Genomic DNA, 54,906 nt, shown 5'->3' on the forward strand with positions numbered 1-54,906 from the left:
GCGCGACCGGCTGGGCGAGTTCCAGGCACAGGCCGCCGTCGCCGCCCTCCACGCCGACGCGCCCACCGCCGGGGAGACGGACTGGGTGCAGATCGTCGAGTGGTACGACGAGCTGGTCCGCCTCACCGACAACCCCGTCGTCCGTCTCAACCGCGCTGTCGCCGTCGGAGAGGCCGACGGCCCCCGCGCCGGCCTGGCGGCCCTCGCCGCTCTGGACGCCTCGCTCCCCCGCCACGCCGCGGTGGCCGCGTACCTCCACGAACGCGCCGGCGACCTGACGACGGCGGCGCGCCTGTACGCCGAAGCGGCCCACAAGGCCCCCGACCTCGCGGAACGCGACCACCTCACCCGCCAGGCCGCCCGTCTCAACACCCACCGGCGGCAAGCCTGACGCCTCCCCCGCCCAAGCCCCCCCTCCCGCCTCCGGCCTCCCTCGCCTGTCAGTGCCCCCTGACACGATGGCCGGGTGACAGCCATCGACCCCCCGCTCACCCACCCCGCCGAACCGGCGCGCGCCCGTCTGTCGGACCTGGTCGGCGCCATCGATCCCTGGGACGACCTGGAACGGGCCCATCTGAAGACCGCCGCGGAGTGGATCGCCGGCGGAGCCCCGCTCTACCGGGTGCGCAAGCCGGACGTCCCGCCGATGCACCTGGTCTGCTACTTCGTGGTCCGTGACGAGGAGCGCGGCCGATTGCTGCTCGTCGCCCATCGCAAGGCGGGGCTGTGGCTGCCCGCCGGCGGACACGTCGATCCGGACGAGGACCCGTGGGACACGGTGGTCCGTGAATGCCGGGAGGAACTGGACATCCAGGCCACGGCTTCGCCGGTCACCGGCCGGCGTCCGCTCTTCCTCACCGTCACGAGGACACGCGGCGGGGAAGGCGCCCACACCGACGTCTCCCTCTGGTACGTCCTCGACGCCACCGCCGACTCCGTCACCACCTACGACGAGGGCGAGCTCACGGCGATCCGGTGGCTGACCGAGGAGCAGGTCCTCCAGGAACCGGGCGAACTCCTCGACCCCCACATGCACCGCTTCACCCGCAAACTCCGGCACGCGCGAACCAGCACACGAGCCGGCGTTCAGACCTGACCGACCTCGGGAGTGCTCAGCACCGCACGTCGGTGGCCGGGCGCTCGCCCGTCGTCAGGAAGCGGGTGACGGTGCGGTCGCCGCAGGCGTTTCCGGTGCCGCCCGCGGCGAGCAGGTACACGCCGTGACCGCCTCGGTCGACCGACACCAGGCGGGCGCGGTCGCCGAGCGCCTTGCGCATCTTCAGGCCGGAGGAGTGCGGGTTGGCGGGGTCCCGCAGGTTCTGGATCATCAGGATGTTCGAGGGGCCGTCGTCGGTGAGGCGGACCGGCTTCTCCACCGCCCCGCCCTTCCAGAAGGCGCAGGGCGTGATGTTGACGGGCATGCCGCCGGTGAGCGGGTGCCGGGCCCGGTCGGCGGCGACCGCCCGGGCGTACGCCGGTACGGAGCGGGGCCAGTCGACGTCGTTGCAGATCACGCCCACCGTGATCGCCGCGGCCTCGTCGGGCATCGCCCCGGACAGCTCGGGCGGCAGCGCGGGCACGGCCTTCGGGTCGAGGGCCTGGCCCACGAGGCGCGCGAAGCCGGGGAAGGCCGCGTCGGAGTAGAGGGCGAGCTGGAGCGCCTGCCGGAAGGAGGCGCCGGTGAGCTGGGCGCCGGGGACTGCGGTGGGGCGGGGCGCCCGGTCGAGCCGGGCGGCGAGGTCGAGCACGAGCCCGCGTACCTCCTCCGGAGAGTCGGCCAGCCGCAGCCCTTCCGCCTGCCGGTCCGGGTGGGAGGCCCAGGCCGCGAAGTCCGGGAAGCGGTCCTCGGCGCCCTTCGCCATGTCGGCGAGCCAGCCGTTGGCGACCCGGCGCGGGTCAGGGTCGGCGCTGCTGTCCAGGACCCAGCGGTCGGTGCGTCGCGGGTACTCCTGCGCATAGCGGGCGGCGACGTACGTCCCGTACGAGGTCGCCCACGCCGACACCTTCTTCTCGCCGAGCGCCTGGCGCAGCAGCTCCATGTCCCGTACCTGGTTGGCGGTGGTGAGGCTCCGCAGCATGGCGCCGCCGTTGCGGGCGCACGCGTCGGCGATCCGGCGTGCCCGCTCGACGTTGGAGCCGATCGACCCGTCGGCGGCGGGCCAGGACCGCAGGGTCACCATCCACCGGTCCTCCTCGGCCAGCCCGCACCGTGCCTTGGCCGAGCCGCCGACCCCGCGCGGATCGAGGGCCACCAGGTCGTACGCCCCGCCGGTCTCCTCCGCGAGCGCCGCTCCCTTCTGCGCGAGCCGCTGCACTCCGGAGCCTCCGGGCCCGCCGGGGATCACGAACAGGGTCCCGCGACGCGCCTCCGGCCGCGTGCTGGGCAGCCGCGAGACGGCGAGGTCGATGCGGGGGCCGGCGGGGTCGGCGTGGTCGAGCGGCACGGAGAGCGTGGCGCACCGCTGCCCGTCGGCCGCCTTGACGGAGGCGGCGCAGTCGCCCCACCGCAGCGCGCCACCGGCGGAGGCGGCGGCCGGGCCGATCGTGCTCCCGGCCCGAGCTCCGGGGGTGGTCCCGGCGGCGCTCGCGGAACCTCCGCCGGCGACGAGGCCGGAGGCGGCGAGGGCGGCGACGGAGAGGAAGGAGGCGGCAAGTGAGGTACGTACGCGGTGTGTTGTCATGCCTGAAGCCTGCCGTCCGGCACCGTGCCGGGGGCATCCGGCCACCGGGCCGATCGAGGGTGAGGCCAACCCGACCATCCCTCCTCCGACCACCCCCTCCGGCCACCCCCTCCGACCACTCCCTCCGACCACCCCCTCCGATCACTCAATCTCCGGCGAGCCCGCCGGCCGAGTCGCCACCGCGCCGACAGGCGCTTCGTCAGGGGAAGTACAGGCTCGCCTTCTGGAGGACGTGCTTCGTGAAGAGTCCGCCCCACACCGTCCGGCCCCGGTACATCGCCGTCCGGACGGCGTTCGGGGTCGCCTCGACGGTGAGGGGGCGGCTGACGACGCTCGTGTCGACGGTCCGGGCGTCGTACGCGGCCCACTGCGCCGCCGCCGGCTGAACGTGTGCGCTGACCAGCGCCGGGAGCACGAGGGTCACGTTGCGGGCGCCCGGTATGCCGCCGCGCAGGCTCTTCGCCCGGCTCATGGACCACACGGTGAACGCCTCCAGGGTGGCGACGTCCACCTGGGGGACGGCCGCGGCCAGGATGAACAGCTCGGACTTCGTCCCGAACCACCGGGCCTTGCGGTCCGCCCGTTGGGCGGCCACGACCGGGGCGCCGTTCCACTCCGTGGACGTCACCGTGCAGCCGTCGGCCGTCAGCCGCTCGTGGAGAGCCGCCAGGTAGGCGCCGGCCGCGTCGGCGGGGGCGTCGGATGCGTACTGAGTCATGGGCAGATCCTCCAACGCGCCCTGCCTCGTGGGGAAGAGGCCGACTCCCCCGATCGCGCGGTCGGGGGATCGTCAGGTGGCGGGCGAGGTCACCGCGCGAGCTTCGCGTCGATCACCGCCCTGAACTCCTCATAAGACTGAGGCAGTTGGATCCTCATGCCGTCGATGAAGAACGTCGGCGTGCCCTGGACGCCGAGGCCGAGACCGTCCTGCTGGTCGGCCTTGATCCGCTGGAGGGTGGCGGGCGCCTTCAGGGCGGTGTCGTACCGGGCCATGTCCAGGCCCAGGGCTTCGGCGTAGGTGCGGAAGAGGGCCGCCTTGGACTCCTTCGACTCGCCCCACTCCTTCTGGGTGGCGAACAGCTTCGCGTACATGGTCTCGAACTCGCCCTGCTGGGCCGCCGCTTCGACGGCGAGGGCGGCGGTGGTGCTGTTGTGGTGGCCGGGCATGGGGAAGTAGCGGGCGACGAAGGTCACCCGGTCCCCGTACTCGCTCCTCAGCCGCTCCACCGTCGGGTACACGGCTCCGCAGCCCTCGCACTCGAAGTCGAGGAACTCGACGATCGTCAGTTCGCTGTTCTTCGGCGAGGTCAGCCGGTGGCTGGTGTCCCGGACGGCGCGGGCGTCCACGGCGGGCTCGGTGCCGAGGGCCGTGGTGTCGTCCTGGGGTGCGAAGAGGAGGAAGGAGCCGAACGCGGCGGCGAGCGCGGCGAGGAGGACGCCGACGGCGAGAAGGTTCTTCTGCAGCTTGGTCATGATGCCTCGGGTGTGGGGTGACGGGGGAATCTGAGTCGGGGGATCGGAAGGGGTAGGAATCGGGGTCGGTCAGGGCCGGGGTCAGGGGCGCGCGCGGGTGCCGGGGCGGGGGCGGTCTCGGGCGTGGAGGGCCGCGAGGTAGGCGTTGTAGGCGGCCAGCGGGTCCTTGTCGTCGCCGCGGTCGATCTGCCGGTCGACGCGTCTGGCCTCCCGGGCGTCCGAGCGGACCCATTGCACGGCCAGGATGATCGTGGTGATCAGGACGGGGATGTCCCCGGTCGCCCAGGCGATCGCACCGCCGTTGTACTGGTCGTCGAGGAGGGACGGACCCCAGGGGCGGGCGAGGTCGGCCCACCAGCTCTCGCCGATCACGGCGACGGAGCTCATCAGGGAGATGCTGAACCAGGAGTGGAACGGCATGGTGAGGATGAGCACGAAGAGCCGGCCCAGGTGCGGTGGCCTGCGCGGCCCCGGATCGATGCCGATGATCACCCAGAAGAACAGCAGCCCCGCCGCGAGGAAGTGGACCAGCATCACCATGTGCCCGAGATGGCTGCGCATCAGCGTCTCGAACAGCGAGGTGTGGTAGACGGCGAAGGCACTGCCGATGAACAGGGCGCTCGCGGCCACCGGGTGCGAGAGCACCTTGACGTACCGGCTGTGCAGCAGTCGGACCAGGAGTTCACGCGCCCCGTCGGGGCCCGACACGGGGGCGGTGGGCAGGGTGCGCAGGGCGAGGGTGGCCGGTGCGCCGAGGACGAGGAGGATGGGGACGGTCATCGCCAGGATCATGTGCTGGCCCATGTGGACGCTCATCATGACCTTGCCGTAGACGGCCAGTCCGCTCATCGTCGCGAGCACGGTGACGGCCAGGCCGGCCATCCACGCGAGGGTCCTGCCGACCGGCCAGGCGTCACCGCGGGCGCGCAGCCTGCGTACCCCTGCGGCGTAGAGCAGCGCGGCCGCGGCCGTGCCGAAGGCGAACAGCGGGTCGAAGTGCCACTCGGTGAACAGGGGCGTCCAGGGAAAGCCCCCGAGCGGGGGCGGCATGGGGAAGCCGAGGAGTTCCTCCGCGGGGGTGCGCGGGACGGCTCCGGTGTCGGGCGGAGGGGTACGGGAGAGGGCGACGGCCAGCCCGAGCGCCGCGGCCATGAGGACCACCTCGCCCGCCGCGATCCTCAGGAAGGGCCGCCTGGCGCCACCGGCGAGGGCGGGCAGCGTCCTGCGGCGGTGCCACCGGCCCAGCGCGCCGAGACCGGCGAGGGCGAAGGCCTTCACCGTGACCATCAGTCCGTACGGGCTGGTGAGGAGCGCGGTCCAGGACGGCAGGCGCACCACGGTGCCGACGACACCGCTCGCCGCGACCGCGAGGAAGGCGCCGCCCGCCAGGACGCTGAAGCGCCGGGCGGCGGTGGCCAGCCCGGCGTCGCGCCGCAGCACGGCCACGACGAGGAACACCAGCCCGCCGGCCCAGACCGCCACCCCGGCCACATGCAGGGCCAGGCTCGTCACGGCGGCGTCGTGGTTCGCGGCCGCCGCCGAGTGCCCGGTGAAGGTGGGCGGCAGGACGCCCGCGACGGCGACCACGAGGGTCGCCCTCGCCCAGCGGACGGTCGTGACCCCGAGCCCGACGGTCGCCACGACGGCCGCCGCCGCGACCATCCCCGCGTACGCCCGCCCCCGCGCGTCGGTCACGACGAAGTCCGCCAGGACGGCCGGATCCAGCACTGCGCCGACCGGCCGGGCGAACAGGTCCGACAGCGTGAGGAGCAGCAGCGCCGCCGACGCGGCGGCCCACACGACCGCCGAGACGACCGCGGCGAGGACGTACCACTGGTGGGTACGGCCGAGGCGGCGGCCGCCCGGCAGCAGCACGGCGGCCATGAGCAAGGCGCCGACGGTCGCGGCCGCCGCGGCGTCGCCGACCACCCGGGCGACCGGGAGTCCCCGGGCCGTCACCGCGCCCGCGTCCGCGATCCCCGGCACCGGCGGTGTCGCGGCCGTACCGCCGTCGAGCATCCCCAGGGTGCCCGCGGTCACGGCGACGGCGAGGAGACCGGCCCCGGCGAGGACCACGGACGGACGTGCCACGCGTGATACGTCAGCGGGCATCGCGCGACCTCCGCCGCCGCCGGCGTACCGCCACCACTCCCGCGACGCCGACGCCCGCGACCACCGCGCCCACGCTCCAGAACAGCGGCGTCGGCGCCTTCACCGCGTCCGGGGTCGGGGTCGGGGTCGAGGTGGAACTCGGAGTCGGGGTCAAAGTCCGAACAGGGGCCGAAGGCCTCGTCTCCGTCCGAGCCGGAGCCGGGGCGCTCGTCGGCGGCGTGGGCGGCGGCGTCTTCACCGTGAAGGTGAACGAACCGGCCACGGGGTGTCCGTCGGCCGAGACCACCCGGTATCCGACGGTGTAGCGGCCGGGGCCGAGGCCCGGCCGGACGGGCAGCGTCGCCGACGTTCCGGCGACCGTCGGGCCGCTCTGCCCCGCTGGCGTTCCGTCGGGCGCGGTGAGCGCCACCTGGGCGTAGCGCTCGGTCATCTCGTCGCTGAAGGTCAGGGCGACGCTCGCCGGTGGCGCGTCGAGGAACGCGTCCGGGGCGGGAGTGCTGGAGACGAGGTCTGTGTGGGCGGCCGCGGGCGTCGTCGGGAACCAGACGAGCGCACCGGCCAGGGCCAGGGTGATGCAGCCGCGTGTCGTCGCGCGGACGGCACGGGGCAGCGGAGGTCGAGGGTGCACGGAGGGTGGGAGCTCTCTACGCGGGACCCGGCTCGGACCGAACGCGGGTCGGGCAGCGCCGAGTCCCGCCCCCGGCTACGCCGCGAGGGCGTACGGAAGCGACGGGCGGTTCTCGGCCCGGTCGTGGCGGGAGGCGTGGCCGAGGGGACCACGCGGGGCGCACGGCGGGGCCCGGCCGTTGACCGGCTGCGGGACGAGAGCGGAGTGCGGGAGCCGGACGTCGGCGGGCCGGCGCACCGGGGCGGGGCCGGTGCCCCGGACGATCAGGAGCGGCCAGAGGAAGCTCAGGACGGCGGCCACGCCGGCGAGTACGGGTTCGGTGTGCCAGCGCAGCCGTTCCGGGAGCCCGAGCAGGCGCACGGCCAGGACGAACGTGATCAGGTGCCCCGCGAGGAACGCCTCGGGCGGGGCTCCGGCGGCGGAGACGTGGCCGGCCACCGCGTCCGCCCCGCCGCCGGGGAGTCCGGCGAGGGCGCAGACGCCCGGGACGGCGTACGCGAGCTGGTGGGCGAGCTGCGCGCCGACGAGCGCGGCGAGCAGCTGGGGGTCGGAGAGGCGGCGGCGCGACAGGACGTACCCGCCCGCGGCGGGACCGACGAGCAGGGCGGCCAGGAGCGCCCACGGTGCCAGGTGGCCCTGGGTCAGCAGGTGACCGGCCATGGGCAGCAGGACGGTGAGCGTCGCGACTGCGGAGGCCCCCAGTCCCCGGCCGACGCCACGGGCTCGCGCCGTGGTGTGCGTCAGGGGCAGGGGAGACATCGGCCGGGGCTTTCGTGGTGTCCGGGTGGGGTGGCGTCCTCGCGGCGTCACCGCGCCGGAAGATGTCCGGGCAGCCTATCCGGTACGCCGGAGGGGGCGGCGGGCGGCCTCTCCGATCCGCGGGCGGGAGCCGCGGCGGGGCGGCCTCCCCCGCGTCATGCTCCGCCGGCGGGCGGGGGTCAGTTCGCGCTCACCGCCCGGCGGGGGTGTTCGGTGCGGGTGGCCGGGCCGGAGAAGCGGAGGTGGCCGTCGGCGACCTCGTCCTGGCCGAGCAGTCTGCGGTCGCTCTGGTAGCTGGTCGACGTCACCCACGGCGTGTCGGGCCCCTGCTTGGGGAGCCGGTCGAGCGCCCGCCGCACGTACCCGGCGCCGAAGTCGAGCATGGGGCGGGTGGCCAGGCCCGGCTCGCTCTCGGGCCAGACGGTGTCGTGACCGTGCCGGTCCATGTGGGCGAGCACCCGGCAGAAGTACGCGCAGAGCAGCCCGACCTTGAGGGTCCAGGAGGCGTTGGTGTAGCCGATGGCGACGTTGAGGTTCGGGATGCCCGACAGCATCGTGCCCCGGTAGACGAGCGAGTCGGCGGGTGAGACGTCCGTGCCGTCCACAGTCAGGCGTATGCCGCCGAAGAGCTGGATGTTCAGTCCGGTGGCGGTGACGACGATGTCCGCGGGGAGTTCGCGGCCGGATTCGAGGAGGATGCCGTCCTCGGTGAAGGTGGTGATCCGGTCGGTGACGACGGAGGCCCTACCCGCGCTGATGGCCTTGAACAGGTCGCCGTCCGGGACCGCGCAGAGGCGCTGGTCCCACGGGTCGTACGGCGGGTTGAAGTGCTCGTCGACGGGGAAGCCCGCGGGCAGGAGGCGGGCGTTCACCGCGCGGATCAGTCTTCTGGTCGCGGCCGGGAAGCGGCGGGCGAGGCCCCAGAAGAGCTGCTGCCGGGCGATGTTCTTGCGCCGCGTCACGGCGTGCCCGCGCTCGTCGCCGAGCGCGGCGCGCAGGAGGCGGGCGAGCCTGTCCTCCTTCGGGACGGGCATGATGTACGTGGGCGTCCGCTGGAGCATGGTGATGTGCGCCGTGTCGCCGGCCAGGGCGGGGACGAGGGTGACGGCGGTGGCGCCGCTGCCGACGACGACCACGCGCTTGCCGTGGTGGTCGAGGTCCTCGGGCCAGTGCTGGGGGTGGACGATCTGTCCGCGGAAGCGGTCGCGGCCGTCGAAGTGCGGGGTGTATCCCTCGTCGTACCGGTAGTAGCCGGTGGCGCAGAAGATCCACCCGGCGGTGAGGTCGATCCGCTCGCTCGTGCCGGTCGCCGGGTCGGTGCGCTCGACGCCGACCGTCCAGCGTGCGGTCGCGGAGGACCAGGCGGCGGAGACGACCTTGTGGTGGTAGCGGATGTGCGCGTCGAGGCCGTTCTCGGTGGCGGTCTCCCGGAGGTAGGAGAGGACGCGGGAGGCGTCGGCGATGGACTCGCGGTCGCGCCACGGCTTGAACTCGTACCCGAACGTGTAGAGGTCGGAGTCGGAGCGGATGCCGGGGTAGCGGAAGAGGTCCCAGGTGCCGCCGGAGGCTCCGCGGGCCTCCAGGATCGCGAACGACCTGGCCGGGTGGCCGTGCCGCAGATAGCGGCCGGCGCCGATGCCCGAGATCCCGGCACCGACGATGAGGACGTCCAGGTGTTCCGGGGCGTCCCGAAGCTCCACGTGCGGCTCCGGCTCCACGTGCGGTTCCTGCGGCTCGTACGAAGTCATGGGGAAGAGGATGCGCCACCGCGGGGATCCGCTCCACAGCGGAGTGTCCGAAAAACGGGGCGGATCATGGTGCGGTTCACCCCCGTCCCCCACACCGAGTCCGTGGCACAGTCGCCCGTGGAGGTGCCTCACCGGGCACGCGGTCGGCCCGCGAGGAGGCGTCGCGGGACCGAGGGCCTCGCGCACCCGCCGAGGGCCGTCACGCGCACGGCCGTCCCGTCAACGGACCACGCGATACCGGAGGTAGACGAACTTCTCGCTGAAGGTGCGGGTCTCGACGAGTTCGAGGTCCACCCGGCGTTCGGCGTGGGGGAAGAAGGGGGTGCCACCGCCCACCAGCACCGGGTGGACCACGGCCCGGTACTCGTCGATCAGGTCCGCCGCGGCCGCTTCGGCGGCGAGCGCCGCACCGCCGATCGCGATCTCGCCCTCCCCCGGCTCGGCCCGCAGCCGGGCGATCTCCTCGGCGAGGTCGCCGGAGGCCAGCCGCGCGCTGGTGCCCTCGACCTCGGTCAGCGACCTGGAGAACACCACCTTGGGGAGCGGGTTCCAGAGCTCAGCCCACTCGCGCGAGGCGTCGTCGAGCGCCGGGTCCTGCTCGGCGGTCTCCCAGTACAGCATCGTCTCGTACAGCCGCCGCCCGAGCAGGTGGACGCCGATCTTGCGGGTCTCGTCGGTCCAGAACCGGAACACCTCGCTGTCCGGATCCGTCCAGTCGAAGCCTCCGTCGGGCCCCTTGATGTAGCCGTCGAGGGAGACACCCATGGCGTAGGTGACGCTGCGCATCAGAAGACCACCTCGGTTGCGTGCTCGACCATACGCCCCCGGCCACCGCCGCAGGCGTACCTCCTCCGGCCCGCACGGTCGCGCGAGCCGGGCCACCCCACCAAACCACACCCCCGCGAAATCCTCGCCCAGCACACCCCGCGAAGGCACGAGGCGACCCGAGCGGCGGGGCGACGGGGAGGGGTGACGCGACCCTAGACTTTACTCAACTCACCCACTTCCAAGTTGAGTTCAAGAGGGAGATCGCATGGAGGACCTGCCGTTCGACCGACCGGGCCGGTTCTGGCGGGGCAACCTCCATACCCATTCGGACCAGTCCGACGGGGCGCTGCCGCCGGAGGAGGTCTGCCGCGTCTACCGGGACGCCGGTTACGACTTCCTGGCCGTGACCGACCACTTCAAGGCCGCTTACGGCTTCCCCCTGACGGACACCCGGCCGTTCCGCACCCCCGGCTTCACCACCCTCCTCGGCGCCGAACTGCACGCCCCTCGCACCGAGTTCTCCCCGGAGTGGCACGTCCTCGCCGTGGGGCTCCCGCTCGGCTTCGCGCCGCCCGGGCCCTCCGAGACCGCACGGCGACTCGCCCGCCGGGCGCGTGCCGCGGGCGCGTTCATCGGCATGGCGCACCCCGCCGCCTCGCTCCTCACCGAGGCGGACGCGGAAAGCCTCGACGCCGCCCACGCCGTCGAGGTCCACAACGCGCTCTCGGCCCGCGAGGGCCGGGGCGACAGCTGGCACCTGACCGACGTCCTGCTCAACCGGGGACGGCGGCTGTCCGCCTACGCCGCCGACGACGCGCACTTCCAGCCGCAGGACCCGCCGGGCTGCGCCGCCTGGGTGCAGGTCCGCGCCGCGTCCCTCGATCCGGAGGCGCTGCTCGCCGCGCTCAAGGCCGGTCACTACTACGCGAGCACCGGCCCCGAGCTGCGTGACATCCGGCTCCGGCGCGGGGTGCTCAGCGTGAGGTGCTCGCCGGCACGGAAGGTGATGGTCACTGGCGGCGTTCCGGGGGTGCGTCTCGTGGAGGGGGAAGGGCTGACGGAGTGTGCGCTGCCCGTCGGGATGTTCGGGGGCGGATACTGCCGCGTCACCGTGGAGGACGCGCGGGGCGGGTGTGCGTGGAGCAATCCGATCCGGCTCGGCGGGGGCGGGTGACGCGGGTGGAACGGGTTCCCGTGCCGGGGCGGCGTGACTGGGCCGCCCCGGCACCGGTGCGCTACTTGACCGGCGGCGCGTCGAAGCGCACGGAGCGGACTTCGAGGGTGTCCTTGGCGGGCTTGCCGTGGGCCTTGAGGCGCCACTCGGCGCCCTGGCAGCTCGCGCCGACGTAGAGGGTGACGGCCGCGTCGGTGTTGTTGTGCGGGCCGTAGCCGGGGAGTTCCTCGTCGTCGCCGACGGCGTGGAGGTTGATGCACTTGCCGCCGTGCGGGTCGTGCAGGGTGACGTGGCGCTCCTGGCCGTAGCCGTCGACGTACTTGTAGTGGAACTCGCCCTGCGCGGCCTGGGCCGAGCCGGCCGTCGACAGGATGAGGGCGAGGGCGCCGACGGTGGCGCCGAGAGTGGTGCGCAGCTTCACGACGGAGGGGTCCTTCCGAAGATGATCAAGGAAACAGGCGTCACCCTACGAAGCCGGGGGAAGGGCGAATCGATCCGCCGGACCGGCGGAGGGCGCGTGTCGCCCCGGTGTCACCCGTGCGGCCCCGGTGCACTCGGAGCCGCCCGCGCCGGCGGGGTGTCGCGGGGCGTGAAGGCCCCCGCTCCGCCCTCCGGCCGTCCATACGAGCGGCGGGCCGGGTGATTCCGCGTGTCGCCGCGACCAAGATCTGCTGACGAAACGTATCTCTCATTCCATGACCCATGACATGGAACACTCGCTGTACGCACACCTGCGCGAGCGCTTCGGCGACGAGGCGGAGTGGCCGGAGGCGACCGCGCTGATGGCTCCCTACCTGCGGATCGTCGTGGACGCGCTGGGGCCGGAGGACGCCGTGACGTTCCTGACGGCGGTGCGCGAGGCGCTGGACGAGGAGGCGGCTCGGGCAGGAACGATTCACCTCGGTTTCAGCGCGCACCTCTGGTCGCGGCTCGACGCCGTCTCGTGGGACGGTTCACCGGCCAGGGCCTCGGCGTGGGAGTCGGCGCTCGCGCTGCACCGCCTGGCCGCGCTCATGCCCTCCTCCCGCCTGACCGACCTCGTGGACATCGGGCTGCGGTCCTGCCGCGCCCTGCGCGTGCCGGCCGGGCGGTAGAGCGGACGGCGGCGAGGCAGGGGCCCCGAAGGCCCGCGCCTCGCCGCCCGTAGCCCGTAGCCCGCGGACCCCGGATCGCGGATCGCAGACCGCAGACCGCAGACCGCAGACCGCAGACCGCGGATCAGCAGAGGAGCCGGAAAGGCGCGTAGTCGTGGTCCCGCAGGGTGTCGGCGGCGGGTCGGGGGCTGGGGAGGACGGGGCGGCCGCACGACACGAAGAGGTCGTCGTAGCGGGTCCGGGAACGGGACCGGTACGCGGGTGTGGACCGGCCGACCATCCTGACGACCTCCTCCGCCAGCATCAACTGGTACCGGCAGGACTCCTCGTTGAGCACGTTGAGGTCTCCGGTCGCGACGTGGTTCTCCTGCCGGCAGCCGCCTCCGCAGAGGTAACGGGCCCAGCAACCGCCGCACACCGGGTGCTGGTCCACGGTGCGCCGCCATTCGGGGTGCGCCCGCGTGATGCCCCGCTCGCCGGTGCCGACGTCGAAGCTCTCGTCGCCGACCAGGCGGTGGCACGGGCTGACGCTGCCGTCGGGCGAGTGCGTGTAGTACGTGCGGCCGCCGGAGCAGAAGGCGAGGGCCGCCGCCCCCTCGGTGATCATCTGGACCGTCCGCTCGTACTCCAGCACGCCCTTGAAGCGGTTCCCGGGCTCGAACAGCTTCGGGTAGTGGTCGAGGAAGTCCTTGAACTGCTCGACGATGCCGGGCTGGAGGAAGTGGTTGATGTACCGGATGTCGCCGCGCGGCTCGGAAAGGGTGCGGTCGCCGAGGGTGAGCGCAACGGGGACCGTCGTACCGGCCCGGACCGGATAGACGCCCGGGTAGATCTGGAAGTGGTCGAAGAGGTCGAGCCGCCAGAGGGCGAGCACGCTCTCCTTGAGGGTGGGCTCGGCCGAGGCGATCGTCATGCGCGCGACGAGGGTGACGGCGTCGCCGCACTCCTCGCGCACCCGGCGGAGGTTGCGGACGATCCGGTCGTACGACCCCTTGCCGTTCTTCGAGGGCCTGTTGGCGTCCTGGACCCGGCGACCGCCGTCGATCGAGACCGAGACGATGAAGCGGTGGTCCCGGAAGAGCGGGAGGGTGCCGGGCGGCAGGAGCGTCAGGTTGGTGGAGACGCGGTGCACGAAGATCGCGCCGGTCCGTTCGGCGACCTCGTCGGCGCGGGCGCAGATCTTCTGGATGACGCCGAGGTTCGCCAGGGGTTCCCCGCCGAAGAACTCGAAGCGGACGCGCTGGGCCGGGGCCGCGTGGGTCTCGATGAAGTCGAAGATCCAGGCGATGGAGTGCTCCCCCATCGCCTCGGTGATGCGGCCGTAGTCCCCGCCTTCGGCGAAGCAGTAGGCGCAGGCGAGGTTGCAGACGTTGGTGAGGTTGACGTTGACGGCGAAGTCGGCGCCGTCGGAGAGCGCGCTCCCGGCGAGGAGGGCACGGTGGGTGTCGTCACCGACGCCGGCGGTCGCCCGGAGGCGGTCCCAGGCCAGCCGCTCAGCGGGCAGCAGGTGGGCGACACCGGCTTCCAGGCGGCGGGCGGTGGCGGCCGGGGCGAGCAGGAGGCGGTGGTCGCCGGTGATGAGGACGGCGGCGGTCTCGGGGCCGTCCTCGCCGTCGCCGGGGGCGTGAAGGGGGACGACGCGGTAGTCCGTTCCGTGTCTCATGGCCGGGGGCTCCGGGGTGTGTCCGGGCGGCTGTTCCGGCTCGCGTCCCGGACGAAGAGGGGAAGCGGCGATACGTCGGCGTTGAGCGTGCCGGCCGTCGCCTCGACCGTGGGGAAGTGGGCCCGGTCGAAGACCTGGTGGAGGGTGGACTCGCAGCTGTGGTCCACGGCCACCTGCACTCCGGTCTCGCCCGGCGTGCTCTTGGCCGCGATGGAGCGGAAGCTCTCGTGCGGCGCGAGGTCGATGACCTCCCACGACCGGTCCGCGCCTGCGCCGCCGAGGCGGCGGGCGTACGCCCTCACCGGGGCGCCGGAGGTGTTGCGCAGCTGGAAGTGGAGGGCGCGGACGTCCCCGTGCCAGTCGAAGCCGGCCACGGACAGGTCCTGTCCGGGCGGAAGGTCGCGGACCCGCTCGCGCGGCCGGGCGTCCGGGAGCAGGGTGATGCCGGTGTGGTCGCCGCAGCCGGTGCAGCGGGCGTCGGCGTCGATGCCGACGAGGTCGGCGTTCAGCCCGTACCGGGTGATCTGGAGCCGTCCGCACGCTCGGCAGCGGGTGTCGGTCGCGTCGGTGTCGTAGACGTTGCCGAGGTAGACGTGCCGGAGCCCCATGCCGAGGGCGGTGCCGCGGGCCTTCTCCAGCCGGTCGACGGGGGTGCGGACGGTGTGCGTCATCTTGTAGTCGGGGTGGAAGCGGACGAAGTGCGTCGGTACGTCGGGACTCAGGCGCTCGCCGACGAAGGCGGCCATGGCGCGGGCGGTCTTCTCGTCGTCGCTGAGGTCGGTGACCATGAGGGTGGACACCTCGACGTGCTTGCCGGCCCGGAACACCTGCTCGGTCGCTTCGAGGACGGGCTCCAGCCGGCCCTTCGTGATCCGCCGGTAGTACGCCGGATCGAGGGACTTGATCGACACCGAGAAGATGTCGATGACCGGGAGGAGTTCCTCGACCGCCTCGGCCGTGATGAAGAGGGCGGACTTGTAGAGGTTGACGATGCCGGCGGCCCGGGCGAGGGCGGCGGTCTCGACGACGAACTCGTGCCACACGACGGGGTCGTTGTAGGTCCAGGAGATCACCCGGATCCCGTGCCGGACCGCGATGTCGACGACCTCCCGGGGCGTGTAGTGGTGGACGTCCTTGTCCTCCACGTAACGCGCCTGCGAGGTCTTCCAGTTGTGGCAGTAGTCGCAGTTGAGCATGCAGCCGATGTTGCCCATGGAGAGGATCCGGGCGCCGGGCGCGTAGTGGAACACGGCCTCGGTCTCGATGGTCTCCTCGGTCGCGTGGACCGACCGGCCGTAGTTCAGCGTGACCAGCCGCCCGTCGCGGTTGGCCCGCACGCGGCAGAAGCCGTGCTGACCGGGGCGGATGCGGCAGTTCCTGGGGCTGAGGTGGCAACGGACGACGCCGTCGTCGAGGCGTTCTTCGAGGCGGGCGGGGCGGGCCTCGCTGTTCCAGGCCGACTTCGGGGTCTGGTTCGGGTGCGTCACATGCTGTCCTTCCGAGAAGGAGGTGACCGGCGGGAGGTGCGCGGTTCGCAGCGGGAGCGTTCGAGGAGGAGCGGGCGGCGCTGGAGGCGGCAGGTCCCAGCGCTCTGATGCGATCCGCCCCGGGAACCACCGCTATGCCGGTTGAGGATTGTTGAACGTTCCTCACCGTCCCGGCGACGAGCATGACCGAGCGTTCTCGTCGGCGTCAAGAAGTCCGACCGCGGTGAGCGGGAGGCGGACCCGCCCCCGGAACGACGACGAGGCCCCGCCGCTCGTTCCGGTTCGCCTGCGCGGCCGGTACGAACGGCGGGGCCTCGGGGCTGCGTCACGCGACGGCGGTGCCCTCCAGTTCCACCATCTGGCCGGGGATCGCCAGGCGGGTCACTCCGAGCATCGTCGTCGTCGGCGCCACCCGCGCGGCGCCGAGCCGGGCGGCCAGGACGCCGTAGTGCCGGAAGAGCAGGTCGACGTCGGTCGTGTACACGTTGAGCCGCACCAGATCCGCGAGGGACATGCCGGCCGCGGCGAGCACGGCCTCCACGTTCTCGATGCTCAGCGTCAGCTGCGCCGCCATGTCTCCGTCGTGCAGCGGCTTCCCCTCCCCGCTCATCGCGGTCTGGCCCGAGATGTAGAGGGTCCGCGTCTGGCCCGACACCACCTCTCCCTGGTTGAAGCCCCTCTCCACCGACCACGTCACCGGATTGACCGAGGTTCGCTCCATCGCCACTCAGCTCCCGTCCTCACACACTGCGCTTCGACGTCGCTCTGCTTCGACGTCCTGGTCAGGAGCCTTCCAACGCATCACGACATCCTCTGTCATGTATTCCGCTACGGTTCCCGCATGCGTGCCGACCGGCTGGTCTCCCTGGTTCTCCTGCTCCGCCGCCGGGGCCGGATGACGGCAGACGCCCTCGCCCGGGAGCTGGAGGTCTCCACCCGTACCGTGCTGCGCGACATCGAGGCGCTGTCCGCGGCCGGGGTCCCGGTCTACGCCGAGCGCGGCCGGCACGGCGGCTTCGAGCTGCTGCCGGGTTTCCGGACGGAGCTCACCGGGCTGAACCACGACGAGGCCCTGGCCGTTCTCACGGCCGGGTCGGGGCGCGCCGAGCAGGCGTTCGGGCTCGGTTCCGCCCTCGCCTCGGCGATGCGGAAGGTGGTCGACGCGCTGCCGGAGAGCCACCAGAGCACCGCGAGCGACGCGGCCCGGCGCTTCCTCGTCGAGCCGGAGACCGACCTCCTCGCCCGCCGGCTCGTCAGGGACGACGTCCCCGGCACGACGATGCGCGAGGTCCGGGGCGCGGTGCTGGCCGGACACAAGCTGCGGATCCATTACGCGGCCACCGGCCAGGCACCGCGGTGGCGCACGGTGGACCCGATCGGCCTCGTGACCGTACGCGACCGGGCGTACCTCCTGGCCACGCGCGCGGGCGAGGACCGGACGTACCGGCTGGCGCGGGTGCTGGCCGCCGAGGAGCTTCCCGAGGCGGCGGAGCGGCCCGACCAGGTCGACCTGGACCGGATCTGGCGGGAGCGCTCGGCGCGGTTCCTCTCCGGCAGCGACCACGTCACCGTGCTGGTCCGGGTGGATCCGGTGCGCCGGGAGGAGCTGCTGGACACGGCGCTGGCGGTCCGCGCGGAGGAGCCCGACGCGGACGGCCGGCTGCGACTGGAGCTGATCTTCCAGGACGCGCGGCACGCGGAGTGGGCGCTGTGGCAGCTCGGCGCGGACGCGGAAGCGCTGTCGCCGCAGTCGCTGCGTACGTCGCTCCGCGACCGGGCGGCCGGTCTCGCCGCCCTCTACGCGCCCCGCCGTCCACGAACTCGGGACGCTCGGTGAGCGGCGCCGTCGCATGCCCGCCGGCGCCGTCCGCCGGCGCCGAGCCGGTTTCGAGCGGGGACCGCAGGTCGGCCGGATCGGGCGGGCGGATCAGGCGGGCGGGGCTTGCGCTGTGCTTCGGGTGGCTCGGTGGGTGCTGGGGTGGTGGCCGGTGTGGCGGAGGAAGAGCGCGGTGAGGGTGCCGGGGTCCTGGTAGCCGACGTCCGCGGCGATCCCGGCGAGGGGGCGGTCGGTGGTCTCCAGCAGGTGGCGGGCCCGGCGGACACGGGCGGTGTGGAGGTAGGTGAGGGGGGTGTGGCCGGTCTCGGCGCGGAAGCGGCGGAGGAGGGTGCGGGTGCTGACGCCGAACCGCGCGGCCAGGGCCGGGAGGTCGTAGCGGGTGGCCAGGTGCTGGTCGAGCCATCGCCTCACACCGGCCGAGAAGGCGTGGCCCGTGGTCGGGAGGAGGTCCGGATCGACGTAGGGGGTCTGGGTGGAGCGGGTGGTGTCGAGGAGGGCGACCCGTGCGGTGCCGTCGGCGATGCGGGGGCCGTCGTGGTCGCGGACGAGGCGGAGGGCGAAGTCGTACATGGCGCTGAAGGCGGCGGTGGTCGTCACTCCCCGGTCGGTGAGCACCAGGTGTTCCGGGCGCGTCCGGACGTGGGGGTAGCGGCGGGCGAAGCGGTCGGCGTACAGCCAGCTGGTCGTCGCGTCGCGGTCGTGGAGCAGGCCGGCCTCGGCGAGGAGGAAGGCGCCCACGCAGATCGAGACGACGGCGGTGCCGGACGCCGCCGCGGTCCGGATGGTGGCGAGTTCGGGCTCCAGGCGGGTGAGCGTGGCGTCCAGGTCGGGCGTGGGTGCCAGTTCGAAGCCGGGCACGATCAGGACGTCGGCCGGGCGGACGGCCGCCACGTCGATCCGGGAGCCGCCGGCGGCGAGGACGCGCCGGCGCGGTGAGACGACGGAGGTCTCGTACGCGGGCTCCGCCCGGCCGTGCGCCGCGGCGACGTGGCCGGCCATCGTGAGGAGGTCGGGGACGCCGTGGACCTCCGAGGCGAAGCAGCCGGGGTAGGCCAGCACGCTCAGTCTGAGGGGGCTGCTCATGCGGGACTCCGGTGGGGTGGCGGGATCGGCGGGTTCCTTGGCGATGCCGCCAGTGTCGCTCGCTCGGCGGGGCCCGTCATCCTGCCTGCCATGACACGCGAACAGAGGCGGTTCGACGATCCCCTGGACGACTTCGAGCGCAGGGAGGTCGAGGTGGAGGGCGTCGGCAAGCGGGTGTACGTCTCCGGCGCCGGGCCCGCGGTGGTGATCATGCCGGAGATGCCGGGGATCAGTCCCGACGTGGCCCGCTTCGCGCGGTGGGTGCGGGAGGCCGGGTTCTCGGTCTACCTGCCGTCCCTGTTCGGGGTGGACGGGGCCTATCCGCGGGCCGAGGCCGCCGGAACGGTCGTACGGCGGGCCTGCGTCAGCGCCGAGTTCCGGGCGTTCGCCGGGGGCGGCACGAGTCCGGTGACGGGGTGGCTGCGGGGGCTGGCGCGGGCGGCGCACGCCGAGCGGGGCGGGCCGGGGGTCGGCGCGGTCGGGCTGTGCTTCACCGGGAACTTCGCGCTGGCCATGGCGCTGGAGCCCGCGGTCGTCGCGCCGGTGGTCAACCATCCGTCGCTGCCGCTCGACGACCCCGCGGGGCTCGAACTGAGCGAGGACGATGCCGTGGCGGTGGCCGAACGGGTGCGGCGGGACGGGCTGAAGGTGCTCGCGTACCGCTTCGAGGGCGACCGCTGGTGCACGGGGCGGCGGTTCGCCGCGTACCGCGCGCTCCTCGGCGACGCCTTCGACGGGCGTACGCTGCCCGCCGGCGCGGCGAACGCCGACCCTCCGCCCTTCTTCCGCGAGGTCGTGGGGTGCGCGCACAGCGTCGTCACCGCGCATCTGGTGGACGCCGCCGGGCATCCGACCCTGCGCGCCCGCGACGAGATCATCGGCTTCCTCGCGGAGCGACTGGCCGGTCCCGGTCGCGGCACCGGGCCCGTACCGGCGGGCTGACCGGGGGTCAGGAGAGCAGCGGGCGCCAGTGGTCGGCCGAGTCCTTCAGGTCGTGGACGACGCGCTCCAGGAAGGCGCCCCCCTTGGCGAGGCGGCGGGCGGCGGGGCTGTCGGGGCCCAGGGCCTCCGCCACGTCGATCGCGGCCTGCGCCGAGGCGAGGGTCTGACGGACGCTGACCACGATCGAGTGGTACCAGGCGTCGTCGTCGACCACGTAGACGTCGCGGCGGCGGTGCGGGTCGCGCTCGCGGCGCACGTACCCCTGCTGGAGGAGGAAGTTGACGGCCACCGAGACGGAGGCGGGGCTGACCTCCAGGCGGCGGGCCAGCGCGGCGGCGGTGCGCCGGCCGTCCTCCGAGAGCACCAGGTCGACGTGGACGCGCGCGGCCATGAGCGGCATCCCGGACCTGACCGCGATCTCGACGATCTCGTCCTCGGCCGCCCCGGGCCGTCTCCCGGGGGTGCGCGAGGGCGTCGGGGCGCCGCGGCGGGCCCGGTCGGCGGTGGCCCGGTGCGCCCGGTCGGGGCGGTAGGCACGGGCTCCGCCGTTGCGCGCGACCTCGCGGCTGACCGTGGAGGTCGGGCGGTCGAGCCTCCGGGCGATCTCGGCGTAGGAGAGGCCGTGGGCGAGTCCGGCCGCGATGTGGCGGCGCTCCTGCTGGGTCAGACGTCCTCCGGGCATGCCGGCCAGTATTGCCTTCGAAAGCCACCATTGCAACGCAGCGTTGCGTTCGACCTCAACCCATTGCATCAATTTCGCTCATCCACCTGGGGTTTCAGTGATTGTCGATTGACTGATCTCTGAACGCAACGTAGCTTTCGAGAATCGTCAAACACGCCATATCGCGAGATGAGGACTGGTCATGAGCGAATCCCTCCACACCGTCGCGGCGCTGCCGACGGAGCGTCGGCCCGGTTGTCCCTTCGATCCGCCGGCCGAGCTGCTCGACGCCCGCGGGCACGGGCCGATCAGCCGGCTCACCCACCCCGGCGGCATGCCCGGCTGGCTGATCACCGGGTACGACCTGGTGCGGTCGGTCCTGGCCGACCCGAGGTTCAGCTCCCGCAAGGAGCTGATGAACGTCGTCGACTTCGAGCTTCCGCCGGCCCCGCCGGGCGAGTTCCTGCTGATGGACGATCCCGAGCACGCCCGCTACCGGAAGCCGCTGGTCGGCAAGTTCACCGTGCGACGGATGCGGCTGCTCACCGAGCGGATCGAGCAGGTGACGACCGAGTGCCTGGACGCCATGGAGAAGGCGGGCCCGACGGCGGACCTCGTGACCGCCTTCGCCAAGCCGATCCCCACCATCGTGATCTGCGAGATCCTGGGCGTGCCGTACGAGGACCGCGCCTCCTTCCAGCAGCAGATCGACACCTTCATGGGCGGGGAGGTGAGCGACGAGGAGCTCATCGCGGCGTACACGGCGACCCAGGAGTACCTGGCGCGGCTGGTGGCGGCCAAGCGTGCGCACCCGACCGACGACGTGCTGAGCGAACTCACCGACAGCGACCTCTCGGACGAGGAGCTGAAGGGGATCAGCCTGATCCTGTTGGCCGCCGGCTTCGACACCACCGCGAACATGCTCGCCCTCGGGACGTTCGCGCTGCTCCGGCACCCGGAGCAGCTGGCGGCCCTGCGCGCCGATCCCGCGCTGACCGACGGGGCGGTGGAGGAGCTGCTGCGCTATCTGAGCGTCGCCAAGACCTTCATGCGCACGGCGCTGGAGGACGTGGAGGTGGGTGGGCAGACCGTCGAGGCGGGTACGACGGTCGTCCTCTCGTACAACACCGCGAACCGCGATCCCGAGCGGTTCACGGACCCCGACGTGCTCGACATACGCCGGCCGTTCGACGGGCACCTGGCCTTCAGCCACGGCATCCACCAGTGCCTCGGCCAGCAGCTGGCACGCATCGAGATGCGGGTCGCCTTCCGCGCGCTGATCGACCGCTTCCCGACGCTGCGGCTCGCGGTGCCGGCCGAGGAGATCGAGCTGCGCCCGGAGACCGCGGACATCTACGGGGTGAAGAGCCTCCCGGTCACCTGGGACGCGAAGTGACGGGCGCGACCCGGCTCTCCGTCGACCGGGAGCGCTGCATCGGCGCCGGGATGTGCGCGATGACCGCGCCCGACGTCTTCGACCAGGACCCCGACGACGGTCTCGTCCTCCTGCTGGAGGCCGAGCCCGCCGCCGGGGACCGGGCGGCGGCGCGGATGGCCGCCGGGGTCTGCCCCGCCGGTGCGATCACCGTGCGGGACACCGTCCCCGGCGACCCGGCGGGGCCGGGAACGGGCGCCGACGGCTCGTAGACGGGATCCGATCCGTGCCCGCGCCGCTCCTGGACCGGACCGGCGACGGGGGTCGGAGCGGACCGGATCGGATCGGATTGGAGCGGGTCGGGTCGGGTCTGGTCGGATCGGGTCGGGAGTCAGGCCAGGACGCGGAGGGCCGCGGGCTGGACCCGGAGGGTCACCGGGAGCGTCGCGTCGACCTCGCCGTCCGCGCCGTACGGCAGGGGGCGGTCGGCCTCGATGCGTATCTCCTTGCCGCGCAGGATCTCGACCTGGGGGCGGTCCAGGTGGGCGCCCGTCTTCAGCTCGTTCATCATGGCGAAGAAGAGCCGCTTCGGAGCCTCCCTGATCACCACCACGTCGAGCGTCCCGTCGTCGACGCGGGCACCCGGGGCGATCTTCCGGCCGAAGCCGTAGAAGCCGGAGTTCGCCGCGACGACCGTATAGCCGGTGCGTTCGTGGCGTACGCCGTCGATGGTGATGCGGTAGTCGGCGGGCTTCCAGGCGAGGACGGCCCGCAGGCCGCCGGCGTAGTAGGAAGCGGCGCCCCGGAGGATCCGGGAGGCGTTGGCGTGGCGGTTGGCGACGGCGTCCACGCCCGCGTACACACTGCCCAGGACACAGGTCCTGGCGTGCGCGGCGGACTCGACCTCGATGGTGTCGACGGCGCGCGCTTCGCCGCGGAGCAGCACGGCGGCGAGCCCCGGCGCGTCGGTGGGCAGGCCCAGGGCGCGGGCGAAGTCGTTGCCCCGTCCCGCGGGCACCAGGCCGAGCACGGTGTCCGTGCCGCTGAGCGCGCCGCCGACCCCGCCGGCCATGCCGTCCCCGCCGACGGCGAGGACGACGTGGCCCTGGGCCCCGGCGTCCCGGGCGAGTTCGCGGGCGTGCTCCAGGCTGCGGCTGTAGACGGTGTCGAGCCGGGCGCCCGCCTCCCGCAGCAGCCGGGCCAGCGGGAGCAGGCCGGCCGTACCGCTGGAACCCCCTGCGGTGGGGTTGACGACGGCGGTGAACTGTCGCATGGATGAGACCTCCGGGCGGCAGGAGAGGGGGTCAGCGGACGGGGACGAGGACTCCGGGGCTGAGCACCCCGGAGGGGTCGATCTCGGCCTTGACGGCCTGGAGCATGCGGATGCCCAGGGGGCCGATCTCCCGGACGTACCAGTCGCGGTGGTCGGTGCCGACGCCGTGGTGGTGGCTGATGGTACCGCCGGCCGCCAGGATGGCGTCGTTGGCCGCCCGCTTCACCGGCGCCCAGTGCGCGACGGGGTCCCCGCCCTGGGCCGAGACCACGGTGAAGTAGAGCGAGGCGCCGTTCTCGTACGTGTGCGAGATGTGGCACATGACGAGGGGCGGGGTGCCGGACTCGGTGAGCGTGGTCGTCAGCGCGTCGCGGACCGCGGTGTAGAGGCCGGGGATCGCGGACCAGAAGGCGGCGGTCTCCAGGGTCTCGGCGAAGGCGCCGGCGTCGAGGAGGGCGTCGCGGAGGTAGGGCGCGTTGTAGCGGCCGTGCTCCCAGCGGTCGCCGGGCTCCTCGCCGAGGTACTCGCCGTCGCAGGCGAGCAGGACCTTGCGGGCGGCGGCGCGGCGGGCCGCGGTGTCGGCCTCGGTTCCCTCGTACCCGACGATGGCCATGCAGCCCGGGTTCTGCGGGAGTTCGGTGCTGCCGATGGCGTCCGGCTGGGCGAGGCCGACGAAGGTCTCGGACTCGTCGGAGAGCCGCAGCACGGTGGGGCGGGGGCCGTCCTGGGCGAGGCGGCGCAGGGCCGCCGTGCCTGCCTCGAAGGAGGCGAAGCGCCATCCTTCGTAGACCCGCCGGGCCGGGAGGGGGCGGATGCGGACGGTCACGGAGGTGATGACGCCGAGGGCCCCCTCGGAGCCGAGGACCAGCTGGCGCAGGTCGGGACCCGCGGCCGAGCGCGGGGCCCGGCCGGTCTCCAGGGTGCCCTCGGGGGTGGCGACGGTGAGGCCGAGGACCATCTCGTCGAAGCGGCCGTAGCCGGCGGACGCCTGGCCGCTGGAGCGGGCCGCGGCGAAGCCGCCGACGGTGGCCCATTCGAAGGACTGCGGGAAGTGTCCGAGGGTCCAGCCCCGGGCGTTGAGCAGTTCCTCGCAGCGGGGGCCGCGCAGGCCGGGCTGGAGGGTGGCCGTGCGGGAGACCTCGTCGACGGCGAGGAGCTGGTCCATGCGGCGCAGGTCGAGGGCGACGAAGGGGCGCTCGGTGGTGGGCGCGAGGCCACCGACGACGGAGGTGCCGCCGCCGAAGGGGACGGCGGCGAGGCCGTGTTCGGCGCAGGCGCTCAGGACCGCGAGGACCTCGTCGTGCCCGGCGGGGAGGACGACCGCGGCGGGGACGTCCTCGACCTCGCCGGCGCGGATGCGCAGCAGGTCGGGGGTGGACTTGCCGCGGGTGTGGCGGATCCGGCTCTCGGCGTCCTCCCGCAGGCCGTCCGGGGCGCCGACGGCGGTGCGCAGCGCGGTGCGGGCCTCGTCGGTGAGGGCCGGGGCGGGCGGTTCGACGGCGGCGAGGTCGGCGGGGGCGCCCTCGCGAGGGGTGACGCCGAGCAGGTCGCGCAGGAGGCCGGTGACCGCGTCGGGCAGGGGTGCCGCCTTGGCCGGGTCGCCCCAGCCGCTCCACAACATGTCCACTTCGAGAGGTTCCTCACGGTCTGGTTCACGGTCTGATTCACGGGCTGTCCGCACAGGCTGTCCGCACGGACTGTCCGCACAGGCTGTCCGCACGGACTGGTCCACGGCCTGCCGTACGGGCCGCTTCCCGTGCGACCGGCGCACGGAGTGTTCCCGTACGACCGACACGCAGGCTGCTCCCCGTACGGCCGGCACACGGCTCGCGGATGGTTCGCGGACGGATCTGCCGCTCGGCCCGTACTGGCATTACACTGTGACAGATGACGCCCATTCGTCACAACCATGCAGACGCAGATCCCGTGCTCGACGCCGCACGCGACTGCGTGCTCGCCGTCGGCGTACGCCGCACCACCCTCACCGACGTCGCCCGGCGCGCGGGGGTGTCCCGGATGACGCTCTACCGGCGCTGGCCCGATGTGCGCAGCCTGGTCGGCGATCTGATGACCCGCGAGTGGATCGGCGTGGCCGCCGGGGCGATGCCCCCGTCCGACGAGACCCGTCCGGAACGGGAGCGCATCGTCGAGGGGCTCGTCGCGGGCGCCGCCGCCTTCCGGGCGCACCCGCTCTTCCACAAGATCCTCGACGTCGACCCGGAACTGCTGCTGCCGTACGTCCTCGACCGGCGGGGCGCCAGCCAGGACGCCCTCCTGGGTCTCCTCCACACCGCGCTGGAGGACGGCCACGAGGACGGCTCGGTCCGCCGCGCCCGGGTGGACCTCCAGGCCCGGTCCCTGCTCCTCGTCGTCCAGTCCTTCACGCTCTCTCTGCGCACGATGACCGACGAGACCGATCCCGAACTGAGCGAAGCAGCCTTCCTCGGCGAGCTGCGCATCCTGCTGGAGAGGACCCTCACCCCGTGAAGCACACGAGCGGCACCGCCCTGCCCGGCTCCTCCCTCGACGCCGCACGGCGCCGGCGCGAACTGGAGCGACTCGCCGACGGAACCGGCGGAGCCGTCGGGGCCGTCGGGGCCGGAGCGTCCGGCGGATCCGACGGCATCGTCGACGTCCTCGTCGTCGGTCTCGGCGCCACCGGCGCCGGCGCCGCGCTCGACGCGGCCACCCGTGGACTCCGCGTCGTCGCGATCGACGCCCACGACCTCGCCTTCGGCACCTCCCGCTGGAGCTCCAAGCTGATCCACGGCGGACTGCGGTACCTCGCCTCGGGCCAGCTTGACGTCGCCCACGAGAGCGCCGTCGAGCGCGGCGTCCTGATGGAGCGCACCGCCCCCCATCTCGTGCGGGCCCAGCCCTTCGTGCTTCCGCTCACCCCGCTGGTGAGCCGCGGGCAGGCGGCCCTCGCCCAGGCCGGCTTCCTCGCCGGGGACCTGCTCCGGGTCGGCGCCCGCACCTCGCGCCGCACGCTGCCCCGGCCGCGTGCCCTCTCCGCCGTCGAGACCCGGCACCTCGCCCCCGCCCTCCGGCCCACCGGCCTGCGCGGCGGACTCCTCTCCTGGGACGGCCGGCTGTCCGACGACGCCCGGCTCGTGACCGCGATCGCGCGCACCGCGGCGGCCCACGGCGCCCGGATCCTCACCCGCGTCCGCGCCCTCGAACTCCATGCCGACGGGGCGCTGGTCCGCGACGAGACCACCGGCGAGACGCTCCGCGTCCGCGCCCGCACCGTCGTCAACGCCACCGGGGTGTGGGCGGGCGGCCTCGTCGACGACGTCCGCCTGCGGCCCTCGCGCGGCACCCACCTCGTCCTGCGCGCCGAGGACCTCGGCCGCCTCTCCAGCGGCCTGCACATCCCGATCCCCGGCGAGACCAACCGCTTCGTGCTGGTCCTCCCCCAGGGCGACGGACGCGTGTACGTGGGCCTCACCGACGAACCCGTCGACGGCGACGTCCCCGACGTGCCGGAGGTCCCCGAGACCGACATCGGCTTCCTCCTCGACGTGCTCGGCTCCGCGCTGGACGTCTCGCTCCAGCGGTCCGACGTCGTCGGCGCCTTCGCGGGCCTGCGGCCGCTGCTCGACACCACGGACGCGTCGGGCCGCACCGCCGACATCTCGCGCCGGCACGCGGTGCTCACCTCCCCCGACGGCGTCGTCACCGTCGTCGGCGGCAAGCTCACCACCTACCGCCGGATGGCCCAGGACGCCGTCGACGCCGCCGTCGCGGCCCGCGGCCTGGACGCCGGCCCGTGCCGCACCGCGTCCCTCCCGCTGGTCGGCGCCGCCGCGCCCCGCGTCCTCGCCGGGCTCGACGTGCCGTCGAGGCTCGTGCACCGGTACGGCTCCGAGGCCCCGGCGGTCCACGCCCTCGGCGTCCGGGACCCGGCGCTCGCCGAACCCGTCGTCCCCGGCCACCCCGTGACCGGCGCCGAGCTGGTCTGGGCCGTCCGCCACGAGGGCGCCCTCGACGTGTCCGATCTCCTCGACCGGCGCACCCGGATCGGCCTGGTGCCCGAGGACCGGGCCGCGGCCGAGCCGGCGGCCCGCGAGGCGCTCGCCGACGTCCACCAGACGCGCTGAAGGTCCGGGCCACCCCCGGCCGCGGTGCCCGCACCGGGGCGGGGACCGGGACGGGGACCGACACCGGGGCAAGGGGACCGGGGCGCGGGCGCGGGGCCGGCCCCGCGCCCGGGTGGCAGGCCGCGTCGCCCGGGGCGACCATGGGCGTCGGAGGACGGCCATGACTCCTGACCCGAACGAACCGCCGCCGGACGACCGCCCGGCCCCCGAGGAGGGGAGAGCGGACCTCGAAAGCGCCGCCGAGTCAGCCCCGGAGGAGACGAACGCGGACGCCGAGGACGCAGCCCGGCCGACCCCGGAGAAAACGAACGCGGACCCCGAGGACACGGCCGGGCCGACCCCGGAGAAGACGAACGCAGACCCCGAGGACACGGCCGAGCCGACCCCGGAGGAGTCGCAGGCGAGCCCCGAGAACACGGCCGGCAGGGTCGGGCGGCGCTCGCTCCGCCTGACCCTGCCGGGCTGCTGGGGCGCCCTGCTGCTCGCCTGCCTCTCCTTCACCCCGTCGCTGCTCCCCCGCGGGGGCGTCCTCCAGGGGGTCGTCTGCGGCATCAGCGCGGCGATCGGCTACGGGCTCGGCGTCGTCGCGGCCTACGTGTGGCGGGCCTTCGCCGACCGGGACCCGCGCGAGCCGTCCACCCGCTCGTGGCAGGTCCTGGGGATCGCCGCGCTCGTGCTGTTCGGCCTCGCGTTCGGCTTCGGCCAGTACTGGCAGCACAGGATCCGCGTGCTGATGGACGTCACGGACTACAACGTCGTCACGACCATCGCCTGCCCGTTCGTCGCCGCCGCCCTCTTCCTCCTGCTCCTGCTGGCGGGCCGCGGGCTCCGGCGCCTGTACCGGTGGCTCGCCCGGCTCCTCCGGCGCTGGATCGGCCCCCGGGCGGCCCGCGCGGTCGGCTGGATCGTCGTGGCGGGGCTGGCCTGGGCCCTGGTGAGCGGGGTGCTGCTGTCCGGGTTCGTGAACGCGGCCAACGAGGCGTTCTCCCTGCGGGACACCGAGACGCCCGAAGGCGTGCAGCGGCCCGTCTCCTCGCTGCGCTCGGGCGGTCCCGGTTCACTGGTGCCCTGGGACAGCCTGGGCCGCCAGGGCCGGACCTTCACCGGCAGCGGCCCCTCGGCCCAGGACATCGGGGCGTTCACCCACCGCCCGGCGCTGGAACCCGTACGGGCGTACGCGGGGCTCGCCACCTCCGACGACGCCGAGGCCCGGGCGGACCGGGCCGTCGCGGACCTCGAACGCGCCGGCGGCTTCGAGCGCGCGAACCTGCTCGTGATGACCACCACCGGCAGCGGCTGGGTCAACGCCGCCGCCGTCGACTCCTTCGAGTACCTCGGCGAAGGCGACGCGGCCACCGTGGCGATGCAGTACTCCTACCTGCCGTCCTGGCTGTCCTACCTCGTCGACCAGTCCAAGGCGCGCGAGGCGGGCCGCGAGCTCTTCGACGCGGTCTACGACGTCTGGTCCAAACTGCCCCAGGACGAGCGTCCGCGGCTCTTCGTCGCGGGCGAGAGCCTCGGCTCCTTCGGCGGGGAGACCGCGTTCAGCGGCGAGTACGACCTCCGCAACCGCACGGCCGGAGCCGTCTTCGCCGGGCCGCCCAACTTCAACACCCTCTTCCGCGAGTTCAGCGACCACAGGGACGCGGGGAGCCCCGAGATCGAGCCCGTCTACAAGGAGGGGCGCACGGTCCGGTTCACCGACGACCCGACCACCGGCATCACGCCTCCCGGCCGGCCGTGGGACGACACACGGGTGCTCTACCTGATGCACCCCTCCGACCCGATCGTCTGGTGGAGTCCGCAGCTCGCGCTCTCCGAGCCCGACTGGATCGGCGAGGCTCCCGGCGGCGACGTGCTGGAGGAGATGGTCTGGATCCCGTTCGTGACCTTCTGGCAGGTCACCGCCGACCTGCCGTTCTCCACCGGTGTGCCGGACGGCCACGGGCACACCTACAAGGCCGCCTACGTCGACGCCTGGAACGCCGTCATGCGGCCGGCGGACTTCACCCCGCAGGACCTCGAACGCCTCCGCGAGGTCATCCAGCCGCCGGAGGACTGAGCCGCCGCACGCCCCGGCCGGGCGTTCAGCTCAGGACGAAGCCGACGACGTACCCGAGGGCGTTCAGCGCCCAGTGGAGTCCCATGGGAGCCAGCAGGCTGCCGCTGCGCCGCCGCAGTTCGCAGAGGACGACACCGCCCGCGGCGGTGAAGAGCACGGCGGCCGCGACGGCGAGGACCGCGCCGGGCCCGGAGTCCCCGAAGACGCTCGTCAGCGCCGGTTTCGCGGCGGAGAGGTGGAGCGACGGGAGGACGTGCCACAGGCCGAACAGCAGGCTCGACACCGCGGTCGCCCACACCGTCCCCCGGGCCCGCCGCACAAGCCCGTAGAGCACTCCGCGGAAGGCCACCTCCTCGACCAGGACCGTGCCGAGCGGCACCGTCACGAGGACCCGCACCGCCAGCTCGGACCCGGTCATCCCCGCGTACCGCTGGTCCTCGAAGAGGGAGCGGGTGGCCGGCACCAGCACGCCGACCACATAGACGGCCGCCACCAGCCCCATCAGGACCGACGCCCACCTGGCTCCGCGTGCCAAGGTGCCCGGAGCCAGACCGGCGTCCGCGAGGGTGCCGCCCGCCCAGCGCAGGATCGCCAGGAGCAGGGCGGTGACCGCGAGGGCCGCCAGCAGCCGCAGGGGCCCCGTCCAGTGGTTCAGGAGGACGTTGGCCGCGACGAGCACGGCGACGGCGAGGCCCACGGCCCACCGGAGGGGGACGGGCCCGCGCCACCGGCCCCGTGGCGGGGTGCGCGCGGAGCCGGGGTCGTGGTCCGGGCGCGGCTCGGCATCGCCCGGTTCGCGGGAGGACACAGGGCCGCTCCGTCCTGCGGCAGCGCCGGCGGGTCGTCTCGCCCCTCCCTCCCCACCACGCTACCCGGCACCCCCCGGCCACGCCCGGCAGCGTCCCCGGTGGCCGGCAGCGCCCCCGGTGGCCGGTACCGGCCACCGGGGGGGGCGCCCGTCCGGCAGAGCCGTCCGGTCGGGCCGATCCTGCCGGGCGGGTGTCAGGAGACGAGCCGGGTCTCCACCTCCCGCAGCTTCACCGTGCAGAGGCCCCCGCGTTCGGCCTTCACGTCGGTGACCTCCAGCTGGGTGCCGGGGGCGAGGATGTACTCCTCCTCTCCGGTGAAGGCGGAGAAGCTGCGGATGCCCACCGCCCGGGCCGGCGTCACCTCGAACAGGGTCCGCTTCCCGCGGCTGCCGAGGAAGGAGCGGGCCACGCCCAGCTCGGAGGTGCAGGAGGAGACGCCCCACCAGGTCACCGTCTCGCCCAGGGGGTACTGGCCGCGCAGGTCGAGGGCGACGCCGCGCCACAGCGGCTCGGTGCGGGCGGGGAGCGAGTCCACCGCCGCGAAGAGCAGCCGCAGGTAGGGCAGGTAGGGGACGACGCGGGCGCGGTCCGGGGAGCGGAGGACGGCGTTGATGTTCCGGTAGAAGCCCGACTCGCAGGTGTAGAGGAAGAGCGCGGCGATGGCGTCGGCGGAGAGTCCGCCGCCGGCCTGTTCGTCGGCGCGCCGCTTGCCGAACTCGCGGGAGCGGTCGATGTGCCCGCCGAGGCCGCGCAGCACCTCGGTGACCGGGGCGACGGCGTCTTCGAAGGACATCAGCGGCGTGTCGAGCACACCCGTGAGCGGGGGCAGGACGTGGCCCTCGTCGCGGACGCTGGTGAGCCGCTCCAGGTACAGCTGGTGGAGCTCCATGGTCGACGCGATGAAGGCCCCCATCCGGGCGGCGACGTCGCCGCTCTGGCCCCCGGCGCCGTCCCCGGCGGCGGAGCCCGTACCGGCACCGGCCGAGGGCTGGTTCCAGCCCTTGCTCGGCAGCCAGTCGATGGCGTCGGCACCGAGGGACATCAGGGCGTCGTTGACGGTGGCGAGGTGGTCGCCGTCGCAGAACAGGTCGCCCTGGGCCGCCGGGTTGGCGTGGTCGAGGTGGCGGACCTCGACGCCCGGGTACTTCTTCTCCAGCCGCTGCACCGTCCGCTTCAGGCTGCGGGCGTGGGCGCCCCACCAGGCGAAGACGACGCCCCGGTCCTCCGGGTCCTCGGCGTCCTGCTTGGCGCGGAGGATCTCCTCGACGATCCGCTCGGCGACGGGCTTCCAGAACCCGGTGTGCAGGTCGGTGCCCATGGCGCCGTCCGCGCTGGCGGTCAGCGAGGCGTTGAGGAGGAGGACGCCCTGGGTGAGCATGGCCTGGAACCACTCGGGCGGCTGGACCGTGTCCCGCTCCTTCAGGAGGGCCCGGACCTCGGCGATGGGCGTCTTCTTGACGATGCCGTACTTCCACATCGCCGCCGCCTTGATGAGGCAGCGGATGCTGACGACCCGTCCGAACTGGCTGTCCTTCCAGTCGTTGAAGGTGTTGTCGAACATCGCGATGCCGGTGGCGCTCTCCGGCCGCGGGTAGGGGTTCTGGCCGAAGACGACGACCTTCCACTGGTGCGGCGCGTGGGGCTTCAGCGCCTGGAAGGTCAGCTCGCGCACCGGGACGACCTGCGGGCTGCGACCCGGTCCGATGAACCGGTCCGCGTCCGGCCGGGCCTCGATGACGGGCTTCAGCACCGGCAGCCAGGCCTCTCCGCCGCCGGTGAAGAGCTCGGTGAGCGCCAGGGGGTCGTTCGGGTCGGGCTGGGGGGCGGCGGGCGTGGTCGCTTCGCTCATGGCGGGGGAACTCCCGGTGGTCGTCGATGGCGGGTCGGACGTGCCGGCGGCCGTGGCCCCGGCCCCTGTGCTGCCGGCGGCCGTGGCCCCGGCCTGTGCGGTGCCTACGGCCGGGTCCCCGGCCCCCGTGGCACCCGCGACCGGTCCGGCCTGCTCAGGCGCAGTGGGAACACCCTTTGGCAGCGGCTCCTTTGGCGAACCCTCCACCGGCAGCGGCTCCTTTGGCTGCTGCTCCTTTGGCAGACCCTCCTTTGGCAGCAGCCCCTTCGGGCGGCGTGATCCGCACCCGCGTCGTGTGCGGCCGCTGCTCGATGCCCGCGAGCTGGGCGGTGATGGTGGCGCGCAGCTCGTCGTCGTCCTCGAACCAGTGGTCGTGGAACAGGGTGTAGCCGGTCCACATCAGGTTGGCGCAGACCCGGGCCGGTACGCGGCCGGTGCGGGCGCCCATCCCCACGAGCGCCACCGACCGGATGCTGCCCGGCGCCTTCCGGTTCTGCCGGTGCACCGCCTGGAAGGCCGCCGCGCAAGCCATGGCGACGTTCAGCGTCTCGCTCACGTTCTGCGAGGAGGCGACCATCGTCGGGGTCGAGATGACGAAGCGCGGCACGGTCGCCCCCGAGGGGACGCACACGGCGCTGCCGACCGGCATGGTCCCGGCGAACCGGTCACGGATCGCCTGCTTCACGCGGAGCTGGATCCCGGCCCCCAGGTGGCGCTTGATCGCCGCGTCGACGCCGCCGTCCATCCGCCCCGCGGAGTTGGTCGGCGTGACCCAGGCGTCCACGTCCTCGTCGAGGATCGAACCCCGCCGGATCTCGATGCCGGGCACGTCGGCGAAGGCCGCCCGCCACGCCTCCACCACCCCCGCGCTGACATCCGTCAGTACCACCCGCAGCGCGGTGCCCACATGGCCGTGTGTCATCGAATCCCCCTGTCGGAACGATCTCCTGCAACACCTCCGAACCTAGTGGGCACCACTGACAACGGCCCTGTTCACAAGCTCGCCTCAGGCTCGGTCGGGCTTCCTGGCCATGACGACCACGCCCGGCCCCGTCGACTCGTCCGGCGGCAGCCGCAGTTCGGCCACGGGGCGCAGCCCGGCCTGCTCGACCAGCTCCACCAGTTCCTCCGGCCGCCAGCGGTGCGTCGTCCAGCGCACCCGCACGCCCCCGTACGCCTCGGTGCGGATCAGGTCGCCGTCCCCGACGTGGGTGGCGGTGATGAAGTGTCCGCCGGGCTTCAGCGCCCGCGTGAAGGAGGCGAGGACCTGCGGAAGCACGTCCCGGGGGAGGTTGAAGAGCGACCACCAGCCGAGCACACCGCCGAGGGACTCCTCGCCGAGGGCGAGTTCGGTGGCGGACGCGACCTCGAAGCGGCACTCCGGGTACAGCCGGCGCGCGTTCTCGATCATCCGGGGCGAGAGGTCCACCCCGGACACGTCGAGGCCGCGCTCGGCGAGGTAGCCGGTGACGGTGCCCGGCCCGCAGCCGACGTCGAGGACGGGGCCGAGGGCGCCGACGCTGTCGGCGAAGGCGTCGATCGACGCCTTGAGCCAGGGGTGGACGCGGATGTCGCCCATGCCGTCCGTCTGCATCATCCGGGCGTAGTTGTCGGCCACCCGGTCGTAGGACTCGCGTACCTCGTCGAGGTCGGCCGGGCGGTCGATGGGGTGTGCGTTCATCGGCACACGATAGGACAGTGGCCGGATGTCATGTGCCAGGGACATCTCTTCCGGCGAAAGCACCCCGCTCCCCGCACACTTGGTGTCTAGTGGAGGACGTCCGTGATCAACGACCAAGGGAGCAGTACGGATGGCGAGTGTGGAGACGTCTCTCAAGGAGGCCATGACCTCGATCGAGGGCAGTGTGGGGGCCGCGCTGGTCGACTACACGAGCGGCATGGCGCTGGGCACGCTGGGCGGGGGCAAGGACCTCGACCTGACCGTCGCGGCGGCCGGCAACACCGACGTGGTCCGGGCCAAGCTGCGGACCATGGACATGCTGGGCATCGACGACGGCATCGAGGACATGCTGATCACCCTCGGCAGCCAGTACCACCTCATCCGGCTGCTCAAGAGCCGGGGTGCCAACGGCCTGTTCCTCTACATAGTCCTGGACAAGGGCAGGGCCAACCTCGCGATGGCCAGGCACCAGCTCAAGCGCATCGAGGCGGAGCTGGAGCTGTAACCTCGTCCCGATTCCCGGCTCCGCGCGCCTACTACTTGAAGAAATCTTCAAGTCGGCACATCTGAAAGTGATCAGTCGAGGGCGCGCGGGAGCCGGGACGCGGGAGAATGGCCGCCGTCCGTCGATCGAGGATGATCAAGGATTGGGCAGGTCGGGCCGATATTGTCCGGGCAGGTCGATCCGGGGGGAGTTGTCGTCGCATGCAGGTGCCGCTGTACCAGGCCAAGGCGGAGTTCTTCCGCATGCTCGGGCACCCCGTCCGGATCCGGGTGCTCGAACTGCTCCAGAACGGCCCCCTTCCCGTACGCGAGCTCCTGAAGGACATCGAGGTGGAACCGTCCAACCTCTCGCAGCAGCTCGCGGTGCTGCGCAGGTCGGGCATCGTCATCTCCATCCGCGACGGCGCGACCGTCAGCTACGCCCTGGCCGGCGGTGACGTGGCGGACCTCCTGAAGGCCGCCCGGCGCATCCTCACCGAGCTGCTCGTCGGCCAGCGCGAGCTCCTGGAGGAGCTCCGTCACGCCGACGGCGCGGCCGTCCCGCACCCGGTGGGAGATGATGGGGTCGCAACGACGGACGACGAGGTCAGGAGCGTGCATGGCACTGCGGGTGCACCAGCCCCGTGAGGACGCGGAATTCGATTTCATCCTCCGGATGAGCGGAGTCCCCGTCCTCGCGTACTTCATCGGCACGTGGCCCAAGGCGATCGAGCCCTGCCGGGCGATGGATGTCGTCGTGGGCGAGCTCGCCGACGCGTACGCGGGCGGCCTGACGGTCGTCCGCACCGACATCACGCGCTGCCCGGACGCCACCAAGCGGCACGAGGTCGCCGGCGCCCCGTCGTACGTCCTCCTGAAGGACGGGACGGCCGTCGCCCGCGGCACGGGACCGATGTCCCTCGGCGCACTGCGGGAGCTCGTCGACCCCCACCTGTGAGCGGGCCGCGGGACCCGGTCAGCTCGCCGGCGCGGCGGCACCCGACAGACGGGTGAAGGCGGCGGCCACGTCGGCGGTGCGGGCGAGGTCCATCAGGGCACGGGCCATGACCGGGCCCGGGTCGCGCGCGAGGGTCACCAGGCCGACGGGGACGGACCGGGAGGGGCCGGCCATCGGCACCGCCCGCATGCCGCTCGGCACGCCGAAGACGTTCAGCCAGGCGGAGGGCACGATGGTGGCCCAGCGGCCCGTGCGGACGTGGGCGAAGAGCGCGGCCACCGAGTCGGTCTCGACCCGGGGCGACGGGCGCAGCCCTTCCTCGGCGAACACCTCCTGGAGCACCTGCCGCCCCTGCATGGCCTCGTTCAGGAGGCAGAGCGGCAGCCGGGACGCCTCCGCCCAGGTGGCCTCGGAGCGCCGGCCGAGGCCGTCGGCGTAGGAGTCGTCGGTGAGGAGCACGTACCGCTCCTCGTACAGGGGGACCGTCCGGAAGCCCTCCCGGAAGCGGCGCAGATACGTCACTCCGGCGTCGATCTCGAAGTTCTGGAGCTGCCGCAGGATGTCCTCGGACCGCAGATCCGCTCTCACCTCGACGGTGACGAGCGGGTGCAGGGCGCAGAAGGGGCCGGTCAGCTGGGCGACCGCGCCCGAGGCGGTCGGGATCGCGCCGATCCGGAGCCGGCCGCTGAGCCCGGTGCGCAGGGCGTCCACCTCGCTCTTCAGCGAGTCGCGGTCGGCCAGGATGCGCTGCGCCCAGACGACGATCCGCTCGCCCTCCGGGGTCAGGCCCTCGTAGGTGCGGCCGCGCCGCACCAGCGATACGTCGAGCTCGTCCTCCAGTTTCCGGATCGCTTCGGACAGGGCGGGCTGGGAGACGTAGCAGGCCTGCGCGGCGCGGGCGAAGTGGCGCTCACGGGCGAGGGCGACCAGGTACTCGAGTTGGCGGAACAGCACTCCTCGGGTTTATCCGAACGCCGGTCGGAACGCCAACACTGCCGTCGTGTCGGTCCGCGCACCTCCTCACGGCTCGGGGGTGATCCGATCTTCGCCCGTGTAGACGTTCATCGAGGCGCCCCGCAGGAAGCCGACCAGGGTCAGTCCGCTCTCCGCGGCGAGGTCCACGGCGAGCGAGGACGGTGCGGAGACGGCGGCCAGCATCGGGATGCCGGCCATGACCGCCTTCTGTACGAGTTCGAAGGAGGCGCGGCCGCTCACCATCAGCACGGTGCCGCGCAGGGGGAGCATGCCGGAGCGCAGGGCGTGGCCGACGACCTTGTCGACGGCGTTGTGCCGGCCGACGTCCTCGCGCAGGCACAGCAGTTCTCCGCCGGGGCCGAAGAGGCCGGCCGCGTGCAGCCCTCCGGTGGCGTCGAAGACCCGCTGGGCCGCCCGCAGCTTGTCCGGCAGCCCGGTGAGGAGCGCGGTGCCGACACGGAGGGGGTCCTCCGCCACGGACCACCGGGCGGTCGTGCGGACGGCGTCGAGGCCGGCCTTGCCGCACAGGCCGCAGGAGGAGGTGATGGAGAAGTTCCGCTCCAGCGTGGCGTCGGGGGCGGGCACGCCCGGGGCGAGTCCGACGTCCACCACGTTGTAGGTGTTCCCCCCGTCCGAGGTGGCCCCGGCGCAGTAGCGGATTCCGGTCACGTCGGCGGCGGTGTGCACCACCCCCTCGCCGGCGAGGAATCCGGCCGCGAGGTCGAAGTCGTCGCCGGGCGTCCGCATCGTCACGCTGAGCGGGCGTCCGCCGACCCGGATCTCCATCGGTTCCTCGACGGCGAGGGTGTCGGCGCGGTGCGAGGGGCCTCCGTCCCGGACCCGCAGGACCCGCCGCCTGGTGGTCACGCGTCCCACGGCGTCCCTCCCCGCGGTCCGGCGGCCGTCGCTCCGGCGCGCTCGGGGGCCGGTTCCAGGCGGATGAGGACGCCCTTGGAGGTGGGGCAGTTGCTGATGTCGGCGACGCTGTCCAGCGGGACGAGGACGTTCGTCTCGGGGTAGTACGCCGCCGCGGAGCCCCGGCTGGCCGGGTAGGCGACGATCCGGAAGCCCTCCGCGCGGCGCTCCCTGCCGTCGTGCCAGACGCTCACAAGATCGACGAGGTCGCGGTCGGCGAGGCCCAGCTCGGTGAGGTCGTCGGGGTTGACCATGACGACCCGGCGGGCGTCGTGGATGCCGCGGTAGCGGTCGTTCGGCGCGTACCAGACGGTGTTCCACTGATCGTGCGAGCGGAGGGTCTGGAGGAGCAGGTGCCCCGGGGGGATGTCGGGCATGGTGAAGTCGTTGCGGGTGAAGACGGCCTTGCCGCTCGGGGTGGGGAAGACCCCTTCGTTGACCGGGTTGGGCAGGTGGAAGCCGCCGGGCACGGCGACCCGGGCGTTGAAGTCCTCGAAGCCGGGGACGACGCGGGCTATCCGGTCGCGGACGGTTCCGTAGTCGGCCTCGAACTCCTCCCAGGGGATGTCCGGGGTGGTGCCGAGGGTGCGGCGGGCGAGCCGGCTGACGATCGCGACCTCGCTGAGGAGGTGCGGGGAGGCGGGCGGCAGCTTGCCCCGGGAGGCGTGGACGTCGCTCATCGAGTCCTCGACGGTGACGAACTGCTCGCCGCCGGCCTGGATGTCACGGTCGCTGCGCCCGAGGGTGGGCAGGATGAGGGCGGTGTCGCCGCAGACCGTGTGGGAGCGGTTGAGCTTGGTGGAGACGTGGGCGGTGAGCCGGCAGCGGCGCATCGCCTCCTCCGTGACGGCGCTGTCGGGTGTGGCCCGTACGAAGTTCCCTGCGACGCCGAGGAAGACCTTGGCCCGGCCCTCGTGCATGGCGCGGATGCCGTGCACGGCGTCCAGGCCGTGGTGGGCGGGCGGGGTGAAGCCGAACTCGCGGCCGAGGGCGTCGAGGAAGGACGGGGGCATCCGCTCCCAGACGCCCATGGTGCGGTCGCCCTGGACGTTGCTGTGGCCGCGCACCGGGCAGACGCCGGCGCCGGGGCGGCCGATGTTGCCGCGGGCCATGAGGAAGTTGACGATCTCGCGGATGGTGGGCACGCCGTGCTTGTGCTGGGTGACGCCCATCGCCCAGCAGACGATGACGCTGCGGGCCTTCAGGACCCGGGCGAACAGCTCGTCGATCGCGTCGCGGGAGAGGCCGGTCGCGGCGAGGACGTCGTCCCAGGAGACCTTGCGGGCGTGTTCGGCGAACTCCTCGAAGCCGATGCTGTGGGTACGGATGAAGTCGTGGTCGAGTACGGTGCCGGGCGCGGCGTCCTCGGCCTCCAGGAGCAGCCGGTTGAGCGCCTGGAAGAGGGCGAGGTCGCCGCCGGCGCGGATGTGCAGGAACTGGTCGGCGAGGGGGGTGCCGCGGCCGAGGATGCCGCGCGCCTTCTGCGGGTGCTTGAAGCGCATGAGGCCGGCCTCGGGGAGCGTGTTGACGGCGACGACCTGTCCGCCGTTGCGTTTGGTCTCCTCCAGGGCCGACAGCATCCGGGGGTGGTTCGTGCCCGGGTTCTGTCCGACGACGAGGATCAGGTCGGAGCCGTGGATGTCGTCCAGGGAGACGCTGCCCTTGCCGATGCCGAGCGTCTCGCCGAGGCCGTAGCCGCTGGACTCGTGGCACATGTTGGAGCAGTCCGGGAGGTTGTTGGTGCCGTAGGCACGGGCGAGGAGCTGGAGAAGGAAGGCGGCCTCGTTGCCCAGGCGCCCCGAGACGTAGAAGAGGGCCTCGTCGGGCGAGTCCAGTGCCGTGAGCTCGTCGGCGAGCAGACCGAGTGCCTCGTCCCAGCCGATCTGCTCGTAGTGGGTGGCGCCCGGCCTCTTGACCATCGGCTCGGTGAGCCGGCCCTGCTGGTTGAGCCAGTAGTCGGACATGCCGTCGAGCTCGGCTATCGAGTGCGCGCGGAAGAAGTCGCGGGTGACGCGGCGCGAGGTGGCCTCGTCGTTGATGTGCTTGGCGCCGTTCTCGCAGTACTCGTTCCGGTGCCGCTTGCCCGGCGCGGGCTCCGGCCAGGCGCAGCCCGGGCAGTCGATGCCCTCGGCCTGGTTGATGTTGAGCAGGGTCAGCGCGGTGCGACGCGGCGAGGTCTGCCCCAGGGAGTACTCCAGCGCGTGCGCCACCGCGGGCAGCCCGGTCGCCCACGTCTTGGGCGGCGTGACCTTGAGGTCGTCGACCGGGTCCTCGATACTGCGGCTCATCTCGCGTACGCCTCATTTCGGGATAGGTGCGCGGACACGCGCGGAATTCAGCTTCGCGACGATCCGGAGGCGGCGTCAAAGAGGGGCCTCCGATGACCTGAGAGGTGCGGCCGATCATCCGCCTCGGGACCGCTCTGACCTGCGAGGACGAGCGCGATCGACCGATCCGATCAGCCCGTCGGATTCCCGCTCGGCGAAGGTCCGCTCGTCGAATTCCCGGACGGCGTTCCCTCAAGGCGCTCGTCAGCCCGGGGACGGCTCCTCACCGCGCGAGAACTGATCGTGAGCGGGGGATTTTTCCGGGTGTACAGCGGGAAGTCACGGGACGGTCGTGGAGCGGTGGCTCTCGGGCGCTCTTCTTGGGGCGCTCGGCGCCGGGCCTCGGCCGGTGTTCCGCCCGCCGGTCCGCTCGGCGCCCTGTCCTGTCAGCCCGTCGCATCCGCTCCAGTCCAGGAGGACCACTCCCCCATGGCCGACCTCGATCGCCGCAGGTTCCTTCAGCTCGCCGGTGGTGCCGTCGCGTTCAGCGCACTGTCCGAGTCCATCGCCCGAGCCGCCGCCATCCCCGCGCAGGGGGCCACCGGCACGCTCCAGGACGTCGAGCACATCGTCGTCCTGATGCAGGAGAACCGTTCCTTCGACCACTACTTCGGGGCGATGAAGGGCGTCCGCGGATTCGGCGACCCCCGGCCGGTCACGCTGCCCAGCGGGAAGTCCGTGTGGAACCAGTCCGACGGCTCGAAGGTGACGCTGCCCTTCCGGCCGGAGAGCGCCAAGCTCGGGATGGAGTTCCTCCAGGGGCTCAACCACGACTGGGCCGGCGGCCAGAAGGCGTTCAACAAGGGCAGGTACGACAACTGGATACCCGCCAAGACCAAGGCGACGATGGCGTACCTGACCCGGGACGACATCCCCTTCCACTACGCCCTGGCCGACGCGTTCACGATCTGCGACGCCTACCACTGTTCGTTCATCGGCTCCACCGACCCGAACCGCTACTACCTGTGGTCGGGCCACACCGGCAACGACGGCACGGGCGGCGGCCCGGTCCTCAACAACGCCGAGGCCGGCTACGGCTGGAAGACGTACCCCGAGCGCCTGGAGGCGGCCGGGGTCTCCTGGCGGGTCTACCAGGACATCGGCGACGGCCTGGACGCCGCCGGCCACTGGGGCTGGATCAACGACGCGTACCGCGGCAACTACGGCGACAACTCGCTGCTCTACTTCAACACCTACCGCAACGCCCAGCCCGGCAACCCCCTCTACGACAAGGCCCGCACGGGCACGAACGCCAAGGCGGGCGAGGGCTACTTCGACCGGCTGCGCGCCGACGTGCAGGCGGGGCGGCTGCCGCAGGTCTCCTGGATCGCGGCGCCCGAGGCGTTCTCCGAGCACTCCAACTGGCCGTCCAACTACGGCGCCTGGTACATCGCGCAGGTCCTCGACGCGCTGACGTCCAACCCCGACGTGTGGGCGCGCACGGCGCTCTTCATCACGTACGACGAGAACGACGGTTTCTTCGACCACGTCGTCCCGCCGTACGTCCCCGCCTCGGCGGCGCAGGGCCTGTCGACGACCCCCACCGCGCTGGACCACTTCCCCGGGAAGACCGGGTACGTCGCCGGGCCCTACGGCCTCGGGCCGCGCGTCCCGATGCTCGTCGTCTCGCCCTGGTCCACCGGCGGCTACACCTGTTCCGAGACCTTCGACCACACCTCGGTGATCCGCTTCATCGAGCGCCGCTTCGGCGTCCAGGAGCCGCAGATCTCGCCCTGGCGGCGGGCCGTCTGCGGCGATCTGACCTCGGCCTTCGACTTCACCCGCGCGCAGACCCGGCCGGTCGCGCTGCCGCCCACCAGCGGCTACTACCCGCCGGACCGCGACCGGCACCCCGACTTCCCGGCCACCGCCCCCGCCGTCGGGACGATGCCCCGCCAGGAGCGCGGCTCCAAGCCCACCCGCCCGCTGAAGTACGCCCCGTACGTGGACGGCTCCGCCGACACCGCGGCCGGCACCTTCCGCCTCGCGTTCAGCGGCGGGCCGTCCGCGGGCGCCCAGTTCCACGTGACCTCGGCGAACCGCACGGACGCCCCCTGGACGTACACGGCGGAGGCGGGCAAGTCGATCGCGGACACCTGGAACACGAGGTACTCCGGCGGCACCACCGACCTCACCGTGCACGGCCCGAACGGCTTCCTGCGCCGCTTCCGCTCCCCCGGCAAGACGGCCGTCCCCGAGGTCACGGCCCGCCACAACGCCGCCACCGGCGCCCTCGACCTCACCTTCACCAACGCCGGACCGACGACGACGGTGACCCTCACCCACGTCTACGCGGGCGGGCCTCGGACGCTGACGGTGGCCCGGGGGGCGACGGTCACGCACACGGTGCCCCTCACGGCCTCCGGCCGGTGGTACGACCTCACCGTCACCTCGGCCGCGCACGCCGACTACGTCCGCCGCCTGGCCGGACACGTGGAGACGGGCGCGGAGGGAGTGACGGACCCGGGGATCCTCACCTACTGACGCCGGGTCCACGGGCGCCGTGGCCGGGTCGCTCACGCGTCACGGCGCCCGGAGTCGCCCCGGCGTCATGGCGCCCGAGGTCACTCCCGCGCCCCGGCGCCCGAGGTCACTCCGGCGCGACGGCGCCCGGCCGGGTGCGGAAGGTGCGGCGGTAGCTGTCCGGCGGCACCCCCAGCGTCCGGTTGAAGTGCCGGCGCAGGGTGGTGGCGGTGCCCATGCCGGTGGCCGTGGCGATGGCGTCGACGCCGTCGTCGGTTCGCTCCAGGAGTTCCTGGGCGCGGCGGATCCGCTGGGCCAGCAGCCACTGCAACGGGGTTGTGCCGGTCGCCGCCCGGAACTGGCGGGTCAGCTGGCGCGAGCTCATGCCGGCCCGGCGGGCGAGGTCCTCCACGGTCAGCGGACGGTCGAGGCGTTCGACGATCCAGGGGAACAGGGCGGTCAGCGGACGGTCGTCCTGGTCCGGCACCGGCGCGGTGACGAACTGCGCCTGGCCGCCCGAGCGGTGCGGCGGCACGACGAGCCTGCGGGCGACAGTGTTGGCGACCGCGGAGCCGTGGTCGAGACGGACCACGTGCAGGCACAGGTCGAGCGCGGCGGCCTTGCCCGCGGAGGTGAGGACGCTGCCCTCGTCCACGTAGAGGACGTCCGGGTCCACCTCCACCGCGGGGTGGCGGGCGGCCAGTACGTCGGTGTGGGCCCAGTGGGTGGTGGCCCGCCGGCCGTCCAGCAGCCCGGCCGAGGCGAGCACGAAGGCGCCCGTGCAGAGGGAGACGATCCGGGCGCCCGCCGCGTGGGCCGCGCGCACCGCGTCGACCAGTTCGGCGGGCGGATCGGCGTCGACGTCGGCCCAGCCGGGGACGATCACGGTGTCGGCGTCCCGGAGCCGGTCGAGTCCGTGGTCCGGTGCGAGGAGGAACGGCCCGAGGGGGACGGGGCCGGGTCCGCAGACCGTCAGGTCGTACCAGGGGACAGTCACCGCGTCGGGGGCGGAGCCGAACACCTCGTGGGCGACCCCCAGTTCGAAGTGCAGCATGCCGTCGGTGACGGCCAGGGCGACGGAGGTCATGTCCGAAAGTGTACGGGGCCCGTCGTTTCCGACACTCACGGTTGCGCGTTCAACCATTCCAGGATGGTCGCAGCCGATACGGACAAGGGCACAGCACGACGAAGCCCAGGAAACGGAGAGACCTCATGGCAGCGGGACAGACGGTGACGGTGTACGGCGCCTACGGCCACACGGGCCGGTTCGTGGTGGCGCATCTGCGGGAGCGCGGGTTCGTCCCGGTCCTGGCCGGGCGCGACCAGAAGAAGTTGGAGGCACTGGCGGAGGAGTACCCCGGCCTCGCCGTGCGACCGGCGGCGGTCGACGATCCGGCGGCGCTCGACCGGGCGCTGGCCGGTGCCGGCGCGGTCGTCAACGCCGCGGGGCCGTTCGCGACGACCGCCGCACCGGTGATCGAGGCGGCGCTGCGGGCCGGGATCCCGTACGTCGACGTGGCGGCCGAGATCGAGGCCAACGCCGACACGTTCACGCGGTTCGCGGACCGGGCGAGGGCGGCGGGCGCGGTGGTCCTGCCCGCGATGGCCTTCTACGGCGGCCTCGGCGACCTGCTGGCCACGGCCGCGCTGGACGGCCGCTCGACCGCGGACGAGGCGCACATCGCGTACGGGCTCAGCGGCTGGCAGCCCACGGAGGGGACGCGGCTGGCCGGGAAGGTGTCGGCGGAGCGGCGCGGCGGTCGCAGGGTCCGCTACGCGGACGGACGGCTGGAGTACCACTCCGACGCGCTGCCGACCCTGACGTGGCCGTTCCCCGAGCCGATGGGACCGCGGTCCGTCGTCGGCGAGTTCACGATGGCCGACGTCGTGACCATCCCGAGCCACCTCTCCGTCCCGACCGTGCGCACCTACATGTCCACGGAGGCGGCGGGCGGGGTCACGGGCGCGGACACCCCGGCCCCGACGGCGGTCGACGAGAGCGGCCGGTCCGCGCAGACCTTCCTGGTGGACGTCGTGGTGCGCTCCGGCGGTACGGAACGGCGTGCCGTCGCCACCGGCCGGGACATCTACGCCGTGACGGCGCCCCTCGCGGTCGAGGCGGTGCACCGTATCCTCACCGGCCGCACCCGCACGACGGGTGTCGCCTCCGCGGGCGAGCTCTTCGACGCGGCGGACTTCCTGGACTCCCTCGCCGCGGCCGGCCACGTCACCTGGGAGAAGGGGGAGGAGAGCGCCGCGGCGACCGCGCCGGCGGGGGTGTGACGCACCCCCCGCGCGCGGCGGACCGGACCGGGTCAGCGGGTGTCCCTGAGGTGGCGCAGGTAGGTGGCGGTCAGGGAGACGGCACGATCGTCGTCCTCGGCCAGGTCGGCCAGGGCTCGGGAGGCGACGGGACCGGGGATGTCGGCGAGGGCCTGGGTGAGGCGGCCCCGGGACGCGGGCGTGGTCGCGGGATCGGCGAGACGGGCGACGAGCCGGGCCGCGAGGGCGTCCGCCGTTTCCGTGGCGGTGCCGCCGACCGTACGGGAGCGGTCGGTGGGTTCGTCGGAGGCACCGGGGTCGCCGGTGGCGTCGCCGGCGGCACCGGAGTCTCCGGTGGCATCGTCGACGGCGCCGGAGTGGCCGGTGGCCAGGGTGGCGAGTGCGTCGGCCGCGTCGGTGTCGTTCCTGCCGTCCACGACCATCGCGACGAGCTCCGGGATCGCCTCGGCCGCGCCGCGGGTGCCGAGGGCCAGGGCCGCCCGGCCGCGTACCACCGGGTCGGAGTGGTCGAGGGCGTCTCGGAGCCGGTCGGTGGCCTCATCGCCGGGGAGCACGGCGAGGGTACGGACGGCCCGCTCGCGCACCTCCGGCGACGGCGAGGCGAGGGCGCGGGCCAGGAGCGCCGGGCCGCCTTCTCCGGAGCGGACCAGCGCCCAGCGGAGGGCGCCGGCGACGTTGGTCTCCTTCTCGCCGAGCGCGGCCTCGACCAGCGCCTCCACCGGTACGGGGACCTCGTCGGCCGACGACAGGGCGGCCCGCTGCCGGATGTCCTTGCTGGCCGAACCGAGCGCCTGGAGGAGCGCGACGACCTGGAGGGCGTCGTCCCAGCTGGCGGGCTCGGCGGCGTCGATCCGGCGGAGGCGGGTGAGCAGTTCGGTCTCGGCCGCGATACGGGCGCGGGTCTGGTCCATGAGGTCGCCGACCAGCTGCGCGGGGGTGAAGCCGGGGTCGTCGAGCGCGCGGCCGATCTCCCGCAGCGAGAGCCCCAGCGAGCGGAGGCTCTCGATGTGGAAGATCCGCCGGATGTCCTCGTCCCGGTACTCCCGGTAGCCGGAGCCGGTGCGGCCCGAGGGCCGCACCAGACCCAGCGACTCGTAGTGCCGGAGCATGCGGGCGCTGACGCCGGAGCGCCGCGCCACCTCACCGATCAGCACACCCAGGTCCTCCCGCTTTTCTCAGCACACCCGGGTCCTCTCGCTCTTCCGGTGCCCACGGTTCCGTCCGGGCCGGAGGACCTGAGGGTGTCGTGTCGACCGGGCCGGGCTCGCCACGCCGCCCTCTCGGCACGACACGACACGACACCGTCTAGTCTCCCGCCTGCCCGGACCCGCCCAGCGCCACGACGCGCTTCGCCTCCTCGATCGCGTGCGCGAAGCCGGTGTCGGGGTCTTCGAGGATCCGCTCGGTGGCGAGCGCGTGCGCGCGGACGCCCGGGTCCGGGTCCTTCGCGGCCGCGCTCAGGACCGGCAGGATCGCGTCGCCCAGCTCGATCAGCGCGCGGCTGAGGCTGAGCTGCGTGTCCTGCCCGCCGCGGCCCAGCTGCGTGGCCAGCACCTCGGCGAGGGCGGCCTCCTCCCCGTCCGGGACGAGCAGCGCCGACGTCCGCCACGCGGCCCGCGCCACCTCGTCGTCCGCGTCGGTCAGGTGCCCGCGCGTGATCGCGGGCCATGCCTGCCGGTCCCCGATCTTCGAGAGCGTGTGCAGGGCCTGGCTCCGTGCCTGTGCCCGCTCCGAGCGGAGCTCCTGGAGCATCCTGGGGAGCGTCAGGTCGACGGGCAGCCGGATCAGGGCCCAGGTCAGCATGTCGCGGACGAAGAACTCGGGCTCGACCGCGCACCGCTCGACCAGGGTGTCCACGAGCCGGGCGTCGGGCTCCGTGCCTGCCGCCATCGCGGCCCTCAGCCGCACCGACGACCGCCCGTCCTCCAGCGCCCGCTCCACCCGCCGGAACTCCGCGTCCCGCTCCTGCTCCGTCATGGTCATCGGGACCACCTCCTCGTCCGGCAGTCAAAGGCTTGTCACCGTGTCAAGGTCAAGCGGAGCCCTCCCGCGCCGTCACGGCGCCCCCGCGATCCTTGCGGCGGCCTCCTTCCACGGCACGGGCTGCTCCGCCGCCCGATCGTCCTCGTCGGCGTCCTCCCGGTACCACCCCGTACCGGCGAGCCAGGTCTCCAGCCACCCGGCCAGACCGGGGGCGTCGAGGAACCAGGCGTCGGCGGCGTCGTCCCCCAGCACGTTCGGCTCGAAGAGCAGCACCGTGCCGTCCTCGCCCCTGCAGTCGACGGCCGCGCACATCCCGCAGCCCCAGTCCAGCACCGGCAGGACCTCCTCCGGCCAGTACGCGACCTCCTCCCTGGCCGACGCCGCCCGCTCGGCGGCGTACTCGCCGACCACCGTCCTCCCCTCGCCCGTCAGCGGGAGGAACTGGTAGTCGGGGCCGAAACCGCCGTTGGCCACCTCCTGATACAGGCGCGCGAGCAGCGGCGGCAGCCGGAACCCGAGCGCGCGCTCCGCCGCGGCCACCTCCTCGGGGCTCAAGGCCGGGGGCAGCGGGCCGGAAACCCGGCGCGGCCGGGCGGCCACCCGGGCGACGAGCTCGTTCACATCGGTCATGCGGACGATCGTGCCAGGCCCCTCTGACACTCCCTCACAGTCCGCTCGGGTCATCGCCTCCATCGTCGCCTCCGTCACCGACGGCCTCACGGGAAGAGGCGGCGGCCGGGAGGAGTTGACCTTCGTGACGTCGCACGGCGAGACGAAGGAGCGGTCATGGCGGGAGCGTTGGTCATCGGTGCGGGACCGGGGATCGGGCAGGCGGTGGCACGCCGCTTCGCGCGGGAGGGGCTGCCGGTCGGGCTGGTGGCCCGGACGAAGGAGACGGTGTCGGCGGCGGCCGAAGCCCTCGGTCCGCTCGGGGTGCGGGCACTCCCCCTCACCGCCGACGTCACCGACGAGGCGGGCCTGCGCGCCGCCCTCGACACCGCCGTCGCGGAACTCGGCGAACCGGACGTCGTGGTCTACAACGCGGCCGTCATCCGGCCCGACGCGGTCGGTGAACTCCCGCACCACGACCACCTGGCGACCTACGCGGTCAACGTCCTCGGTGCCCTGACCACCGCCGCCCACCTCCTGCCCGCGATGGCGCGGCGCGGCCGGGGCACGTTCGTCGTCACCGGCGGGATGCCCGAGATGAAGCCGCCGTACGTGAGCCTCTCGCTGGGCAAGGCGGGAGTGCGGGCCCTGGTCGAACTGCTCGACACCGAGTACGGCCCGTCGGGCGTGCACGTCGCCACGGTCACGGTCACGGGGGCCGTCGCGCCCGGGACGGCGTACGACCCCGACGACATCGCCGCGCACTACTGGCGGCTCCACACGCAGCCGAGCGGGGAGTGGGAGCGCGAAGTGCTCCACTGACCGCGCCGCGCCCGCACCGCGGCACCGGCCGACCTCCACCTAGCCCCCCGGCTGAGGCACCCCGTGAGCACGCTCGTCGCCGCCGGCGACAGGGACGGCACGGCATCGGCGGGCCCTCGCCGAGAGCCCGCCCGACCGGGGCGACACCGTGTTCGACATCGGCCGCGTCCCCCGTCGGAGGCAGCACGTTCCCGGAGCGGGCCCGGGACCTGGACGCCGCCGGGCGGGCGGGGCTCGTCACGGCCGGCCTCGGCCGGTTCCCGGACACCCCCGCCGGGCGGGCGCGGTTCGTCACCGTCGGCCTCGGCCGGGTCGCGGACACCACCGCCGCGATCGACGTGCGTCCGGCGGGCCACGGAACGCCTGGTGCGCGACGCGGGGTTCGCGCCGGCCGGTCGGACACCCCTGACACCCCGCCCCATCAGCCTCTCCTCCCCGGAGTCGAGCGTTGCCGCCCCCGAGCGAGCCGCCGTGCGCCCTTCCGCGCCGGGCGCGCCTCCTGGTGGGACTTCTGAGGCGCGCGCTCGCCGTAACCGGTGAATCCAGGGGTGGGTATGTGGGGTCGGCACGTGCGCCGGGCACGTTTCCGCCAGCGGATCCCGCCGTTGAGAGGGATGGGCATGACGAGCCAGGCCACCGAAGCCGTACTGGAAGATCTCCTCCATCGAGCGCTGCGCGCCACGGGCATGGGCGAGCGCTGGACGACCGAGTCGGACGAGATGTGGTGCCGGGTGGCACCGCGCTCCGGTGAGCGGCGCGCGCAGGGGTGGAAGCTGCACGTGTCGGCGACGGCCGCCTCCGCGCCGGACGTCCTCGCGAAGGCCCTGGAGGTGCTGCTGCGGGACGCGTCGGGGTTCAAGTTCGCCCGGTCGCTGGACCAGGTGAGCGCGCTCAACTCCCGGGCCACGCCGCGCGGGAGCTCCGGGAAGTTCGTCACCGTGTACCCGCGTTCGGACGCCGACGCGGCGCGGCTCGCCGGGGAGCTGCACCGGGCGACGGCGGGTCTCGCGGGGCCGCGGATCCTGTCCGACCAGCAGTACGCGGTCGACAGCCTCGTGCACTACCGGTACGGCGCGTTCGTCGCCCGGCGCCGGCTCTCGGCGGACGGGCTGCTGGTCTGGTACTACGAGGACCCCGACGGGAATCCCGTGGAGGACCGGCGGACCGGCGCGTACACGCCTCCGGAGTGGGCGGTGAGCCCGTTCCCCGCGCCGGTGCCCGGCGCGGCGCGGCCGGCGGGGGCGGAGACCCGTCCGGTGCTGCTCGGCGGACGGTTCTCGGTACGGGAGGCGATCCGGCACACCAACAAGGGCGGTGTCTACCGGGGCGACGACGTCCGCACGGGCGCCCCGGTCGTGATCAAGGAGACCCGGCCGCACGTGGAGGCCGACGCCACGGGCTTCGACGTCCGCGGCTGGCTGCGCGCGGAGGCCCGGGTCCTGGAGAAGCTGCGGGGCACCGGCCTGGCGCCGGAGCCGCTCGCGCTGTTCGAGCACGGCGGGCACCTGTTCCTGGCTCAGGAGGAGGTGCCGGGTGTGCCGCTGCGCACCTGGGTCGCGGAGCGCTTCCGTGACGCGGGCGGCGAGCGGTACCTCGCCGAGGCGACGGAACAGGTCTCGCGTCTCGTCGAGCTGGTGGCGGCCGCCCACGCCCGGGGCTGCGTGCTGCGGGACCTCACTCCAGGCAACGTGATGGTCCGCCCCGACGGCGAGCTCCGCCTCATCGACCTGGAGCTCGCGGTCCTGGAGGAGGACACCCCGCTCCCGACCCGGGTGGGGACGCCCGGGTTCAGCCCGCCCGAGCGCCTGCTCGACGCGCCGGTCTCCCCGACGGGGGACGCCTACAGCCTCGGCGCCACCGTGTGCTTCGTCCTGACGGGCAAGGTGCCGAACCTGCTGGACGAGGAGCCTGCGGACCGGCCGGCGGAGCGGCGGCTCGCGGCCTGGCTCACCGCCGTCGGAGCATCCGTACGCCTCCCCGACGGCATGCGGGAGCTGATCCTCGGACTGATGCGGGACGATCCCGCCGCGCGGTGGGACCCGGCCGGGGCCCGGGAGGCCCTGCGGGGCGCCCGCCCGGCGCACACCGCGGAACCGGTGCGCGAGGACGAGCCGTCCGGCGACGCGACCGAGGCCGCCGTCGCCGGCATCGTGCGGCATCTGGTGGAGACGATGACGCCCGGCGGCGACCGGCTCTGGCCCGTCTCGACGCGGGCCGGGGAGACCGACCCCTGCACCGTGCAGCAGGGCGCGGCCGGTGTCCTGGCCGTGCTGACGCGGTACTTCGCGCTCACTGGCGACCCGGCCCTGCCGGCGGTCCTGTCCACCGCGGGCCGCTGGATCGCCGAGCGCACCGACCCCGGCTCCGCCCGCCCCGGTCTGCACTTCGGCGCCCGGGGCACCGCGTGGGCGCTGTACGAGGCCGGGCGCGTCCTGGACGACCGGGAGCTGACCGACCACGCGCTGGCCCTGGCGCTGGCCCCTCAGGAGCCGACGCCCAGCCATGACATCACCCACGGCACGGCGGGCGGCGGACTCGCCGCCGTCCACCTGTGGCGGCGCTCGGGCGATCCGCGCCTCGCCGGGGTGGTGGTCGAGGCGGCCGACCGGCTGACGGCCGCCGCGCGCCGGGACGGCCCGGGGGCGAGCTGGCCGGTCCCCGCGGAGGCGGTCGCGGCGGAGGCCGGGAAGCGGTACCTCGGCTTCGCCCACGGCACGTCCGGCATCGGCTGCTTCCTCCTCGCCGCCGCGTCCGTGACGGGCCGCGCGGAGGACCTGGACCTGGCCGTGGCGGCCGGCGAGCATCTGGTGGCGCACGCCGTGGACGTCGGCGGCGCCGCGCAGTGGCCCGCCCAGTCGGGGGACGTGCCCACGGCTCCGTACTGGTGCCACGGCTCGGCCGGCATCGGCTCGTTCCTGGTCCGGCTGGGGCGGGCGACCGGCGACGAGCGCTTCGGCGGCCTCGCCCGCCGCTCGGCCCGGGCGGTCGTGGAGCGGGCGTCCCGGGCGGCCCTCACCCAGTGCCACGGCCTGGCCGGCAACGGCGACCTGCTCCTCGACCTGGCGCAGGCGACGGGCGACGACGCCCCTCGCGCGAGCGCCGAGGGCCTGGCCCGACTGATCGTCTCCGAAGGGTCCCGCCGCGGCGGCCACGTCGTCTTCCCCAACGAGTACGGGGACGTCTCGACGGGCTGGAGCGACGGGTCCGCCGGAATCCTGGCGTTCCTCCTGCGGGTCCGCCATCCCCTAGAGCCCCGGCACTGGATGGTCCAGCAGCCGGTCTGAGCGGCAGAGAGACTGCCGCCGCCTCACAGAGAAGGAGTAATGCCATGGAGAACCAGGACCTCGAACTGCTCGCCCGACTGCACGCCCTTCCGGAGACCGACCCCGTCGGCGTCGACGGAGCGCCCTTCGCGGCCACGTGCGAGTGCGTCGGCCTGCTGACGCTCCTCAACACCGTCTGTATCGGCATCAGCTGCGCGTAGCGCGCACGGCCTCCTCCGGCCGGCTGCTGTCCCGGGGCAGCCACCGGCCGGGGTGAGGTCCCCGGCCGGCCGGGGGTGCGCGGGGCGCCGCTCCCGTCGCCTTCCCGCACCCCCGGCCGGCCATCCACGGCGACCCCCTGGACGAGGACGGGACCCATGCAGCTCCACGCCCGTGACCACGAGCCGGCCGGTGCGACCGCACCGGCCGCGAGCGCCGAGCCCCTGGATCCCGTGCTCGCCGTCAGCACGCGGGGGCTGGTCAAGAGCTACCCCGGCCCGGACGGCACCACCACCGACGCCGTGCGCGGGCTCGACCTGGACGTGCGCCGGGGCGAAACCTTCGCCTTCCTCGGCCCCAACGGCGCCGGGAAGTCCACCACGATCGCCCTGCTGTGCGCCCTCGCCCGCCCTACCTCCGGCCACGCCACGGTGGCCGGCGCCGACGTCCTGACCGAGCCCGACCGGGTACGGCGCCGGGTCGGCCTCCTCTTCCAGCACAGCGCCCTCGACCCGGACCTGACGGCCGAGCAGAACCTCCGCGTCCACGCCCGCCTGTACGGGCTCCGCCGCGCGGACGTCCGGCGGCGCACGGCCGAGGTGCTGGAGCTGGCCGACCTGGCCGACCGGCGCGGGTCCCCCGTCCGCACCCTGTCGGGCGGCATGCGCAGACGCCTGGAGATCGCCCGGCAACTGCTGCACTCCCCCGGGGTGCTGTTCCTGGACGAGCCGACCACCGGCCTCGACCCGCACGCGCGCGCCCGGATCTGGGAGCACCTGCGGGCGCTGCGCGACCGGCACGGCAGCACGCTCTTCGTCACCACCCACTACCTGGAGGAGGCCGAGCACTGCGACCGCCTGGCGATCATCGACCGGGGCCGGCTGGTGGCGCAGGGCACGCCGCACGGGGTGAAGGCGGCGATCGGCGACGACCGGGTGGTGCTGCGCACGAGCGACGACGGGGCGGCCCGCCGGGTCGCCGGGCTGCTCGTCCCGCCCGAGCGGACGGTGCACGTCGACGCGGACGGCGTCTGGCTGCGGGTGCCCGAGGGCAGCACCTGGATCCCCCGGCTGTGCGCGGCGCTGGAGGTCCACGGCATCGCCGTGCACGCCGCGTCCGCGACGCCGCCCACCCTGGACGACGTGTTCTTCCATCACACCGGCCGCACCATGACCGGCCCCGCGGGGACGGGAGGCACCCGATGACGGCGCTCACCCTGCCGGCGCCCGCCGACGGCACGACGGAACCGGAGCGGGCAGGGCGTGTGCGGCGCGAACTGCGCGCGGTGCACGCCCTGGTCCACCGCGACCTGCTCCGGCTCGCCCGCCAGCGCGTCCCCACCGCGCTGATGCTGCTCCACCCGGTGCTGTACCTCTTCATCCTGGGCGGAGGTCTGGCAGCCCTCATCCCCGCGGCCTCCCTGGGGGTCGGCTACCAGACGTACCTCTTCCCCGGCATGCTGATGATGACCGTGCAGACCCCTGCGATCATGGTCGGCATCCGGCTGATCACCGACCGTCAGAGCGGCTACCTGCGCGAGCTGCTGATGGCACCGGTCAGCCGCACCTCGCTCCTGCTGGGCAGCTGCGCGGGCGGCACGCTGGTGGCGGCGGTCCAGGGAACCGTCCTGCTCGCTCTGGCCGGTGCGGTCGGGCTGCCGTACGACCCCGTGCTGCTGGTGCTGCTCCTCGGCGGCATGGTCCTCGCCTCCTTCGCGCTCACCGCGCTGTCGCTGGCGCTGGCGGTGGGCCTGCGCAGCCCGGACACCTTCCACACACTGCTGGGCGTGGTGATGATGCCGCTGCTCTTCCTCTCCGGCGGCTTCTTCCCCCTGGCGTCGCTGCCCGGCTGGGCGCAGGCGCTGGCCGCCGCGAACCCGCTCGCGTACGGCGTGGACGTCTTGCGCCGCACGATCTCCCTGCGGGCCCCGGGGCAGACGGCCGCCGGCAGCGTCGAGTGGGCCGGCCGGCAGCCGCCGCTCGCACTCGAAGCGGGACTCCTCCTGGCCGTGGGGGCACTGGCGCTGCTGTGGGCGGCCCGCCGCTTCAGCCGACCGGAGTGACGGGGGCGCGCCCCATCCGCCGCTTCAGCCGACCGGAGTGACCGGGGCGTGCCCCATCCGCCGCTCCAGCCGTGCACGGCACTCCGGCCACTCGGCCGCGACGACCGAGAACATCGCCGAGTCCCGCAGCCGGTCCTCCTCGCCCTGCGCCCACGAACGCGACCAGTTGCGCAGCACGCCTTCGAAGCGCGCCCCGACGCCTTCGATCGCGGCCCGGGAGCGGGCGTTGCGGGCGTCCGTCTTCAGATCGACCCGGGCGACCCCCCAGTTCTCGAACGCGTGGCGGAAGAGCAGGTACTTGGCCTCGGTGTTCAGGCCGGTCCCCTGGGCGGAGGCGGCGAGCCAGGTGTACCCGACCTCGACGGCGTACACCCCTTCGCGGTCCCCGGTGGGCCACGGCCTCGGGTCCCAGTACGCGGTGGCGCCGACCGCGCGTCCGGTCGCCCGGTCGACCTGTGCGTACGGGGCGAGGGTGCCGTGCGCCGCGCGCGCGAGCTGCGCGTCCACGTACGCCCCGACCTCGGCGGCCCTGGGCACCCAGGTGAAGCCGTAGGCGCTCCGGTCCTCCTCGGCGGCGACGGCGAGGTCCGCGGTGTGTCGGTGCCCCAGCGGCTCCAGGCGCACCCGCGTCCCCTCCAGTACGGGGCCTTCCGGCATCGATCCCATCGTCCGTCCCCTATTCCGCGGAGTGCTGGTGGTCGGCCCAGACGTAGCTCTCGGGCAGCAGTTCCCCGACGGGGACGGGGCGGACGCGGTCGCCGGTGCCCACGAGGACCCTGAGGCCGGGGAAGTAGTCGAGCAGGACCTGGCGGCAGCGGCCGCACGGCGGGACGACGCCTCGCTCGCGGTCGCCGACGGCGACGACCGTCTCCAGGTCGTGGAGGCCCTGGGCGGCGGCCGCCCCGATGAGGACCAGCTCGGCGCAGGGGCCGCCGGTGAAGTGGTAGGCGTTCACGGCGGTGACGATCCGTCCGTCCCGGCCCCGGCCCGCCGCGGCCATCGTGTGCTCGTCGCCCCGGCAGTGGGTGCGGGCGACGTGCGTCGCCGCCCGGACCAGTTCGGCGTCGCGTGTGTCGAGGCGGTCGAGGGGGTCGCCGCCGTCGGGGCTCCGGTGCTCGGCGCTGGGGTTCTGGGTGGGCATCGGCTCCGCTTCCTCGGGATGGTCCGGTGCGGCGACCTTCACCCGCGGCGGCGGCGAGCGCAAACGAATTCCGGCCGGTGGGACGTCACTGCGCCCCGTCAGGCGTAACGCTCCGCCAGGGTGCGGACGGTGGCGGCGATCCGCTCCCGCAGGTCCTCCGGGGCGAGGACCTCCACCTCGGCGCCGAGGGCGAGGAAGGTGGCGTGGGCGTGGTCGGGGGTCTCGACGGGCAGGGTGGCACGGGTCCAGCCGCCGGGTTCGGGGACGCCGTTCTCCGCGAGGGCGCGGGCGGCGGCGCCGGTGAGTTGGGCGGCGCCCCGCGCGGAGATCCGTACGACGGCCTCGCCCTGGTGGAGACGGGCGTGGAAGTCCCGCTGGCTCTCCCTCCAGTGCGCGGCGAGGTCGAAGCCGGGCGGGACGGTCGCCTCCTCGTCGGTGACGGTGAGGGAGATGATCTGGTCGACCCGGTACGTCCGCGGTCCTGGCCCGGCCACCAGATACCAGCGGCCCGCCTTGAGCACCAGGCCGTACGGGGCGAGCCGGCGGTCGACCTCGGCCGGCTCCCGCCACCGCCGGTAGCGCACGGCGAGGACCCGCCCGGCGCGGACGGCCTCGGCGACCTCCGGCAGGAACGGCGCCTCGGTGGACTCCGCGTACCAGCCGGGCGCGTCGATGTGGAAGCGGGTGCGGAGGCGGTCGACGTGCTCGCGCAGCGGCGCGGGCAGTGCGGCGCGCAGCTTCAGCTGGGCGTCGGCGAAGTGGCCGCCGAGCCCGAGTTCGTCGGCGGCGGCGGGCAGCCCGGCGAGGACGAGCGCCTCGGCCTCGCGGGCGTACAGGCCGGTGAGCCGGGAGCGGTGTCCGGCGAGGAGCCGGTAGCCGCCGCGGTGCCCGGCGTCCCCGTACAGCGGCACTCCCGCGGCGTGCAGCGCCTCGACGTCCCGGTAGACGGTGCGGACGGAGACCTCCAGCTCGTCGGCGAGCTCACCGGCGGTCATCCGGCCACGGGTCTCCAGGAGCAGCAGGATCGACAGAAGACGGCTGGACTTCACTGACACAAGGTGTCAGTGAAGGGCTCCTACAGTCCAGCCATGGCTTTCGCGGAGAAGTTCCTCTTCGTGCCGGAGCCCGTCGAGGTCGGCGG

At 73.7% G+C, this 54,906-nt stretch carries 52 protein-coding genes (2 of these 52 running past the window's edge); 22 read left to right on the forward strand and 30 right to left on the reverse strand.

The features are described from left to right. Together ACFYT9_RS05805 and ACFYT9_RS05810 are read left to right on the forward strand one after the other, a co-directional pair. Positions 1 to 391: the 3' end of an RNA polymerase sigma factor gene (locus tag ACFYT9_RS05805; protein WP_389161651.1), read on the forward strand. 1,004 nt of this gene lie to the left of the window's left edge; 391 of the gene's 1,395 nt are visible here — the last part of the coding sequence; the start codon falls outside the window, past its left edge; its stop codon occupies positions 389 to 391. Positions 392 to 466: 75 nt separating this feature from the next. After that, the gene (locus tag ACFYT9_RS05810) at positions 467 to 1,096 is read left to right on the forward strand and encodes an NUDIX hydrolase (RefSeq protein WP_389161171.1); all 630 of its coding nucleotides are present in this window, start codon (positions 467 to 469) and stop codon (positions 1,094 to 1,096) included. A gap of 16 nt (positions 1,097 to 1,112) precedes the next feature. On the opposite strand, the gene ACFYT9_RS05815 is transcribed toward ACFYT9_RS05810, so the two are convergent. From ACFYT9_RS05815 to ACFYT9_RS05850, 8 genes are all read right to left on the reverse strand, one after another. Continuing rightward, a complete protein-coding gene (locus ACFYT9_RS05815) occupies positions 1,113 to 2,681 on the reverse strand; it encodes an alpha/beta hydrolase (RefSeq protein ID WP_389161173.1) in 1,569 nt (522 codons plus the stop codon). 199 nt (positions 2,682 to 2,880) lie between these two features. After that, positions 2,881 to 3,399: a hypothetical protein gene (locus tag ACFYT9_RS05820; RefSeq protein WP_387272641.1), complete on the reverse strand. Its 519-nt coding sequence runs from the start codon at positions 3,397 to 3,399 to the stop codon at positions 2,881 to 2,883. An 89-nt stretch (positions 3,400 to 3,488) separates the two neighbouring features. Continuing rightward, positions 3,489 to 4,154: a DsbA family protein gene (locus tag ACFYT9_RS05825; protein ID WP_387272643.1), complete on the reverse strand. Its 666-nt coding sequence runs from the start codon at positions 4,152 to 4,154 to the stop codon at positions 3,489 to 3,491. 81 nt (positions 4,155 to 4,235) lie between these two features. Next, complete coding sequence (locus tag ACFYT9_RS05830) at positions 4,236 to 6,245, reverse strand: cytochrome c oxidase assembly protein (RefSeq protein WP_389161175.1); 2,010 nt, start codon at positions 6,243 to 6,245, stop codon at positions 4,236 to 4,238. 10 nt (positions 6,246 to 6,255) lie between these two features. Next, the gene (locus ACFYT9_RS05835) at positions 6,256 to 6,894 is read right to left on the reverse strand and encodes a copper resistance protein CopC (RefSeq protein WP_389161176.1); all 639 of its coding nucleotides are present in this window, start codon (positions 6,892 to 6,894) and stop codon (positions 6,256 to 6,258) included. A 75-nt stretch (positions 6,895 to 6,969) separates the two neighbouring features. Then, positions 6,970 to 7,653 (reverse strand): hypothetical protein, encoded by a 684-nt coding sequence (locus ACFYT9_RS05840; RefSeq protein ID WP_389161177.1) that lies wholly within the window; start codon positions 7,651 to 7,653, stop codon positions 6,970 to 6,972. Positions 7,654 to 7,832: 179 nt separating this feature from the next. Next, positions 7,833 to 9,401 (reverse strand): flavin-containing monooxygenase, encoded by a 1,569-nt coding sequence (locus ACFYT9_RS05845; protein WP_389161179.1) that lies wholly within the window; start codon positions 9,399 to 9,401, stop codon positions 7,833 to 7,835. 219 nt (positions 9,402 to 9,620) lie between these two features. After that, the gene (locus ACFYT9_RS05850) at positions 9,621 to 10,187 is read right to left on the reverse strand and encodes a dihydrofolate reductase family protein (RefSeq protein ID WP_387272653.1); all 567 of its coding nucleotides are present in this window, start codon (positions 10,185 to 10,187) and stop codon (positions 9,621 to 9,623) included. A gap of 247 nt (positions 10,188 to 10,434) precedes the next feature. Between ACFYT9_RS05850 and ACFYT9_RS05855 the strand changes: the two genes are divergently transcribed. After that, the gene (locus ACFYT9_RS05855) at positions 10,435 to 11,343 is read left to right on the forward strand and encodes a CehA/McbA family metallohydrolase (protein ID WP_389161181.1); all 909 of its coding nucleotides are present in this window, start codon (positions 10,435 to 10,437) and stop codon (positions 11,341 to 11,343) included. 61 nt (positions 11,344 to 11,404) lie between these two features. On the opposite strand, the gene ACFYT9_RS05860 is transcribed toward ACFYT9_RS05855, so the two are convergent. Beyond that, on the reverse strand, positions 11,405 to 11,764 hold the full coding sequence (locus ACFYT9_RS05860) for a hypothetical protein (RefSeq protein ID WP_389161183.1): 360 nt from the start codon (positions 11,762 to 11,764) through the stop codon (positions 11,405 to 11,407). Positions 11,765 to 12,038: 274 nt separating this feature from the next. Between ACFYT9_RS05860 and ACFYT9_RS05865 the strand changes: the two genes are divergently transcribed. Then, positions 12,039 to 12,437: a hypothetical protein gene (locus tag ACFYT9_RS05865; protein WP_387272659.1), complete on the forward strand. Its 399-nt coding sequence runs from the start codon at positions 12,039 to 12,041 to the stop codon at positions 12,435 to 12,437. A gap of 124 nt (positions 12,438 to 12,561) precedes the next feature. On the opposite strand, the gene ACFYT9_RS05870 is transcribed toward ACFYT9_RS05865, so the two are convergent. The 3 genes from ACFYT9_RS05870 to ACFYT9_RS05880 all read right to left on the reverse strand — a co-directional run bounded on the left by ACFYT9_RS05870 (position 12,562) and on the right by ACFYT9_RS05880 (position 16,308). Further along, a complete protein-coding gene (locus tag ACFYT9_RS05870) occupies positions 12,562 to 14,100 on the reverse strand; it encodes a radical SAM protein (RefSeq protein WP_389161185.1) in 1,539 nt (512 codons plus the stop codon). Further along, the gene (gene amrS, locus ACFYT9_RS05875; RefSeq protein WP_389161187.1) at positions 14,097 to 15,587 is read right to left on the reverse strand and encodes an AmmeMemoRadiSam system radical SAM enzyme; all 1,491 of its coding nucleotides are present in this window, start codon (positions 15,585 to 15,587) and stop codon (positions 14,097 to 14,099) included. Before amrS ends, ACFYT9_RS05870 begins: the two co-directional genes overlap by 4 nt. A 325-nt stretch (positions 15,588 to 15,912) precedes the next feature. Then, positions 15,913 to 16,308, reverse strand: coding sequence for a RidA family protein (locus tag ACFYT9_RS05880; RefSeq protein WP_389161653.1), 396 nt, complete (start codon positions 16,306 to 16,308; stop codon positions 15,913 to 15,915). Positions 16,309 to 16,428: 120 nt separating this feature from the next. Between ACFYT9_RS05880 and ACFYT9_RS05885 the strand changes: the two genes are divergently transcribed. Then, complete coding sequence (locus tag ACFYT9_RS05885; protein WP_389161188.1) at positions 16,429 to 17,424, forward strand: helix-turn-helix transcriptional regulator; 996 nt, start codon at positions 16,429 to 16,431, stop codon at positions 17,422 to 17,424. 90 nt (positions 17,425 to 17,514) lie between these two features. Here the strand turns inward: ACFYT9_RS05885 and ACFYT9_RS05890 are convergent, their stop codons facing one another. Then, entirely contained in the window at positions 17,515 to 18,507 is a 993-nt protein-coding gene (locus ACFYT9_RS05890) for a GlxA family transcriptional regulator (RefSeq protein ID WP_389161189.1), read from the reverse strand. Positions 18,508 to 18,597: 90 nt separating this feature from the next. Between ACFYT9_RS05890 and ACFYT9_RS05895 the strand changes: the two genes are divergently transcribed. Next, positions 18,598 to 19,449, forward strand: coding sequence for a dienelactone hydrolase family protein (locus ACFYT9_RS05895; protein WP_389161191.1), 852 nt, complete (start codon positions 18,598 to 18,600; stop codon positions 19,447 to 19,449). Positions 19,450 to 19,456: 7 nt separating this feature from the next. On the opposite strand, the gene ACFYT9_RS05900 is transcribed toward ACFYT9_RS05895, so the two are convergent. Continuing rightward, on the reverse strand, positions 19,457 to 20,131 hold the full coding sequence (locus ACFYT9_RS05900) for a helix-turn-helix domain-containing protein (protein WP_389161193.1): 675 nt from the start codon (positions 20,129 to 20,131) through the stop codon (positions 19,457 to 19,459). Between the two features lie 181 nt (positions 20,132 to 20,312). Between ACFYT9_RS05900 and ACFYT9_RS05905 the strand changes: the two genes are divergently transcribed. Together ACFYT9_RS05905 and ACFYT9_RS05910 are read left to right on the forward strand one after the other, a co-directional pair. Further along, the gene (locus tag ACFYT9_RS05905) at positions 20,313 to 21,506 is read left to right on the forward strand and encodes a cytochrome P450 (protein ID WP_387272674.1); all 1,194 of its coding nucleotides are present in this window, start codon (positions 20,313 to 20,315) and stop codon (positions 21,504 to 21,506) included. Beyond that, on the forward strand, positions 21,503 to 21,757 hold the full coding sequence (locus ACFYT9_RS05910) for a ferredoxin (protein ID WP_389161195.1): 255 nt from the start codon (positions 21,503 to 21,505) through the stop codon (positions 21,755 to 21,757). The genes ACFYT9_RS05905 and ACFYT9_RS05910 overlap by 4 nt, the downstream gene beginning before the upstream one ends. 119 nt (positions 21,758 to 21,876) lie before the next feature. Here the strand turns inward: ACFYT9_RS05910 and ACFYT9_RS05915 are convergent, their stop codons facing one another. Together ACFYT9_RS05915 and ACFYT9_RS05920 are read right to left on the reverse strand one after the other, a co-directional pair. Then, positions 21,877 to 22,758, reverse strand: coding sequence for a YegS/Rv2252/BmrU family lipid kinase (locus ACFYT9_RS05915; RefSeq protein WP_376604031.1), 882 nt, complete (start codon positions 22,756 to 22,758; stop codon positions 21,877 to 21,879). 31 nt (positions 22,759 to 22,789) lie between these two features. Next, positions 22,790 to 24,385 carry an FAD-binding oxidoreductase gene (locus tag ACFYT9_RS05920; protein ID WP_389161196.1) on the reverse strand — a complete coding sequence of 532 codons (1,596 nt, stop codon included), beginning with the start codon at positions 24,383 to 24,385 and terminating at the stop codon, positions 22,790 to 22,792. Between the two features lie 260 nt (positions 24,386 to 24,645). Between ACFYT9_RS05920 and ACFYT9_RS05925 the strand changes: the two genes are divergently transcribed. The 3 genes from ACFYT9_RS05925 to ACFYT9_RS05935 all read left to right on the forward strand — a co-directional run bounded on the left by ACFYT9_RS05925 (position 24,646) and on the right by ACFYT9_RS05935 (position 28,923). Next, positions 24,646 to 25,245, forward strand: a complete 600-nt coding sequence (locus tag ACFYT9_RS05925; RefSeq protein ID WP_376604028.1) for a TetR/AcrR family transcriptional regulator — start codon at positions 24,646 to 24,648, stop codon at positions 25,243 to 25,245. After that, complete coding sequence (locus ACFYT9_RS05930) at positions 25,242 to 26,861, forward strand: glycerol-3-phosphate dehydrogenase/oxidase (RefSeq protein WP_389161198.1); 1,620 nt, start codon at positions 25,242 to 25,244, stop codon at positions 26,859 to 26,861. The genes ACFYT9_RS05925 and ACFYT9_RS05930 overlap by 4 nt, the downstream gene beginning before the upstream one ends. 160 nt (positions 26,862 to 27,021) lie before the next feature. Continuing rightward, complete coding sequence (locus ACFYT9_RS05935; RefSeq protein WP_389161200.1) at positions 27,022 to 28,923, forward strand: alpha/beta-hydrolase family protein; 1,902 nt, start codon at positions 27,022 to 27,024, stop codon at positions 28,921 to 28,923. Between the two features lie 25 nt (positions 28,924 to 28,948). Here the strand turns inward: ACFYT9_RS05935 and ACFYT9_RS05940 are convergent, their stop codons facing one another. The 4 genes from ACFYT9_RS05940 to ACFYT9_RS05955 form a co-directional block, all read right to left on the reverse strand. Then, on the reverse strand, positions 28,949 to 29,731 hold the full coding sequence (locus ACFYT9_RS05940) for a CPBP family intramembrane glutamic endopeptidase (protein WP_389161202.1): 783 nt from the start codon (positions 29,729 to 29,731) through the stop codon (positions 28,949 to 28,951). Between the two features lie 194 nt (positions 29,732 to 29,925). After that, positions 29,926 to 31,581, reverse strand: coding sequence for an ADP-ribosyltransferase domain-containing protein (locus ACFYT9_RS05945; RefSeq protein ID WP_389161203.1), 1,656 nt, complete (start codon positions 31,579 to 31,581; stop codon positions 29,926 to 29,928). A 154-nt stretch (positions 31,582 to 31,735) separates the two neighbouring features. After that, positions 31,736 to 32,503, reverse strand: coding sequence for a macro domain-containing protein (locus ACFYT9_RS05950; RefSeq protein ID WP_389161204.1), 768 nt, complete (start codon positions 32,501 to 32,503; stop codon positions 31,736 to 31,738). Positions 32,504 to 32,587: 84 nt separating this feature from the next. Further along, the gene (locus ACFYT9_RS05955; protein ID WP_389161205.1) at positions 32,588 to 33,262 is read right to left on the reverse strand and encodes a methyltransferase domain-containing protein; all 675 of its coding nucleotides are present in this window, start codon (positions 33,260 to 33,262) and stop codon (positions 32,588 to 32,590) included. A gap of 130 nt (positions 33,263 to 33,392) precedes the next feature. On the opposite strand from ACFYT9_RS05955, the gene ACFYT9_RS05960 reads away from it, so the two are divergent. From ACFYT9_RS05960 to ACFYT9_RS05970, 3 genes are all read left to right on the forward strand, one after another. Next, positions 33,393 to 33,767 (forward strand): hypothetical protein, encoded by a 375-nt coding sequence (locus tag ACFYT9_RS05960; RefSeq protein WP_376598120.1) that lies wholly within the window; start codon positions 33,393 to 33,395, stop codon positions 33,765 to 33,767. A gap of 200 nt (positions 33,768 to 33,967) precedes the next feature. After that, positions 33,968 to 34,393, forward strand: a complete 426-nt coding sequence (locus ACFYT9_RS05965; RefSeq protein WP_387276904.1) for an ArsR/SmtB family transcription factor — start codon at positions 33,968 to 33,970, stop codon at positions 34,391 to 34,393. Then, positions 34,365 to 34,703: a thioredoxin family protein gene (locus ACFYT9_RS05970; RefSeq protein ID WP_376598116.1), complete on the forward strand. Its 339-nt coding sequence runs from the start codon at positions 34,365 to 34,367 to the stop codon at positions 34,701 to 34,703. The genes ACFYT9_RS05965 and ACFYT9_RS05970 overlap by 29 nt, the downstream gene beginning before the upstream one ends. Before the next feature lie 18 nt (positions 34,704 to 34,721). Here the strand turns inward: ACFYT9_RS05970 and ACFYT9_RS05975 are convergent, their stop codons facing one another. From ACFYT9_RS05975 to ACFYT9_RS05985, 3 genes are all read right to left on the reverse strand, one after another. After that, entirely contained in the window at positions 34,722 to 35,657 is a 936-nt protein-coding gene (locus tag ACFYT9_RS05975) for a LysR family transcriptional regulator (protein ID WP_389161208.1), read from the reverse strand. A 66-nt stretch (positions 35,658 to 35,723) separates the two neighbouring features. Continuing rightward, positions 35,724 to 36,554 (reverse strand): formate dehydrogenase accessory sulfurtransferase FdhD, encoded by an 831-nt coding sequence (gene fdhD / locus ACFYT9_RS05980; protein ID WP_389161209.1) that lies wholly within the window; start codon positions 36,552 to 36,554, stop codon positions 35,724 to 35,726. Continuing rightward, entirely contained in the window at positions 36,542 to 38,881 is a 2,340-nt protein-coding gene (locus ACFYT9_RS05985; RefSeq protein ID WP_389161211.1) for an FdhF/YdeP family oxidoreductase, read from the reverse strand. The genes fdhD and ACFYT9_RS05985 overlap by 13 nt, the downstream gene beginning before the upstream one ends. A gap of 468 nt (positions 38,882 to 39,349) precedes the next feature. Between ACFYT9_RS05985 and ACFYT9_RS05990 the strand changes: the two genes are divergently transcribed. Then, the gene (locus ACFYT9_RS05990) at positions 39,350 to 41,404 is read left to right on the forward strand and encodes a phosphocholine-specific phospholipase C (protein WP_389161213.1); all 2,055 of its coding nucleotides are present in this window, start codon (positions 39,350 to 39,352) and stop codon (positions 41,402 to 41,404) included. Between the two features lie 106 nt (positions 41,405 to 41,510). On the opposite strand, the gene ACFYT9_RS05995 is transcribed toward ACFYT9_RS05990, so the two are convergent. Continuing rightward, a complete protein-coding gene (locus tag ACFYT9_RS05995) occupies positions 41,511 to 42,470 on the reverse strand; it encodes a helix-turn-helix domain-containing protein (protein WP_387276892.1) in 960 nt (319 codons plus the stop codon). 125 nt (positions 42,471 to 42,595) lie between these two features. Here ACFYT9_RS05995 and ACFYT9_RS06000 point away from each other — a divergent pair, with 125 nt between their 5' ends. Next, positions 42,596 to 43,666, forward strand: a complete 1,071-nt coding sequence (locus ACFYT9_RS06000) for a saccharopine dehydrogenase family protein (RefSeq protein ID WP_389161214.1) — start codon at positions 42,596 to 42,598, stop codon at positions 43,664 to 43,666. A 32-nt stretch (positions 43,667 to 43,698) separates the two neighbouring features. Here the strand turns inward: ACFYT9_RS06000 and ACFYT9_RS06005 are convergent, their stop codons facing one another. The 3 genes from ACFYT9_RS06005 to ACFYT9_RS06015 all read right to left on the reverse strand — a co-directional run bounded on the left by ACFYT9_RS06005 (position 43,699) and on the right by ACFYT9_RS06015 (position 46,279). Next, positions 43,699 to 44,820 carry a MerR family transcriptional regulator gene (locus ACFYT9_RS06005; RefSeq protein WP_389161216.1) on the reverse strand — a complete coding sequence of 374 codons (1,122 nt, stop codon included), beginning with the start codon at positions 44,818 to 44,820 and terminating at the stop codon, positions 43,699 to 43,701. A 151-nt stretch (positions 44,821 to 44,971) separates the two neighbouring features. Further along, entirely contained in the window at positions 44,972 to 45,649 is a 678-nt protein-coding gene (locus ACFYT9_RS06010) for a HEAT repeat domain-containing protein (RefSeq protein WP_387276886.1), read from the reverse strand. A gap of 72 nt (positions 45,650 to 45,721) precedes the next feature. After that, on the reverse strand, positions 45,722 to 46,279 hold the full coding sequence (locus tag ACFYT9_RS06015; RefSeq protein WP_389161218.1) for an SMI1/KNR4 family protein: 558 nt from the start codon (positions 46,277 to 46,279) through the stop codon (positions 45,722 to 45,724). 156 nt (positions 46,280 to 46,435) lie between these two features. On the opposite strand from ACFYT9_RS06015, the gene ACFYT9_RS06020 reads away from it, so the two are divergent. The 5 genes from ACFYT9_RS06020 to ACFYT9_RS06040 all read left to right on the forward strand — a co-directional run bounded on the left by ACFYT9_RS06020 (position 46,436) and on the right by ACFYT9_RS06040 (position 52,624). Beyond that, positions 46,436 to 47,080, forward strand: a complete 645-nt coding sequence (locus tag ACFYT9_RS06020) for an SDR family NAD(P)-dependent oxidoreductase (RefSeq protein ID WP_387276882.1) — start codon at positions 46,436 to 46,438, stop codon at positions 47,078 to 47,080. 620 nt (positions 47,081 to 47,700) lie between these two features. Beyond that, on the forward strand, positions 47,701 to 50,364 hold the full coding sequence (lanL, locus tag ACFYT9_RS06025) for a class IV lanthionine synthetase LanL (RefSeq protein ID WP_389161219.1): 2,664 nt from the start codon (positions 47,701 to 47,703) through the stop codon (positions 50,362 to 50,364). A gap of 44 nt (positions 50,365 to 50,408) precedes the next feature. Next, the gene (locus ACFYT9_RS06030; RefSeq protein ID WP_189849959.1) at positions 50,409 to 50,564 is read left to right on the forward strand and encodes a VenA family class IV lanthipeptide; all 156 of its coding nucleotides are present in this window, start codon (positions 50,409 to 50,411) and stop codon (positions 50,562 to 50,564) included. 156 nt (positions 50,565 to 50,720) lie between these two features. Next, positions 50,721 to 51,767, forward strand: a complete 1,047-nt coding sequence (locus ACFYT9_RS06035) for an ATP-binding cassette domain-containing protein (RefSeq protein ID WP_389161221.1) — start codon at positions 50,721 to 50,723, stop codon at positions 51,765 to 51,767. Continuing rightward, the gene (locus ACFYT9_RS06040; RefSeq protein ID WP_389161223.1) at positions 51,764 to 52,624 is read left to right on the forward strand and encodes an ABC transporter permease; all 861 of its coding nucleotides are present in this window, start codon (positions 51,764 to 51,766) and stop codon (positions 52,622 to 52,624) included. Before ACFYT9_RS06035 ends, ACFYT9_RS06040 begins: the two co-directional genes overlap by 4 nt. A gap of 24 nt (positions 52,625 to 52,648) precedes the next feature. Here the strand turns inward: ACFYT9_RS06040 and ACFYT9_RS06045 are convergent, their stop codons facing one another. From ACFYT9_RS06045 to ACFYT9_RS06055, 3 genes are all read right to left on the reverse strand, one after another. Then, the gene (locus tag ACFYT9_RS06045; protein WP_389161225.1) at positions 52,649 to 53,290 is read right to left on the reverse strand and encodes a GNAT family N-acetyltransferase; all 642 of its coding nucleotides are present in this window, start codon (positions 53,288 to 53,290) and stop codon (positions 52,649 to 52,651) included. Between the two features lie 10 nt (positions 53,291 to 53,300). Further along, positions 53,301 to 53,765: a cytidine deaminase gene (locus ACFYT9_RS06050; protein WP_389161226.1), complete on the reverse strand. Its 465-nt coding sequence runs from the start codon at positions 53,763 to 53,765 to the stop codon at positions 53,301 to 53,303. 98 nt (positions 53,766 to 53,863) lie between these two features. Further along, positions 53,864 to 54,814 (reverse strand): helix-turn-helix transcriptional regulator, encoded by a 951-nt coding sequence (locus tag ACFYT9_RS06055; protein WP_389161227.1) that lies wholly within the window; start codon positions 54,812 to 54,814, stop codon positions 53,864 to 53,866. A gap of 39 nt (positions 54,815 to 54,853) precedes the next feature. Here ACFYT9_RS06055 and ACFYT9_RS06060 point away from each other — a divergent pair, with 39 nt between their 5' ends. Beyond that, positions 54,854 to 54,906: the beginning of a hypothetical protein gene (locus ACFYT9_RS06060; protein WP_389161229.1), read on the forward strand. It continues 460 nt past the right edge of the window; 53 of the gene's 513 nt are visible here — the first part of the coding sequence; its start codon is at positions 54,854 to 54,856; its stop codon lies off the right edge, out of view.

Origin of the sequence: Streptomyces sp. NPDC004435 (assembly GCF_042873895.1) — a bacterium.
Classification (GTDB): Bacteria; Actinomycetota; Actinomycetes; order Streptomycetales; family Streptomycetaceae; genus Streptomyces.

Excerpts from the sequence above, each read along its gene's own strand:
- ACFYT9_RS05815 (WP_389161173.1), bottom strand. The coding sequence starts at position 2,681 with ATGACAACACACCGCGTACGTACCTCACTTGCCGCCTCCTTCCTCTCC.
- ACFYT9_RS05820 (WP_387272641.1), bottom strand. The coding sequence starts at position 3,399 with ATGACTCAGTACGCATCCGACGCCCCCGCCGACGCGGCCGGCGCCTAC.
- ACFYT9_RS05825 (WP_387272643.1), bottom strand. The coding sequence starts at position 4,154 with ATGACCAAGCTGCAGAAGAACCTTCTCGCCGTCGGCGTCCTCCTCGCC.
- ACFYT9_RS05840 (WP_389161177.1), bottom strand. The coding sequence starts at position 7,653 with ATGTCTCCCCTGCCCCTGACGCACACCACGGCGCGAGCCCGTGGCGTC.
- ACFYT9_RS05845 (WP_389161179.1), bottom strand. The coding sequence starts at position 9,401 with ATGACTTCGTACGAGCCGCAGGAACCGCACGTGGAGCCGGAGCCGCAC.
- ACFYT9_RS05850 (WP_387272653.1), bottom strand. The coding sequence starts at position 10,187 with ATGCGCAGCGTCACCTACGCCATGGGTGTCTCCCTCGACGGCTACATC.
- ACFYT9_RS05855 (WP_389161181.1), top strand. The coding sequence starts at position 10,435 with ATGGAGGACCTGCCGTTCGACCGACCGGGCCGGTTCTGGCGGGGCAAC.
- ACFYT9_RS05865 (WP_387272659.1), top strand. The coding sequence starts at position 12,039 with ATGACCCATGACATGGAACACTCGCTGTACGCACACCTGCGCGAGCGC.
- ACFYT9_RS05870 (WP_389161185.1), bottom strand. The coding sequence starts at position 14,100 with ATGAGACACGGAACGGACTACCGCGTCGTCCCCCTTCACGCCCCCGGC.
- ACFYT9_RS05880 (WP_389161653.1), bottom strand. The coding sequence starts at position 16,308 with ATGGAGCGAACCTCGGTCAATCCGGTGACGTGGTCGGTGGAGAGGGGC.
- ACFYT9_RS05885 (WP_389161188.1), top strand. The coding sequence starts at position 16,429 with ATGCGTGCCGACCGGCTGGTCTCCCTGGTTCTCCTGCTCCGCCGCCGG.
- ACFYT9_RS05890 (WP_389161189.1), bottom strand. The coding sequence starts at position 18,507 with ATGAGCAGCCCCCTCAGACTGAGCGTGCTGGCCTACCCCGGCTGCTTC.
- ACFYT9_RS05895 (WP_389161191.1), top strand. The coding sequence starts at position 18,598 with ATGACACGCGAACAGAGGCGGTTCGACGATCCCCTGGACGACTTCGAG.
- ACFYT9_RS05900 (WP_389161193.1), bottom strand. The coding sequence starts at position 20,131 with ATGCCCGGAGGACGTCTGACCCAGCAGGAGCGCCGCCACATCGCGGCC.
- ACFYT9_RS05905 (WP_387272674.1), top strand. The coding sequence starts at position 20,313 with ATGAGCGAATCCCTCCACACCGTCGCGGCGCTGCCGACGGAGCGTCGG.
- ACFYT9_RS05915 (WP_376604031.1), bottom strand. The coding sequence starts at position 22,758 with ATGCGACAGTTCACCGCCGTCGTCAACCCCACCGCAGGGGGTTCCAGC.
- ACFYT9_RS05925 (WP_376604028.1), top strand. The coding sequence starts at position 24,646 with ATGACGCCCATTCGTCACAACCATGCAGACGCAGATCCCGTGCTCGAC.
- ACFYT9_RS05935 (WP_389161200.1), top strand. The coding sequence starts at position 27,022 with ATGACTCCTGACCCGAACGAACCGCCGCCGGACGACCGCCCGGCCCCC.
- ACFYT9_RS05945 (WP_389161203.1), bottom strand. The coding sequence starts at position 31,581 with ATGAGCGAAGCGACCACGCCCGCCGCCCCCCAGCCCGACCCGAACGAC.
- ACFYT9_RS05950 (WP_389161204.1), bottom strand. The coding sequence starts at position 32,503 with ATGACACACGGCCATGTGGGCACCGCGCTGCGGGTGGTACTGACGGAT.
- ACFYT9_RS05955 (WP_389161205.1), bottom strand. The coding sequence starts at position 33,262 with ATGAACGCACACCCCATCGACCGCCCGGCCGACCTCGACGAGGTACGC.
- ACFYT9_RS05960 (WP_376598120.1), top strand. The coding sequence starts at position 33,393 with ATGGCGAGTGTGGAGACGTCTCTCAAGGAGGCCATGACCTCGATCGAG.
- ACFYT9_RS05965 (WP_387276904.1), top strand. The coding sequence starts at position 33,968 with ATGCAGGTGCCGCTGTACCAGGCCAAGGCGGAGTTCTTCCGCATGCTC.
- ACFYT9_RS05970 (WP_376598116.1), top strand. The coding sequence starts at position 34,365 with ATGGCACTGCGGGTGCACCAGCCCCGTGAGGACGCGGAATTCGATTTC.
- ACFYT9_RS05985 (WP_389161211.1), bottom strand. The coding sequence starts at position 38,881 with ATGAGCCGCAGTATCGAGGACCCGGTCGACGACCTCAAGGTCACGCCG.
- ACFYT9_RS05990 (WP_389161213.1), top strand. The coding sequence starts at position 39,350 with ATGGCCGACCTCGATCGCCGCAGGTTCCTTCAGCTCGCCGGTGGTGCC.
- ACFYT9_RS05995 (WP_387276892.1), bottom strand. The coding sequence starts at position 42,470 with ATGACCTCCGTCGCCCTGGCCGTCACCGACGGCATGCTGCACTTCGAA.
- ACFYT9_RS06000 (WP_389161214.1), top strand. The coding sequence starts at position 42,596 with ATGGCAGCGGGACAGACGGTGACGGTGTACGGCGCCTACGGCCACACG.
- ACFYT9_RS06010 (WP_387276886.1), bottom strand. The coding sequence starts at position 45,649 with ATGACCATGACGGAGCAGGAGCGGGACGCGGAGTTCCGGCGGGTGGAG.
- ACFYT9_RS06015 (WP_389161218.1), bottom strand. The coding sequence starts at position 46,279 with ATGACCGATGTGAACGAGCTCGTCGCCCGGGTGGCCGCCCGGCCGCGC.
- ACFYT9_RS06020 (WP_387276882.1), top strand. The coding sequence starts at position 46,436 with ATGGCGGGAGCGTTGGTCATCGGTGCGGGACCGGGGATCGGGCAGGCG.
- lanL (WP_389161219.1), top strand. The coding sequence starts at position 47,701 with ATGACGAGCCAGGCCACCGAAGCCGTACTGGAAGATCTCCTCCATCGA.
- ACFYT9_RS06030 (WP_189849959.1), top strand. The coding sequence starts at position 50,409 with ATGGAGAACCAGGACCTCGAACTGCTCGCCCGACTGCACGCCCTTCCG.
- ACFYT9_RS06035 (WP_389161221.1), top strand. The coding sequence starts at position 50,721 with ATGCAGCTCCACGCCCGTGACCACGAGCCGGCCGGTGCGACCGCACCG.
- ACFYT9_RS06040 (WP_389161223.1), top strand. The coding sequence starts at position 51,764 with ATGACGGCGCTCACCCTGCCGGCGCCCGCCGACGGCACGACGGAACCG.
- ACFYT9_RS06045 (WP_389161225.1), bottom strand. The coding sequence starts at position 53,290 with ATGGGATCGATGCCGGAAGGCCCCGTACTGGAGGGGACGCGGGTGCGC.
- ACFYT9_RS06050 (WP_389161226.1), bottom strand. The coding sequence starts at position 53,765 with ATGCCCACCCAGAACCCCAGCGCCGAGCACCGGAGCCCCGACGGCGGC.